The organism is Paenibacillus medicaginis (assembly GCF_042138635.1).
GTDB classification, from domain to species: domain Bacteria; phylum Bacillota; class Bacilli; order Paenibacillales; family Paenibacillaceae; genus Paenibacillus; species Paenibacillus medicaginis.
This window is the reverse complement of record NZ_JBHIRY010000022.1, coordinates 1-57,671: the sequence shown is the minus strand read 5'-3', so window position 1 is coordinate 57,671 and position 57,671 is coordinate 1. Positions and strand designations below refer to the sequence as shown.

Here is a 57,671-nt window from a genome sequence, read left to right as displayed (position 1 = left end):
GTCCGGTCTACGGCAACGATCCTGCGTCCATACCACTTGGCCTTATATTCCAACATCACTCTAAATGGATACCAGGACACTTCGCCAATGGCTTTGGCCAGTTTGTGATTCTTCATCAGGCTGGACACCTGCACATCTCCCATCGCAATCAGGTCGTGGTTTTTGACAATATGCGTTGAAATCTTGTGCAGGTAGTCTCTTCGGGCATTGGCCATGCTTTCATGAATGCGAGCTACCTTTACCCGTTGTTTAGCCCAGTTCGAAGAACCTTCCACACGTCTGGAAAGAATACGCTGTTCACGAACGAGTTTTTGTGCCATGTTCCGCAGGGAGTTCGGATTCTCGAACACTTCGCCGCTGGACAGGATCGCAAAATCTTTTAAACCAGCATCAATGCCTACTTCCTGGTTTGTTTTTGACAGGGGTTTTACTTCTGTTTCTGCTAATAGCGAAACAAAGTATTGGCCCGAAGGATTGTATCTGATCGTGGCATTGATAATGCGACCTTCCACTTCTCTTGACTTGGCAAGCCTCACCCACCCTAATTTGGGGAGTTTCAACTTGTTGCCTTGGATCGAAATATTGCCATGGGTATAATTGGTTTGATAGGACTGGACAGGATTCTTTTTGCTCTTGAATCGGGGGGCATTATTTTGTTTCTTGAAATATCGACCAAAAGAATCCGCCAGATTCTTGAGGGCATTTTGCAGGGAAAACTTATCCGGTTCCTTTAACCATACGAGTTCTTGCTTCAATTTCGTTAATTTAGCGGAGCATGTGGCATACGATAATCCTTTTCCTGTGCTGCGGTAGGTTTCAATCCATAATCCCAAAAAGTGATTAAATACAAAACGGCAACAGCCTATTGTCTTGTGGATGAGAACAGCCTGATTCTGGTTGGGATAGATGCGAAATTTATAGGCTTTATGTACAAGCATATTCCCACTTCACTTTCTGATCTTGAATGTTATCTTTTACAGATTATGCCCAGGATCGTGAAATGTTGCTGATCGCCGGCTTCCAAAACCTTTAAAAAGGTTGTTCCTGAAATGTAACCCTTGTATCACCGGCCATCAGACTTGCCAGGGTAAAATACAGGTCCGCGTGCTTTGCATTTCCAGAGGATGCGTACAGTCGGCCGAGATCCCGGCATGTTAGATATGTCCCGTGTCCCGCTATGCTTGGATATCCCTCCTCGGCCGGACCGATTCGAAGCGCATTCCGCAATGTATCAATGGCCCTGCCGGTTTCCCCCAAAGCATCGTGGCCCATCGCACTTAAATGATACAAATCCGTAAAGTCGGGAAAACGGGCAATGCTTTCCATACAGGTATGAACCAGATCACGATAACGCCCCAGATCTGCCAGAGTAATGAGCCTGTATTTGTACCCACTGGCCAGTATCCCCTGTCCGGAGTTGCCCGCCCTGTTCAAAAATTCATTAAAATGGTGGAGAGCTCCCTCCAGATCGTTCATTCTGTATAGCTCAACACCCAAATAATAAAGATAATGCGGATATTCCGGATACTCCGCCACAGATTGCTGAAGCAGCTTTACATTACGGCGGACTTTATCCTGATCAACTATATTTTGGGCCAGATAACCGTAATGATGAACATGAATATCCACCTGTCCAAGCTGCATACGAGGATCCAGATCCAGCATATTGGGCAGAATTTGTTCGTGAATCCTCCCTTCAAAGCGATATTGCGGCCGGTTCCGCACCATTCGGTGCAAATAATTGTACTCCATGCCACCCCCTTCAAGATGATTGCAGAACACAAATTGAATGCCCTCGATTCGCTGCTCGCGGATCGAATCCCGGGTCAGCAGTTCTTTGAGCTTATCGGCTTCATCCACGTCCATCTCTTCATCAGCGTCCAGCCAGAGGATCCAGTCCCCTGTCGCTTCCTCGAAGCTCCGGTTGCGGGCGTCCGCAAAGCTGTCCTGCCACGGCATCTCAATCACCTTGGCTCCAAAAGCCTTCGCAATCGCAACCGTATCATCCGTTGATCCGGTGTCCACAATAATGATCTCATCCACAATTCTCTGGACACTGCCGAGACATTTCGGAAGATATTTTTCCTCGTTCCTCACGATCATGCATAACGAGATGCTTGGTTTATCCATAAGAACACCTCTTTACTGTGGATACATCCCTCGTTCAGGAATGTGTGATGTACAGTCTCATATTTATCTGTCACTCCATTGTATTCCAGGATGGCCCGTCTCAGACCAACATAGAATTCATATGACAAGCCACAATTCTCCGGACGGTCTAAAAAAACACCCTTCGGAACGGCATAAGCGTCCGAAGGGCAACCAATAATGATGCTTGATTAAGCCAGCTTGATAACAGATACAGCAATATTGTTAAAGCTGGTGGTTACATTTCCTGCATTAGTCAGTGTCAGATTACCGGTCGTTCCACCGGTACTCACAATAGATCCTCCAGAGAGATTGTAATTTTCAAGGGTTGGGTCGGCAGGTGGGTTAGTTATAGTAACGTTTGATTGTGTTCCTATAACTGGCGTGCCATCCAAATTGAGTGTTGCAGCATAAACTCCTGGAGTCGGCGTATACACATTCGTGTTATATGAGACATAATACTGCTGGTTCGGGGCTAGAGTGATCGTACTACCACTAAGATCAATTGCTGTTCCGTTTTTAGTAGCATTATCAAGTGGTATAATAGCGCCTGGAGCCACTATTGGACCAGCTGGAGTTCGATTCGTCGTAGCAGTTAGATTGTTACTGGTCACCGTGGGGCCCGTTGGGCCGGTGACACCAGTTTGTCCTGTTGCTCCCGTGGCTCCGGTTTCGCCTGTCGCTCCTGTGGCTCCGGTCGCCCCCGTAGCTCCTGTAGCTCCTGTGGCTCCAGTTTCGCCCGTCGCTCCCGTCGCTCCCGTTTCGCCCGTTGCTCCGGTGGCTCCAGTATCGCCCGTGGCTCCCGTGGCTCCGGTAGCACCCGTGGCTCCGGTGGCTCCGGTAGCACCCGTTGCTCCGGTGGCTCCGGTAGCACCCGTCGCTCCCGTGGCTCCCGTTTCGCCCGTTGCTCCGGTGGCTCCAGTATCACCCGTCGCTCCTGTCGCTCCGGTTTCGCCCGTTGCTCCTGTCGCTCCGGTATCCCCTGTCGCTCCCGTGGCTCCAGTATCACCCGTTGCTCCTGTCGCTCCAGTTTCGCCTGTCGCTCCCGTGGCTCCCGTATCCCCCGTCGCTCCCGTGGCTCCAGTATCACCCGTTGCTCCTGTCGCTCCGGTTTCGCCCGTTGCTCCCGTGGCTCCGGTTTCGCCCGTTGCTCCGGTAGCTCCGGTTTCGCCCGTTGCTCCCGTGGCTCCAGTATCGCCCGTTGCTCCGGTAGCTCCGGTTTCGCCCGTTGCTCCCGTGGCTCCAGTATCGCCCGTTGCTCCTGTTGCTCCAGTATCCCCTGTCGCTCCTGTTGCTCCGGTATCACCCGTTGCTCCGGTAGCTCCTGTATCACCCGTTGCTCCGGTAGCTCCGGTTTCGCCCGTTGCTCCCGTGGCTCCAGTATCACCCGTTGCTCCTGTCGCTCCGGTATCACCCGTCGCTCCTGTTGCTCCAGTATCCCCTGTCGCTCCGGTGGCTCCGGTATCACCCGTTGCTCCGGTAGCTCCTGTATCACCCGTCGCTCCTGTTGCTCCGGTATCACCCGTTGCTCCTGTAGCTCCGGTATCACCCGTTGCTCCGGTGGCTCCGGTATCACCCGTTGCTCCTGTAGCTCCGGTATCACCCGTTGCTCCGGTGGCTCCGGTTTCGCCCGTTGCTCCCGTGGCTCCGGTATCCCCTGTCGCTCCTGTTGCTCCCGTATCGCCCGTTGCTCCCGTGGCTCCGGTATCCCCTGTCGCTCCTGTTGCTCCGGTATCGCCCGTTGCTCCCGTGGCTCCGGTTTCGCCCGTTGCTCCCGTGGCTCCAGTATCACCCGTTGCTCCTGTAGCTCCGGTATCCCCTGTCGCTCCCGTGGCTCCAGTATCGCCTGTCGCTCCCGTGGCTCCCGTATCACCCGTTGCTCCGGTGGCTCCCGTATCGCCTGTCGCTCCCGTGGCTCCCGTATCACCCGTCGCCCCCGTGGCTCCAGTATCACCCGTCGCTCCTGTCGCTCCTGTCGCTCCGGTATCCCCTGTCGCTCCTGTTGCTCCGGTATCGCCCGTTGCTCCTGTTGCTCCGGTTTCGCCCGTCGCTCCCGTGGCTCCGGTATCCCCTGTCGCTCCTGTTGCTCCGGTATCGCCCGTTGCTCCTGTCGCTCCAGTATCGCCTGTCGCTCCAGTATCGCCTGTCGCTCCGGTATCCCCTGTCGCTCCTGTTGCTCCGGTATCGCCCGTTGCTCCTGTTGCTCCGGTTTCGCCTGTCGCTCCCGTGGCTCCAGTATCGCCCGTCGCTCCGGTAGCTCCAGTATCGCCCGTTGCTCCTGTCGCTCCGGTATCGCCCGTTGCTCCTGTTGCTCCAGTATCGCCTGTAGCTCCGGTATCACCCGTCGCTCCTGTTGCTCCGGTATCGCCCGTTGCTCCTGTTGCTCCGGTATCACCCGTTGCTCCTGTCGCTCCAGTATCGCCCGTTGCTCCTGTCGCTCCAGTATCGCCTGTCGCTCCTGTAGCTCCGGTATCACCCGTCGCTCCTGTTGCTCCGGTTTCGCCTGTCGCTCCCGTGGCTCCAGTATCACCCGTTGCTCCTGTAGCTCCGGTATCCCCTGTCGCTCCTGTTGCTCCGGTATCCCCTGTCGCTCCTGTTGCTCCGGTAGCTCCAGTATCGCCCGTTGCTCCGGTAGCTCCGGTATCCCCTGTCGCTCCCGTGGCTCCAGTATCGCCCGTCGCTCCTGTCGCTCCGGTATCCCCTGTCGCTCCCGTGGCTCCAGTATCACCCGTTGCTCCTGTAGCTCCGGTATCGCCCGTTGCTCCTGTCGCTCCGGTATCGCCCGTTGCTCCTGTCGCTCCGGTATCGCCTGTCGCTCCTGTTGCTCCGGTATCGCCTGTCGCTCCTGTGGCTCCAGTATCCCCTGTCGCTCCTGTTGCTCCGGTATCACCCGTTGCTCCTGTCGCTCCAGTATCGCCTGTAGCTCCGGTGGCTCCAGTATCGCCTGTCGCTCCTGTAGTTCCGGTATCGCCTGTCGCTCCTGTTGCTCCGGTATCACCCGTCGCTCCTGTTGCTCCGGTATCACCCGTTGCTCCGGTGGCTCCGGTATCACCCGTCGCTCCTGTTGCTCCGGTATCACCCGTTGCTCCTGTCGCTCCGGTATCCCCTGTCGCTCCTGTAGCTCCGGTATCCCCTGTCGCTCCCGTGGCTCCTGTCGGACCCGCTGGCCCTACAAGATTCGTAGCTGACAAGGCCGTTTCCAGTTTGTTGCTTAACACCCAGTCTTTATTGATCGTTTCTTGCAGCGTTTTCCGAATGCTTTCATTAACTGCCAATAAATCGCTGATGGAAGCAACTGGCGCTGACACACCAGGTAAAGTCCCCAGCACATATTGAAGCTTCTCGCCTTCAGCATTCAATATATGACTGAGTCCCAGCTCTTCCATAGCTATGGAAGCAACGATTAAAGATATGGCATCATCTCTTGATACAGTGATCGTTGGCGTAATATTCGGCACATTAGATTGGGACACTTCTATCTCCCCTTTCGGTTCTGATAGTCTAATATATTCCAGCCCCAATTCAACAGTGTTAAGGCACTCGTCCGATTTCGGCTCTTTTGGAAAAAATAGACAGTAAGGAACTGAAGAAAGGAGACAAGCCCGCTATCGCGCCGTATCAACAAATGTAACCGCCCCGTGACAGCGACGATCGTTTTGACGACAAAAAGTCTATACCATAAAGGATTGAATCCATGGTGTAGACTTTACAAAAAGATTTTGTTTTCAGTTCATCATGCCAGCTTAATCTTATTAATAGATGAATGATCAGTTATTTGCATCATCCTTTGCTCCCACATCCAATAAGCTATTTTCTTCCCAAGCGGCAACTTCCTTACTATTACTTCCATTATATGCTGCCGATGTGGCGGTTATGCCTGCCAGGGAGGATTTTGCTTGTGCCGGCTATGGTCTGCCTTCTGCGTTCGGCGTCCGACCTTCTTGTATAAATTGATAAACGCTTGTGCCATTACACGAATATCAGGTTCATTCAGTTCAAAACCGTATCCTTCCGGTCTGATGCTGTTCTTATTCTGTACCGGTTCCCTGTGTTCCCCCATGATGCTGCTCCTCCCCTTGTGTGGTAATACAGTGTATGAGGAGAAAGGCTGTCCAATTCCCTGTTCCGACACTCGGGAAATCATGGCTTCTTATTTGATGCCTCAGACTGAAAATAAAAGCCCACTCATGATTTGGAATGAGTGGGCTTCACTGCAATTTTCGTTTAAAATCCCGGATATAGGAATCTGTTTCAATGGCTTTAACGGAGAGCATTTCAAGAATACGGTCTTGCCTTTCTTGCCCTTGAGTCAGTTCATGGACACTAACTTTGACCTCTCGCACATCTTCCTCAAGTGTTTCCAATCTGCTATTACTTTCCCCAACCATTTTGATGAGCGATTTCAACATTTCTTCCATACGGTCTAATTGGTCGTCGTTCATGAGTTCAACCTCCTATTAACAACTTATTTAAGTATACATAACAGAACTACGCTTGTAAACTCATTGTTAAACTAACAATTTCGTTTATACTGGACATATGCCCCTTTCCGGAAAATCCAAAGATTTGCCTGGATCACACACCAGTCATTTCGCTCATGCCTTTTGCGCCTCTCGGGAAATCCCGGCTTCTTTATTTGACGCCTGAGCCTATCTCTACGTTTAGTCTATGAGGATGTTGAACGAATTAGAACAAGCTGTCACAGAGATTGTCCGACGAGTTTTATAACCGTTGCTACTGTCCGGTAATCTCGCTATGTACCAAACATAATTTTGAGAATCGTTGCATGTATTGAACAGTTTGTCTGGCTGGCCCTTGCTATAATCTATATACGACACAGGTATATAAGAACATTTCGTTTGTTTCCAAAGAAAAAGTTATTTTACTAAATTATAAAAAAACCGACAGTCAGGTGGTTACCTGACTGTCGGTTTTTCCCCAAAGACAACAATTGGGTCGAGTCTGTGAATGGAAAGACTTGTATTGCAGCACAGATCCGATATTACTGTTGACTTCTAAAAGCTTCAGCAAAACGTTCTTTGATGAACTGACTGTTTTTCAGTCGGCTAGCCCGCTGCTCCCGAATCACCTGCGTGGCGCTTTTCTTAGAAGGTGCAAACAAAAGAGCATCTTTCGGCTGCGAACCTACCGCCTCTGATACAACACCGTTTTTTGAAACATATACCTTAGTTGTCATGTCGCATCCCTCCTATCAGCACTTCCAAAAATTCGAAAGCTACAAGCTTTTATATGACTGGCTTTTCATTCGCCGGATGAACTGCTTCAACATCCTGTTCTGCTCCTCCGGCGTCTGGTAGGCCAAGCTGCATTTATGTATGTGAAATTTTTATTGAAAAATGGACTGATACAGCTTTGACGGATCATCTGTAATCCTGGTTGACAAAAGATACAGGAGCTCATCGGTTCTTCTTAACAAGCGGTTTACGTTTTTTTTCTTCATTTTAGAGACCTGCTCTCTTTCCATATCAGATGCCAAATATTGAACAGTCCCGATAAAAATGACCACATCCAATGCCGGAGAAGCTTCGGAGTGCAATAAATGCAGAAGCTCGTCCATAGAAAAATACCTTTTTGGAAAAGATTTGTTGTTTGTTTGGATGTATAAGGCTTCAAGCATGGAGGTAAGAGCCCGGTCGCAGAAGATCAGGCAGGGTATAGATTGGTTATGATTATAAAAAATCATGGCAAGTTTGATATGATACTGGGACAACTTATGAAAGCGTGATATGAGTGTTAAATGACTATCTTCATCCATGGTCATCATCCTCCTGAGATATCGAATATTTCTTACATCTCTCTTTAGTTATAAGTCTATAGTAAGATTCAAATAGAATTAACATACTAATAGTAAGTTAATTGAGAGTAAAACTACTACACAGTAATATTCACGGGTTCATAAAGAATTTTCCCAAGAGACGCTGGCCGAATTGGCAGGCTAGAAGGGGGCGCTGTGTTTAAAAAACAGGGCGTATGGAGACATCAAAGCTTATAGCCACCCTTCATGTACGCGAATACGTCGAAGAGCGGCCGGATACTTAAAAATATTCAATGGTATAACTGAAGGGCTGGACTTGACGTTCCGGGTTCCGGGTAGACAGCTTCCGGATTTCCTCTGGCATGGTCCTCATATAGCGGATTCGTTTGACAAACTGCTTCAAGGTCTCGTTCTGCTCTTCCGCCGTCTGGTATTGGAATTCCTCCAGTATTTGAATCACATGCATCAGGCGGTTCGTAGAAGATTGCTCGTCCAAATCCCGCATTTGCTGCAGCACCTTCTCCCTGGTTTCCAGCAGCATCTGGCCTTCTTCCGCCAAAGCTTGTCTTTTGCTGCTGAGCTCTTCGGGCGAGAAAATCCCGGACAGCGCCAACCGTACAAGGTTGGACTGCTGCCGTTCGATTTTCCGAAGCCGGGCTGCATTCCGGGCCAGAGACTCCTGGAGACCGGCGGAGATTTGTTCATGCTCTTGCTGCAGCAAATGCAGAAGGTCGGCCTCAAGCCGCTGCTTATAAGCCTGAATTTTCATGACCACTTCTTCTTCGAGGAACTCCAGCCGGATTCCCCGGTTATAGCAGTTCTCCATGCGATCAGGTAAAGTATAACCACATGGCTTGAGCGTATATATCCCGTGCTTTTCCTTGCGGATAACCAGCTTTCTGCCGCATATCCCGCAGAACAGCAGGTCTTTGAGCATCGTAGCTCCTGTTTTGCCGGCCTGCTTCTCGCGGGTGAGGATGGTCTGCGCACCGGGTTCCGCACGTTTCTGATTGACCTGCTCCCACTCCTCCGGCCGAATGATGGCGGGGTGGGCATGATCCGTGATAATCTTATCCATTACCTTATACCTGTGCTCCCCGTTTTCTCTGACCCGTTTGTAATTCTGCAAGACCACCGTTCCCTTATACACGGGATTCTGAAGAATTCTCTTGATGGTTGAGGGCCAGTAGGTATCCGACCGTGACGGCTTATAGCCTTCACGCTGCAAAATGTTCGCAATTTTACGGCTGCCAAAGCCTTCTTGATGCAGCCTGAAAATGTACCGTATCAGCTCGGCCTCGGGCTCGTGGATTTCAAGCCTCCTCGTTTCCGGATTTCGTCTGTATCCGTAAGCAGGCTTGCCGACCACATATTCTCCCCGTCTGGCGCGCTGAATTTTATTGAGCTTGTTCCTGCGGGCCATCATCTCATACTCCAGCACGGCGAAGAAAGAGCTCACATCGTACAGCAGCCGATCCTCCTGTGAATTGGCCAGGTCAAATGTCTGGGAAGGGGTAATGATCTTAATATCCTGTTCGATGCAAAGCTTCTTGATCTGCTGCGAGACCACTCCGTTTCGTGAAAGACGGTCCAGTGACACCGCAAAAATGGCCTGATAGCGTTCAATATGGCCGATCAGCTTCTGCAGCTCGGGGCGTGCTTCCAGATTGTGCTTGCCTCCGCTCACAATTTCCTCGTACAGCTCGAATTTGTAATTGTTTTCTGCACAGAATCTCTGCATGAGTTCGCGATGGTTCTGCAGTGTATCTTCGTTCTCCCCCTTATCCCGTGATATACGCAAGTAGGTTGCTCCAAAGATCCCGGTTTCTTCATTCATGGTGTTTGCCTCCCAACTGTCCCTTTCCGGTTCGCCCTGAAGCTTATTCGGGGCTTCAAAAATACTCAATCGTGTAGCGGAACGGATATTGCTCACGTTCACGGTTTCTTTCATGCAGAGCCTGGATCTCGTCAGGGAATACCCTTGTATAATTGATCCGCCGGATGAACTGCTTCAAGGTGATGTTCTGCTCTTCAGGCGTTTGGAAGGGAAATTGATCAAGCAAATCCAGGATAGCATTCACCTGCTCCCGCGCGGAGAAAGCCTCAAACTCCTGTATGTACTGCAGAACTGTCGCCTTCATCCCCCGCAAAGCATTCTCTTGGTCCAGCAGACTTTTTTTCATGTCCTTTAACTCATCGTCCGGGAAAATTGCTTGCGCTGCAAGCTCCAGCAGATTGGCTTGCTGCTTCCTGTTTTCATTCATCTCGTATTCCAGGTGAACGAGCTGTTCCCGGAGTTCGGAGCACGGATCAAGCAGTTCCTGCCGCTTCAGAAGCCACAGCTCCCGCCGCAGCCGTTGGCGGTATGCCTGGATATGCAACAGAATTTCTTCTTCCAGGAACTTCAGTTTCATGCCGTGGTTCCCGCACCGATCCCCACTGTCCGGCAGCAGATGCTCGCAGCGCCTGATGAAGAAATGAGCTCTGTTTCTTTCCTTTTTGATAACAAGCTTCCTGCCGCATACTCCACAAAAGAGCAAGTCCTTCAGCATGGCGGTGCCCGACTTGACAGCGGTTTTCTCGCGCAGGCTCACGGCCTGTTCGCTGCGCTGCGTACGCTCCCGGTTGGCCTGATCCCACTCTTCGGGAGCAATGATGGCCGGATGGGCGTTGTCCGTCGTGATCACGTCCGACACCTTGAAGGTATACTTGCCGTTCTCCTTGACTCGTTTGCGGACGTGCAGAACCAGACATCCCTTGTAGACCGGATTTCCAAGCATCCTTCTCACGGTGGCCGTCGTGAAGCTGTGGCCCAGCTGGGGTTTATAACCTTCGCTGTTGAGCATATCGGTAATCCTTCGCACGCCCAGGCCTTCGCTGTGAAGCTTGAAGATGTAGCGTACAACCTCTGCTTCCGGTTCATGAATTTCCAGTTTACGGGTGAGATGGTTTCTTCTATAGCCATAAGCGGGTTTCCCGCTGACATACTCCCCGCGCCGGGTCCGCTGCGCTGTATTGTATTTGTTCCTGCGTCCGATCATTTCGTATTCCAGCGTGGCAAATATGGAGCTTACATCATACAGCACGCGGTCTTCCAGTGAATTGCACAAATCAAAGGTCTGTGATGGGGTGATGATCTGGATACCATTTTCTATACACAGTTGCCTGATTTGCTGGGATATCAATCCGTTCCGCGAAAGCCGGTCCAGTGACACAGTAAAAATCGCTCGGTATTTTTCTATATTCTGCAGCAGCCGTTGCAGTTGCGGTCTTTCTTCAAGCTCGTACTTCCCACCACTTACAATCTCTTCATAGGTTTCGTAGCTGTACCCGTTTTGCTGACAGAACGATGCCATGATTTCGCGATGATTCTGCAAGGTATCCTCGTTTTCGCCTTTACTCCGTGAAATTCGCAGATAGGTTGCTCCGAAAATCGTTGCGGTTGTATCGCTCATAAGTGGTGTACAACCTCCCTTTATAATGTCGCCCGAAGCTGCCGGGTCGATCTATTTGCAGCCACTGTGCTTATGAAAATAGAGGGCTTCTCCAGTGCATGTTGAAGAAACCCTCCAGGTATCCCTGTCTTAATCATTCTCCTAAGGTTCTTCCTTGCTGCTGCCAGCCGGGTCCAGATTCGGAGTGTAGGGAGGTAAAAAGATAAGTGTCAGGCGCGGATTTTTTCGCAGATAAGGTTCAAAGCCGCTTATATGCTCCAGCCGGTTAAAGCCCATTACCGCAAACAGAGCTCCTGCAGGGTGATCGCGCAAAGCATTCTTCAGAAAACGGATGCCGTCCAAAAAGCGTAGTTTCCCTTGACCCTCATGGGTGAACACGTTCCAGCTGTCCGATTTTTCAAGGTATCGGCCATGCTGGAGAAGATAGTAGGGGAGCATCAGGGACTGGTCTTCGTACACAATGCGGCCTTTCCCGGCATGCTTGATCATAGTCTTGAGCGTCGGAAACGTCACTCTTGTACAACGTATATCCGTGATCGGATCAGCTGAGACGATCGTAAAGTTCGCTTTCGTGGAATGGAAGCCCCAGCGCTGAAGCAGCTTGCTTATGCCCCGTTTGCTGTAGGACTGGCCATACTCCTTCATGATCCATTGCTTGATGAGATTGTTGTTCCAGCAATAATAATCGCCCAGCCCCACATCAAGCGGACGTTTGCGCGCCAGCAATGCCTTCAATTCGGCCTCTTGTGAAGCGCTAAGCTTGCGGGTAAGCGTGGCATAATAGGCTTCGCTCAGCCCCTCGATTCCTTTGCTTTGATAAATGTCAATATAACTCTTGACCGTCTGTCTTGTACGCCCCAGCGACCTGGCGATGGACGTGAAATTTTCCCCTTCAAGATACAGCTTTACAGCCAGATAGCGCTCGTATATTCGACGATTATCCGTATTGTCCATCGCTTGGGTCAGCGCTTGCACTTCAATATCCTGATGTTTCACGTTTTCGACAACCTTCCGCTGCATAAATAAACCCATCCCCTACCCAGGGACAGACTTGCGATTTGCTGGCAATCCGAAATGGATACTCTTCTGACACATATATATGCCGCATAAAAAGGAGTTATAACCAAAAATAGACTACTGAGGAGCCCTCAATAGTCCATTTCCGAGTGATGATGATTCATCTTAGGGCTGCTGCCGTTCTGTGCGGGCCTGTGGCTGCATATACATATATATGTGCATGGAAATCACTGGCTGATCATAAAGATGGACAGATGGCCTGCCGTATTGCCTGCGATCGCACTCTGCAGGTAGCGTTCCGAATCGGAGCGGTTCGAGATGCTGATCCGGTCTCCCGCGTTCAGATAACCGACTCTGCTGGAGGAAAGGATACCGTAGCTCGCATAGGTCGACGATCCGCTGTAAGGCTGGTCATTGATCAGCAGCGAGAACAGCGATGGCGATGGCTGCGACGGCCCCAGCGAGACATTCCATTCCATATAGTACAATCCAGGATTGTGCACGATGACCTCATCTTCATCATAGGTCATATCCGAGACATCGCTTTCTGTCGGCAGGGTGAGATACACTTTGCCGCAGCTCGGCACACACTGGTTGCAAATGCAGCAGTTGCAATGGCACTTTCTGCAGCAGCATTTTTGGCATTCGCATTGTCCTGGAGGACCTTGCGGACCCTGTGGACCTTGCGGGCCTGCCGAACCTTGATCGCCTTTCGGACCTTGCGGGCCTGCCGGACCTTGATCGCCTTTCGGACCTTGCGGGCCTGCTGGGCCTGCTGGACCTTGCGAGCCTTCTGGACCTTGCGGGCCTTCTGGACCTGCTGGACCTTGCGGACCTATTGGACCTTGCGGACCTATTGGACCCTGCGGACCTATCGAACCCTGCGGACCTGCTGGACCTTGCGGACCTGCTGGACCTTGCGGACCTGCTGGGCCTGCCGGGCCTTGCGGACCTGTCGGACCTTTGGCGCCATTCGCGCATTTCACAAAATTCTTCAATGAATCCATCTTGTTCTGAAGAACCATTTCCGTCTTCATCACTTCACTAAGCGTCTCGCGCACATTGCAGTTCAGCGCTGTAATTTCATCGAGACTCGGCGGTGGATTGAGGCCGCCTCCCGGCAGCGTGCCCAACGCGTACTGGATCTTCTCCGCTTCGGCATTGATGATATGGCTCAGCCCAAGCTCTTGCATGGCGATCGATGACAATATCAGGTCTACTGCTCCGTCTCTTGTAAGAGAAATGTAAGGCGTAATATTAGGAATGTTTGCCTGCGACATTTTTACACATCCTCTCTCTTGCGATAACTCCTTATTCCGGCGGGGGTGGGTTAAGTCCTAGGATAATGTATGTAGCTTTTGCTGAATGTGTTATTGATTTTTATTTATAAGAGGGGTAATAGTACAGGTTGAGAAGCTTATATACTAAACCATCGATAGTAGCGTTTACCCTATGGGGAGGTGAAGTCATTTACGTATCATCGCGACCATAACACATTTTAAGGAGGAATTTACCTGTGTCTTATCCTACTATTCCGAATATCACCCCTACGATCACAGTCGACCACAGCGGTGCCGTCAACCTGCTGCTCGTGTCCATGGCGATGGAGGAAATCAGCCTCAGCCATATCATTAACGCCGAAGCCGAGAATATCCAGCATGTTGTCGGCACTCTGCATGGAACAGGCACAGCCGCCTCGATTGACGACATCCTGAAGGTGAGCAAGGGTGTGCGCCAGACGCTGACAGAGGTCGTTCGCAAGGAACTGCTGCTGCAAATGAAGCTGGAAACCGTACTGTCCAGCATCTCTCCTGGCTCAAACGATACCCCGACTTATCCGCCTGACCAAACATCAGGTGAGGGTACATTTAACACTACATACCGTTAATCGCCCTGTCCCGACGATCATGTTCAACATAACAATGATTTTACACGACTGCCAACGAAATGGTCGATGGCAGTCGTTTTTTGGTCTGTTGAAGCAGATTTGAAAAAATGTCCAGCGCGACAAGCACCTCGTGGGCGCCTCCACACGCTGAACCTTTATTCAAGAATTACTCACTTTCTGGTGTATACTATGCCGTCTCAATCTCCGGTGTGCCTTCTCCCCTGACAAAACGCGAGCCCAGTACACCCATGAAATATTTGCGGTTATAGAGCATGCTCGGATGCTGCGGGTTGAAGGCCAGCGCTTTCTCGTTATGTTCGCTGGCCAACTCTTGCTGCCCGAGCTTGTCATAACAGAGGCAAATCTGCAGATGAGGATACCAGGTGGTGATCATCTTGCTGGTCATCGCCATCGATTCCGCCGCCCCATCCATTTGGTACGCCTGCTTATACCAGTAGATGGCCACCTGATGATGGCCCAAATGCAGAAAGATATCACCCAGATTGGAGCAATATTGCGGCCTCGGCGCATCATACCACAGCGACCGGCTCATAGCGGCGACAGCTTCTTGATACCGCTCCATTCTATTGTAGCAATCCCCCATTTTCAGGCAGGCCTGGATGTTATCCTCTACCCACCCTTGCCTCGTATCCAGAAATTTGTTGTAGTATGTGATCGCTTCCTCGTTCCGTCCGTTATCGCGCAGCTCATTACCGAAATAGTACAGATCGCGCGGTGTGAACTGCTCCCCTCTTCGTTCTCGGGCCAGATAAATTTGCAGATTGCGGTCTGTATATGGCTTATCCTTAAAGTGAGCCACTGCCACATCGCTATTGAGCATAGGTCCGTCCGTGATCAGCAGCTCATGCACCGGCCCCTCCCACTTGAAATTGCGGGATCTGCGCACCAGCCGGAATCTGCGCATACTGAATGTCACGTTGCCTGAAGCGTCAAAAGCCAGATTATACGGCATGGTCACCCGGTCAATCTCCGGAGCCAGGGTACGCTTCAGCTCCTTTAATTTCTTCACACTGGCCTCGTCGATCACATCATCGGCATCCAGCCACATGATGAACTCCTTCGTCGCCTTGCTGAAGGAGAAATTACGGGCAGCGGCGAAATCGTCGATCCATGTAAAATCATAGACATGCTCCGTATATTTCGCGGCGATTTCTTTCGTACGATCGGTCGATCCGGTATCCACAATCACAAACTCGTCCACTGCTTCCCGGATGGCGGAGAGGCAGCGGCCCAGTCCTTCTTCTTCATTTCGCACAATCATACATAAGCTGATCGTAATCATCGTGACTCTCCTCTTCAGTTCTCTGGGGCAGATTCAGAAACACCCAGCTTCTGCAGCGCTTCCCTGGCCTGCTCCATCGTATCCGACAGCTCCAGCGATTTGCGATAGGCCTGCTCCGCCTTGGGCAGATTCTCCATCAGCTCATAACAGCTGCCGATATAATACCAGGTCAGGAAGCTGCCCGTTCCAACCATGGTCAGATAGGACGGATGGTCTTCATCCAGCGTGAGACAATACTCGAAGGCTTCAATGGCCTCGGTAAATTTTTGCATGCTCATCAGAATGACACCTTTATAAAAATGCAGGTCTACATAATCCGGATACAGCTTGATGGCCAGCTCAATGCCGGGCCATCCGCCCTCGTAGCTGCCAAGGGCCATAAGTATGGAATATTTTAGCTTATAAAATAAGGAAGGCGGTTTTCTCCGGGATTTCAGAAAGCTTGCAATCGATACATTCACCCGTTCGAAGGCTTCAGCTAACTTCTCGCTGCGGTAAAGCTCGCTTGCATAATGATAATCGAGCCATGGATCATGGTTTTCGGCCTCCAGCGCTTTTTCCAGCAGCCGCAAATTCCGTTCTTTCTTGCCTTTCTCTGCGACGGTTTCTTCCAAATAACCGTAGTGATGCAGGGTCACGGGCAGCACAAATACGGAATTCCTGGGCAGGTCCAGGGCCTCGACATCCAGCTGCTCATGAATCGCCCCCGCAAAACGCAGCTGCGGATCGTTACGGAACAGGCGGTATTGATTCATAATATGGGAGCGGTCATAGCTCACCGGGAAGGTTCCGTAATAATTCACAACCTTGATCCGGCCGAAGAAGCACTCCTGCTGTGAAAGGACGTCCCGCAGATGCTCCCTGCCTTCTGCATCCACCTCTTCATCAGCATCCAGCCAAAGAATCCATTCTCCCCTGGCCTGCTCCAGTCCATAATTCCGCGCATCCGCAAAGCTGTCGTTCCATTCAAAATCATGGACAGCCGCTCCATACTCCTGCGCGATCTCTTTCGTCCGGTCTGTTGATCCGGTGTCGACGATAATGATTTCATCCACCACGCCCTTAACGCTCTCCAGGCATCGCGGCAGCCACTTCTCTTCGTTCTTGACGATCATACACAGGGACAACAATCCTTCTTCTATCACCTGCACTTCACGCTCCTCTTCTAATCAGGATGGTTTCTCGACCGTAACCCCGAATAGTATGGTCGACAACTTACGGGCCGCCAGATCGCGCTTGATCATATAACGCTGCGCGATAGGCGCTAAATACTCATTTTTGTTCAAACCATCGCAGAAATCGACGGTAATCATGTCCGGGCTGCCTTCCGTTGACAGCTTCAGCGCACGCAGGATGCGAATATCCTTGTCTGACAGCACATCGCCCTGATATAACCACAGCACGTATTCGGATTTGATGTTCTCAAAGGCATCGTAAGCGGTGTGGATCTTGCTGCCAGCCTCTGTCAAGGAATAAAATTCAGCGGAATAGGACCGGGCGATGTCACTGGTGGAGTCTGTGGAGCCCAGATCGACCACGATGGTTTTCTCCAAATCATTCGTCAAGGAATCAAGGGTTCGGGGCAAAATGCCTTCCGCGTTCATGACCACCAGACAGGCCGCAACGGAGAGCTCCGGCTGATAAATAAGCTGATGAATATTGCTCCCCCATTTCCGGGTGGCAATCTCGGCGTTCCGATGCAGCAGCTGCGCAAGGTTGCTGCCAGGAAGCTCATTCTGGGTTGTCGCATGACCGACATGATGGATGAAGGAGTCCAGCGCCACCCGCATGCCGTATCCGCTGCGAAGAAGCCTCAGACTCAGGTCATCGTCCTCGTAATTGCCAAGCCCGTATATTTCGTCGAACAGGCCGACTTCTTCAAGCACAGACCTTTTGGTCAGCAAACAAAATCCGACAAGCCTGCGGACCTCGGAATAGATGCCCCCATAGATTTCCTGATGCTGTCTCGAAAAATCGTCCAAGCCTTCCAGTGTGCTGTACGACACACTGACCTGCTGATGACCGCTGGAATAATTGGTCACAGGGCCTACCATGCCGATTCTCGAATCGTCATTCAGTGCCCGCAGCAGATGGGTCATCCAATTCTCGGTCACCACCGTATCGTTGTTCAGAAACATGATGTAATCTCCGCTTGAGCGCTCAAATCCCTGATTGCATCCCCTGGCAAATCCCTTATTCTCCCCGTTCTCAATAAGATTCACATCCGGCTGCGAGCGCAGATAATCCAGTGTCCCGTCCGTGGATCCGTTATCGACGAGAACTAGCTCATACGGCTCCCGAGTGTGACGCCGGATGCTCTCCAGGCACGCCTGGGTCAGCGCCAGCTGGTTCCGGGTTAAAATTACAATACTGATCAGAATAACATCGCCCCGCTTTCCTGGTTTATCCATATGCTGCACGCAAAATCATGTGTACGGAGACTTCTCTGCCGGTTCCCCTATATTTATAAGCACGATGCTGCGGAAGGATGCCTGTGGACAAGACATTTCATTTAAAAAGGAGCAGGGACAAAGAGCACCTTTCTCTTTTTCAGGGAGTGGTGGTCTTTATCATGTTTCCTTCACATAGAATGAACCAGCTTTGAATCCGGATAGAAAGGTTGAGTGGACATGGAATTATTCGACAAGGCGGATCGCCTGGGCATGACATGGATCTCCAACACGGAGGGACACAGCACGCTGCTCCATATAGAAGATCTCAGCTACTGCATCGTACGAGCGCCTCTGATCTGGTATTCCGAGCAGCCCGCATCCGCAGTGGAGATTGTAACAAGGGACAACAGATTGACGGTTGAGCTGGAATCCGTATTCCGGGACAGCTTCACCGGGCGTTATGTTCATATGAAGGACATCACATTCTTTGTACAGATGAACTCTAATTCTGAATATTCCATTACCCCTAAATCCGGTGATCCCGACTCGCTGGTCTGGCATCTTCCAATCATCTACAACTGCCCCTTCCTTCCTCCATGCCATCTCTCGCTTCATGTTCAATCGGAGCCGGAGGCTCCGTTATGGGAGTCCTGGTTGGCCGGGCTGCCGGAAATTACGACCAGCCTGTCCCTGGCCTCCGAGCTGCATGTGCTTGAAGGAACCACACATCAGACCTACACGGACACCTTCGCGCTGGAAAAGGGCCTGAAAAATCAGCCGTTATACCCCCGTGTGCGTAACGAGTCGCCTCATCCCTACCTGATCGCCCAACGGGTGCTGGGTCGGGATGCCGTAATGAAGCTGGATCAATCTGCGGACCATGACGTTGTCAAGCTGGGAGACGTCGTCACCAGCCGGACGGTCATCACCAATACCGGTTCGACGACCTGCATGTATGTCCAGTACCGGACCACATTGCCGCAGTGTGCCCGTCTGGTGCCGGGGAGCTTTATCATCAACGGGATTCATGTCCCGCTGGAGACGGATGCAATGAATGTCATCACGGTCATTCTGCGCAACATGCCTGTCGGGGACTTGCTGGACGTCTCTTTCCGGATGGACATCCACGAAGAGTCGGAAATTGAAAAGTTTTATATGAGCTCTGTGCTTGATTATCATCTCGAGCCGGTTGACAACCGCTTGCTGATCGGCAACCAGCCCAGCAATGTGGTGGAATTTACTTGGGGGGGATAAGTGGGGAGAAGGACTACAACTGCAACTGCAGTCAGATGGAAGAGAGGGGCAAGCCATGGGCTTGCCCCTCTCTTTTTTCCGCTGGATCATTCCAGCTCTGCAGCCGGCTGCAATTCTCCTGATCTCATAAGCTTGTTCAGGCTTTGCCGGATATGCTCACCTTCCGCATGTCCGGACGCCGGGGCGGAGCCGGGTATATTTCTGGCCATCACCCATTTTCCAGTCGGAGTATGGAAAACCTCAATGGTCGCATCCATTCCAGTATTATAGACCACCAGTATCTTCCAATCTCCTTCAACTCTTGCCATATCAAACCAGTTTTCAAAAATCGCCAATTGGCAAGAGTAGTACAGGCCCTCAAATTCAATTCCGTTGGCTGTAACAAGCCCCATGCTTACATTTCTCAATACAATCATTTCCTCTCTGATAGATTATATTAAGAATGTATTCGGGCTTGGCCAGTTTATTCCAAATATTTGAAAGGATTAACCCCAACACATTTGGAAGCAGTTCGCCAGGGAAATGAATACAGTTATTGTAAATTGATGCGCTTACATTACATGTCATTGTTTTTTTTGAATATTATGGTTTACAGCGAACTATTGTGCTAAAATAGGAGTATGGTCCCGCACCCTGCAGCGTTATAGGTGAGACCAGGCGCTTATAGATAGAATCTCATTTTTGGCGTGGCTGCGCAAGGGGAACAATTGAATAACAAGTCCATACATATGACATCCGTGCTGATTGCAAAATTGGAACGGGTGTTTTTATTTTCCATCCTGGTAACCGGATTTCCTTCTTGAACCGGTTTTTTACATAACGGTATTTTGGCTTGGATCATTTTATACTTAAGGAAGGTGAACACGATTGCCGGCAGGAACTATCGAAGCGGACAAAGAGTTTTTGCAGAAGGTTTTCTCGGAAAACTTCTGGTTTCTGATCCCTGAATATCAGCGGTCCTACGTGTGGAAAACGGACAATATCATCGAGCTGCTGGAGGATCTGTATTTTGCATTTATTCATAAGCCGGATAAAGATTACTTCCTTGGGACCCTGGTGTTAAAAAGATACAACATGAGCAGCTTCCCTGAATATGAGGTATTGGACGGGCAGCAGCGGTTAACCACCCTCTTTATCATGCTGGCTGTTCTCCGGGATATCATCAGCAATCAGCAGTTTAAGAACACCCTGCAAAAAAAGATTTATCAGGAAGAAAACATTCTGGAGAACATTCCGTCCCGCTCCAGGATTACTTACAAAATCAGAGATAATGTAGAAGGGTTTATTCACGGGTTTATCATCCAGCCGGAAGGCACGACACAAACGGCTGCACTGAAGTTGTACGCGGACAGCAGCAATGACAACCTGTCGATCTCGAATATGGCTAACAGCGCACTGATCATGCGTGAGTTCTTCCTGCAGCAGAAGCAAACAGGCAGCCTGGAAGAATTTCTGAAGTTTGTCTTTAACAGGGCCCTCTTCATCTACGTCTCCACGGAGAATACGGAGGATGCGTTCCGGCTGTTCACGATTCTGAATAACCGCGGCATCCCGCTGACCAACGCCGATGTCTTGAAATCGCAGAACATTGGGGCCTTGCCGACGGAAAGGGAAAAGAACAAGTATGCAAAAATATGGGAAGAAATCGAAGGCAAGCATGGACATGATTTTGACCGTTTCCTGCAATTCTTAAGGAGCATTCTGGTTCAGGAAAAGGCCCGGGCCAATCTGCTGGAGGAATTCAACGACAAGATCTATCACCTGGACTCTTCGCAGCTCCCCCTGCTCCGTTTAGGGAAAGAAACGTTCGATTTTGTTAACAAATACAATGACATCTATGAACAGATCATTGAGCTGCAAAACGAGCATTTAAACAACAGCATCAAGAACCTGCTGACCATCATGAAGATCGGCTTCCGTTCGGAGGAATGGGTGCCTCCATTGATGCACTACTATGCCAAATTCGGTTTGGGCCGCCTAGGAGAATTTCTGAAGAAGCTGGAGTACAAATTCACCGGCGACTGGGTATGCGGCGTGACGCCCACCACCCGGCTGGAGGCTATGAATAACATCTTGAAAGCGATTGACCAAACCCCGGAAAGCCGTCTGCATGATCTGCTCGGCAATCCTGCCCTTTTCAAGATTGATGCGGAGGAGTTCAGAAGAAACATTCAGGGAGATGTGTACAAAAAGCAATACACCCGGTATTTGCTTCTGAAGATCGAATTTTTATCGGGAGACAACACCGTGCACTTATCCAATTACCAGTACATTACAGTGGAGCATGTGCTGCCGCAAAATCCGCCAAAAAACAGCCAATGGGTCAAGGATTTCAGCGAAGCGGACCGCAGATATTGGACAAACCGTCTCGCTAACCTGGTGCTGATCAGCCAGAAGAAGAACAGCGCTTTAAGCAACCAGGATTTTGAGAAGAAGAAGACCATCTATTTAAAAAACAGAATTGACGCGTTCCGGGCCAACAAAATATTCATCGAGCAAAATTCGACCTGGACACCGCAAGTGTTAAGGCGAAGGCAGGACGATCTGACTGTTCTGCTGATGAACTCTTCCTGATCAACAAGCAAGAGGGGCGGTTTGATATCCGCCCCTCTGCTGAATTAAACGATTTACCCCAATGTACGAAGCTTCTCATCCAGCATTTGAAAGGCTGCCTTAAGCTTCTCTTTGGGCATTTCCGCATACCGGTCACCGATGCTGACCTCATACTGGCATGAAGTGTCAGCAGCAGCAGTGAGATAACCGGTCAGGCCGACCCCTGTCGCTTTATAAATCTCCACCAGCACAGGCTCAAGCTTCTCCTTCGGCACATGGGCATGCACATGAAACATATTGGATACAGGCACCTCCGGAAGAGTGGTTATGCCATGACACTCGTTGTACAAGGCAGCCAGTTCCTTGGCTTCACGGTAATATTGCTGCATTTTGTCCTGCCGCAGGTTGAAATAATAATCGGCACTCAGAATATAAGGATACAGGCTGATCAGATCACCACCATGACGCCTTTTCCATACCTTGGACTCTTGGATAAAGTCGCTTTCCCCCGCCAATACAGCCCCTGCAATCCCTCCAATGCCTTTATAGACCGATATATATACACTATCGAACAGGCTGCTGATCTCTGCGGCTGTCTTCTGATAATACGGCGTAACCTCCAGCAGACGCGCTCCGTCCATATGCAGCTTGATGCCCTTGCTGCGGCAGTATGCCGATATGGCTTCAAGCTCCTCATACTCGGGCAACTGTCCACCGATTTCACGCTGCGGAAGTTCAAGCAGCAGACAGGCGATGTCCTCCGGCATTTGCCGGACATCCTCCAGTTGGATCAGTCGGTCTTTGTCTGCGAGCAGCACACTCTCGATATGATGCAGCTCCTTCAAGCCGCCCTCCTCATGGATTTCCAGATGGCATAAGGGATGGTACGCAACTCTTTTTAGCTTTTTTACGTCACACCAAATCCGCAGGGCAATCTGCTGGGCCATCGTTCCGCTGGGAAAAAACACGGCTGTTTCCTTTCCCAGCATGGTGGCCATCTTGTTCTGAAAATCCTCAATGACCTGTCCTGCTCCATAATGGTCGCTTTCCAGCGTGTCTTCCACTGCATCCAGCGCCTCCTTGAGCACCTGAACATTGCGCTTACCGTGACCAGGCAGGCGATATTCCGCCTCATTGAAGGCCTTTAGCAACAGGTTTTTGTCGTCCATCTCTCCGTTCCCCTCTCTACGCCTTTACATAATTATCATTAAAGTTATCACATCATTGCTTGCTGCGGCAAAGGCCTGGCAAAATACTTGATCGTTCACGCTACTTGATGCCTGAAATGGTGTAGTTGTCGATAATATACTTTTGAAAAATGATGATGATCGGAACGACCATGAAGGCCGATCCGGCCATTTGCAGTGCAAATTGGCTCTCGTTCTGTCCCTTCAGCAAAGAGAGGCCGACCGACAGGGTATACAGCTTCTCATCATTGGCAACGATGAGCGGCCACAGAAAGCTGTTCCAGCCCCCGATAAAGGTCAGTATGGCCTGCACCGCCAGAATCGGCGTCGAAATCGGAAGCACAATCTGCAGAAAGGTCCGGAACTCTCCCGCTCCATCCAGACGGGTCGCCTCAAGCAGTTCGTCCGGAATAGTGGTCATAAACTGGCGGAACAAAAAGATTGCAAACGCCCCCACCAGTCCCGGCAGCACGATACCTGTCATCGAGTTGGTCAGATGCAGCTGGTTGAGGATCAGATATACAGGGATCATGGTCACCTGTCCCGGGATCATCATCGTAGCCAGCACCAGATAAAAGAGGACTCCTCTTCCTTTAAAATGGAACTTGGCAAAACCATATCCGGCCATCGCGTTCAGGAACAGGCCGATGAACGAGAAAAAAACAATGATCAGCGTATTTTTCAAATAAACCCCGAAGGCCATGTTGTCAAACAGATTGCGGAAGTTCTCCAGCGTGAATTGCTGCGGCCAGAGCGTTGGCGGAATCTGCTTGACTTCTGCTTCCAGCTTGAAGGAAGACAGGATCATCCATACAAAGGGGAGCAGCACCAACAGCCCGCCAATCGTCAGGAGTATGCCGACCGTCCATTGAAACGCTTTTGCTATTTTCATAGGATTACCTCTCCCTCTCAGGACTCCGCTTTGTTCTGCAGACGGAACTGGATCAATGTGATCGCGATGATCGCAAAGAACAGCACGAATGACCCCGCCGCCGCATAACCAAACTGGCTGAACTTAAATCCGTTGTTGTAAATGAACAGAGCGGCCGAGATCGTGCCGTCGAGCGGGCCGCCGTCGGTCATGACAAACGGCTCCTCGAAAAACTGCAGCCAGCCGATCATCGTGGTGATCGAGACAAAAAAGATCGCAAAGCGCAGCTGCGGCAGTGTGATATACCAGATTTGCTGCCAGCTATTTGCCCCGTCCAGCTGAGCCGCCTCATAATAGGATTTCGGAATCCCCTTGATCGCCGCGATGAAGATGATCATGTTCAGCCCGATCCCCCTCCATACCGCGAGAATGATCAATTGGTTACGGACGGCAGGTACGTACACCGACTCCGGAACCCGCCTGCAGGCAGGCAATCTGTGCTTTGAATTTCTGAACAGCGGAGATATTTATCAGATTCGCTCCGGCAGCATAATGATCAACCAGCTGTTATCCAATGAGATTGACGGTTCTCTCAACAATTTATATCTCCGTCTTCATAGACCTGACGGCATCCGTTCCTTCCCCCTGCTCGGTGTCCGCTCGGCCAGCCGGATGCGAAAGCACCGGAATCATATCATGTGGGAAGGTCGTACCGAAGACGTCGGCTATAAAGTGATTTTCAGCCTGAGCAGCCGCAATGTATGGTTCTGGGATGTTGAAATTGAAGGCAGCGGGGTGGCCGCTGACCTGATTTATGGACAGGATGTCGGTATAGCCGGCATAGACGCCGTGCGCAGCAACGAGGCGTATTTGTCCCAGTACATTGATCATACTGTCTATCATGACGACATCCGGGGATATGCGGTATGCTCACGCCAGAATATGCCGCAGGAAGGGACCTTCCCTTACTTGCAGCAAGGCTCCTTGACGGGAGCGTCCGCTTTCTCCACGGACGGATTCCAGTTCTTCGGCCTATCGTATAAAAAAAACGGAGCTGCCGGAAGCTCTGCTCAAGGACTCGCTGGCGAATGAAGTCTATCAATATGAATTTGCCTATACGGCGCTTCAATCCGAGCGTGTCTTTCTGAATGGGAAAGCGGGCTTTGTGTTCTACGGCTTGTACAGAGCTGACCACCCGGCAGCCGTGACGGCGCTGGAGTTCACAGACGTATTGGCGCAGGCCCGCGAAGAGGTGAGCACTTCGCTCACCCTTGCCGCTGCATTGCCTGCGGATATGTCCCAGGCACCAGCCCCGTCCGGAACAGCGCTTGCTGCAGGGGCATCGTTGTCTGCGCTCCCGCTGAGCGAAGAGGAGATTAATGCCCTCTTCCCGAACCGCCGTGAGGAAGAGCGCGACGGTGACGAGCTGCTCTCCTTTTTTACAGATACCTATGAGCATGTCGTTCTGCCGGCCAAAGAGCTGCGTGTTGAACGCCCTCACGGCCATATTCTGATGGACGGGCACCTCGGCTCCAGGGAGGAAATCATCACAACCACCTCCTACATGTACGGGATATTCAATTCCCAGCTTGTGGTGGGCAATACGAATTTCAATAAAATGATCACCCATGCCAGAAATTCGTTAAATGCACAAAAAGCCGTCGGGCAGCGCATTTATGTTGAGATGGACGGCGTTTACCGGCTGCTCTCTCTCCCTTCCTGCCGCTTGCTGCCGATGACGCGCAGCATGATCAGCGAGCTGCTGAGCAGAGAGCAGGCGCTCGCGCACGAAGCGTTGATCCGCGAGCAGCTGCTGTGCCCGGATGGCGTTCGCCTCATGAACCGCCCGGCATTCTATGCCGGCGGTGTCAGCACGCATTTCAAGCGGGCGGAGCAGGCTGCCAATTTTGGACGGGAAATCGGGCTGCAGTACGTCCATGCCCACATCCGCTACGTGGAAGCGCTGGCCAAGCTGGGCCGGTCACAGGAGGCGTGGCACGGGCTCAGCGTCATCAACCCGATGGGCCTCCGGCACACGGTTCCGCATGCGGAGCTGCGGCAAAGCAACGCGTACTTCAGCAGCTCGGACGGCAAGTTCCGGACCCGCTATGAAGCACAGGACCGCTTCGCAGAGCTGAAAGACGGCTCCGTTCCGGTTAAAGGCGGTTGGCGGATTTATTCCAGCGGTCCCGGCATCTATATGAACCAGCTGATCACGGGCTGCCTGGGCATCCGCCAATGCGAAGGCGATCTCGTCATCGATCCAGTGCTGCCCGCCGGGCTGGACGGATTGGAGTTCCAATTCGCCTATGCGGGAACACCAGTCACCTTCATATACCGCCTGCAGGGCAGGAAACGCTCGGTGACCCTGAACGGCAGCGCCCTGGAATGGACGCCGGAAGGCAACCGTTACCGCGAAGGCGGTATGAGAATTACGCGGCAGCAGTTTGACAATGGCTGTCTGGCGGATGGCAACCGGATCGAAATTATGCTGTAATCAACATCCGGCGGATTGGCTGAGGATGGCGATCTCTTCACGATCGCCATTTCTTTTTTGGAAATAGAGGAGGAACACCATGGTCAGTATTAAAGATATTGCCCGTAAGGCAGGCGTCTCCATCTCGACCGTCTCTTATGCCCTGAACGGCAGTGACAAGGTGACGCCGGAAACATGCGCCAGAATTCTGGCGATTGCCAAAGAAATGAATTATGTGCCCAATGCGGCCGCACGCAATCTGAAGAAAAGGGAAACCCGCATCATCGGTGTATTTCTGACCGATTTTAGCGGTGACGTATACGGTGATTTATTGTACGGCATCAAGGAGATTATGAACCGGAAGGGATACGATCTGATCGTGTGCAGCGGCAAGCAGTCACACCGCATGCTGCCCGAGCGCATGATTGACGGAGCGATCGTGCTGGATCAGACGTTCTCCAGTGAGGAGCTGCTGCAATATGCCGAGCGCGGGCATAAAATCATCGTTCTCGACCGCGAGCTGAACCACCCGAATGTGAACCAGGTGCTGCTTGGCAACAAAGCAGGCGGCGAGCAGGCGGCCGAGCGGGTGCTCTCGGAATTCAAAGGAACGACCGCCGTATTCTGCCTCAATGACGAAATGGCCGTCGGGTTCTACAACAGAATGGCCGGCACGGGGCTTGAAATCGGCCGTGATATCCATGTGATCGGATTCGACAATATCGAGCTGGCCCATTACCTGCAGCCACGTCTCTCCACCATCGATTACTCGAAACGGAAATGGGGCGCGGTAGCCGCCGGGCAGCTGCTCGATATTCTGGCAGGCCAGCCAGTGGAGAATGAACGAATTTATGTCACACTGGTCAAGGGAGATTCCATAAGACTGACGCGGCAGGCTTAGGCCAAATTTTACAAAAGCAGTGAGGAAGCAGCATATACGCTTCCCCGCTGCTTTTTTTTGCGCGGTTTTTCTCCACGGAGCATACATTCAGCAAACGTTCAGCGGAGTTTAAGACTGGACTCATTTTCCTGATTTATGATAGGTCCTGTACCACAAAACATAGCAGAAAGGTGGCGTTTCAACAGTATGAACAACAGTTTAAAACCTAACAGCAAGAATACGAAAAAAGCCATTCTGGCAGGCAGCATGGCACTTGCCGTACTTACAGGGGCCGGTATCTGGTTTACCCAACCGGCGCAGGCGGCGGATACAACGGCGGCGGCTCAGGACAAGTCGACTGATCAAGGCAGCCGGGGAGCAGGCGGACATGGTCCGAGAGGAGGCTTCGGCTTTGGTTCAGGCGAGCTGCAGACCCAGCTGCAGGAGTGGCTGTCCCTCGATGCGGACACGCTCAAGTCTGAGCTAAAAGAAAAGACCCTAGCGGAAATTGCGGAGGCGCAAGGTGTTTCCACCGAAGACCTGCAGTCCAAGCTGGAAGCATGGCTGAAGGAGAATGTGCCGGCGAACCGTCCGGCCAAAGAAAGCTCTGACGATAGCAGCACTGATTCACAGACTGCCAAGACTCCCGACTTTGCGGACATGGCTGCCAAAATGCTGGAAAGTAAAGGCTTCGGCATGAGACATGATCATGGCGGCATGATGGGCGGTGGTATGATGGGCGGCGGCATGTTTGGAAACAATGAGGAACTGGCCACTCTGCTCGGCTTAACCGCCGACGAGTTGAAGACAGCGATCAAGGCCGGTTCCTCCCTGGCTGACATCGCGAAAGAGCAAAATGTGAACGTGGATGATGTCATTAATCTGCTGGTATCCTCCATGACCGAAAAGCTGAACGCACAACTGGAAGAAGGAAAACTGACTGACGAGCAGTATGAAGCTCGGAAGACTGAACTGGAAAGCCGAGTTACCAAGATGGTGAATGGCGAACACCCTGAGAAGCCTGCAAAAGCAGAAGATCAGCGACAATAGCAGCACGTTTTTCACCTTCTCACATCTCCCCTAATCTTATAAAAGGAAGCTGTTTCGCAAGCAGGAGCGGGCTGCGAAACAGCTTCTTCTTTATTTCAGGCCTTCCCAATACCATCATCAGCAACGCTGTGCAAACCAATGGAACCCTTGTAGACAAATCGTGGGCCGCTTTTTTAAACTACGACAGCATAATTAACTAACTTACTCAACTTTCGCAGAGCCCAAATCCACTTCAACCTTTGTAGCTGCTGGATTCTGAGGAATGCTGCTAAAGTTAAGTTAACTAATTTTATGGACTCAACCTAATCATCCGTGCTTGACAGTCAGGACGCCAGCCGATCGTGGCAAGACATGTGATACTCGCTTTTCAGGAGCCTTGCACGATTATCCCGTTGGATCAGGTCAAGAAAAACAGAAAACCGGGAACCAAAAAATACACTTTAGGCACGTTAAAGAAAATAACGGAGCATATGAGGCACAAAAATGCCTGTTGTTACGCTATTCAGGACCATCGAATGGGTCTATTATTTTTTTGGATCGTGCCTTATGGAGAAGCAGATCGGTTCGAGGTCATGAGACGTTCTTTGGAGAAAGCAGAGCGTTTAGACGATGAAACCGACCGAGAGAGAAGGAGGGAGGGAACGGAGCAAGGCACCGAAAAAATAAAAAGACCCTGGTCCTCGTTGCCGCTTGAACCTGAATGTTTCCGATGTCCTCATTCATACTAGCCGACACTAGCCCACACCGATCAAGCGACGCACCTTATGCTCACCTTTCCTCGTTCAAGTACTGCAATTAGGACGCAGCCGCAAGAGGCTGCATCGGTTGGCATGCAATCAGTTGGCGGTAAGGGATCGCCGGAATCGTCACGACCATGTACAGTAACTTCTGCCACATCGTTTCTTCTCCTTCGATTAAGCGCAGTCGGCGGCGGCCGGTGTACTCGTTGAGGTACGCCTGGAGATGCTTTGTTCCTAAGGCTACATACGTACTCTTCAGCGATGTCCACGCCTCTCTCACCACTTTTCGCAAGGGTCTATACAGCCGATAGGCTTGAGGGAACGATTGTACCGCCGATGCACGAACATCTACCTGTTCGTTGATGAACACAGCGAGTTCGTGACGATTCGCTCCGTGCCCATCTCCTCTCATCTGCGGCACCAGGCGGATTTTGACCTGCTCCGGCTCGCCCGACTCCGTGACCGTGCACCCGGCTACGACCGCCGAAGCATGCGGATGAGGAAACTGGGGCCGGGACGGATTGCACCCATACAGGTCGCTGTTCACCTTCACGTCTCCGCAGAGCAGCTCCCGGGCATCGAACTCCCCGATGGCATGGTGTAGTTTGTGTAGCACAGTCCAAGCTGTCTTGTAGGTGGCCTGGATCACCTGGCTCAGCCGCATCGCCGAGATGCCGTCGGGGAGCAGGAACAACTCCAGCGCCTGGAACCACTTGGTCAGGGGGAGATGCGTTCGTTCAAAAATCGTGCCCACCAAAGCCGACGTTTGATGCGCACACCTGGCGCACTCGAACAAAGGGACACGTCGGGAAGTCAGACGGCTGCAGCGGGCGTGACCGCAACGCGGGCAGACGAAGCCGTTCGGCCACTTCATCGCGATCACTGCCTCCATGCAGGCCTGCTCGTTGTGATAACGATGGCTAAAGGGTTGAAGTTCCGTTTCCACTTGGACTTCCATGTCTGCTCGCCTCCGAATCCATAATTCAAAATTCAAAATTCAAAATTCATAATTCACGAACATAAGTTCTTTTTTTCATTATACCAAACATATGTTCTTATATCAAGCCAAACATCCCACTTGAGCTACCTCTTTTTTCTTATCTCCTATCTCCTATCTCCTATCTCCTATCTCTTATCTCTTATCTCGTTTCTCTTTATTCCTTACCCTAGGCCCCCAAACCCTCAATCCCCGCATTCTGAGCAAAAGGGATAATCGTGCAAAGCTGCATGGAAAGGCATCAGGCATTAGGCATTAGGCATTAGGCATTAGGCATTAGGCATTAGGCATTAGGACTAGGACTAGGTACTAGGAACTAGTAACTAGGCGCTAGGCAACGGACACCAGACACCACACACTTTACAGACACCCATCTCACTCTGGCTACCAGACTCTGAGGGAGGCGAATCCCCTTCTTTCAACAAAGCTAGAAAAAAGCTGTCTGCTTTGATTCAGCGTCAACTCCAGCAGTGGATCTCCGTTTTGCCCAGTTAGATCAAGGCCTGTTTGCCGATTTCATGCTGCGAAAGTTGAGTAACTTATAAGTGAATTCCTTTTTGGCTCTCAGTCGTTGAGGTAGCCTGCGCTATTGCGATTAAATTTTTTGCGTAATATAACTAAGGAAGCTCCAATGGTGGATCTCCATCTTCAAGGAGCAGAGCTCGAACGGCTGCCACATATCCCTTAGCAATCTGCGCTTCGGTCATTTCAGCAGGTTGCGATTCTGACTGTTCCGTTTTCTCTGATATTGCTTAAAGCGTAGTTCCCCAACTCTTGTGACAATCTTTTTCTCCCATGCAGTATGGGTTCTCCGCAATTTAGATTCACAACGTAGACAGGCCCAAGGCTATTCATGACAAACGCCGGTTAACCGGCTTCGGAGCCGGCTCTTACAATCGAGTGATGAGCGGGATCGCGGAACTGAGACAAGCCAGGGTTCCATATAATATTCTAACGGTGCTGCATAGACAACAAGTCAAAGCACAATACAAAATTTTCCTCGCCACCCTTTACAAAATCTGATAAGATGGATTTGATTTTTACTGTCATATTAACGGGGGTTATGTCAATTGAGCTACAATATCGTTAGAAAAAGTCAACTGGATACCAGAGAGCTGATGCTGCTGGAGTCCGAAGTCAAAGCCCAAGGCAAAAATATGGTCGTCGCCTACGTGCTGTGGTATTTCCTCGGCATGTTCGGAGGACACCGGTTTTACGTGAAGAGAACCGGCAGCGCCGTCGCACAGCTGATTCTGTCCCTCACTCTGGTCGGAATGATCATCACTTCGATCTGGTGGATTGTAGATGCTTTCCTTATTCATACCTGGGTTAAAGATCACAACGAAAGAGTGGAAGACCGGCTGATCCACGATATTACATCCAGAAGATCTTTTGATAACTATAATAATCATGATAACCATGTGGTGTTTTAATGAGGCTTACTAAAGACCAGTTAACGGTCAATGAGATGCTGATTTTGAGCTCGGCCATGCGGGACACGGAAAAATCTCTGGCGCTCGCCTACCTCATGCTGATCGGAGGGCATTTGGGCGTACACCGCTTTTATCTGAAAAGAATTGCCACGGCTATCGTTCAGCTTGTCCTGTTTATTCTAACTACTATCTTTTACATCGTGTTTTCCATTGCACTGGAATTTGAAAGCGGACCGTTCATGATGCTGTCAGGGATTCTTCTCGTGCTATTCGGAGGGGCGCTGACCGTGTGGGTCATCGTCGACCTGTGCCTGATGCCCCGTATGGTGCGTGAATGGAACGAGCGGGCGGAAGCGGATATTATGGCTCAGCTTTATCAGCTGCGCCTGACTAATAAACAGCAAGGTATCGGATTGTAAAAAAACCTGTGCGCCTGAGAAAACTCAGGCGCACAGGTTTTTTTGTTGTCTGCGGAACCGCAGTGAAAAGGCACCAGCCCTAGGCCAGTGCCTTGAATAAAACGATGATGGCTGTAAACCTAACTGCTCTTGGTGGGGGGGGAGCTGCTGTTGTTGAGTACAACTAGCTTTTTCTCGCTTTTCTCCATCACGGAACCGCATAGAGAACAGGTTGGCTGAGCAGAGAATGCGAAATTATCTCTCATCCAGCCTTTACACGTATCACTGGTGCAAGACCAAATTACAGTGATCTCCTCAGGAGTCTCTTCCATTGGCTTTTTGCGCGAATTGTACATGAGCGTCCCCTCTTTTCCTATGAATTGTAAAGCAATATAAAAGCATCTGTTCCTCCGCCAGAAAAGAAAAGCCCCAAACCAGAGTTCGGGGCAGCATGGCAGAATTACAGTTTTACAACGTTCTCAGCTTGTGGTCCGCGGTTTCCTTCAACAACGTTGAACTCAACACGTTGGCCTTCGTCCAATGTTTTGAAACCGTCGCCTTGGATTGCGCTGAAGTGTACGAATACATCGTTACCGCCTTCAACCTCGATGAATCCAAAACCTTTCTCTGCGTTAAACCACTTAACTGTTCCTGTTTGCATGTGGAAATACCTCCAAATAAATATTTATATGACCTCTTATTTTTGTTCAAAATAAAAATTCACATATTGTACAAGGTTACCCTTAACCTGAGACAATAACCCTCTACAATATGCGAATGCAGATCCGTATTCCAGTAATTACATTATAGCACATTCAGAATACAATTACCAGCTAACGGTGAAATAACATTTTCTCCTATGTATCGGGGGGAAGGGAGAACGCTAACGTAAGCGGCATTTTTCCTGTATCGCCATCGTGTCTGGTTATTATCAAGTTTCAGGGGACACTTGCCTACCTTATTTATTTCCTGCTTTTCCGTTTCTATACCCTCTTCTGTAAAAAATGTTCCGCCTATTTTTGAACCTTTACAATCCCCTGTCATCATGTATATAGTTATATGCAGTCATTCAATCGAATAAGAGACTTGTTCAATCACTAGGGGAGCCTTCCCGGCTGAGACGAAGCTGTCTGCTTCGGACCCTTTGCACCTGATCTGGATCATACCAGCGGAGGAAAGTGAGACGATACGTCCAGCGGCATCAATCGGCCTGTTACTCTTCTTATCGTGGACCCGTCCCCTTTCCTCCGGAAAAGGGCGGGTCTTTTGTATGTACAAGAAGGAGGTGAGCGGTTATGACAACAACAGAAACGGCAAAAGCATTAACGATCGCCGGCTCCGACAGCGGCGGCGGCGCAGGCATTCAGGCAGATCTCAAAACCTTCCAGGAGCTCGGCGTCTACGGGATGTCCGTGCTTACAGCCGCCACTGCACAGAATACACTTGGAGTGCAGGGGGTTTTCCCGCTCACGGCAGAAGCGGTGGCCCGCCAGCTGGATTCGATTGGCCAAGACCTCACACCAGATGCAGTAAAAACCGGCATGCTGTTCAGCGCGGACATCATTGAGGCCGCCGCCGACAGAATCGCCCATTATGGGTGGCGCAATCTCGTCATCGATCCCGTTATGGTCGCCAAGGGCGGGGCGCCTCTGCTGAAGGGTGACGCGGTAGTCACCCTGATCCGCAACCTGCTTCCACACGCGTTGATCATTACCCCGAACCTGCCTGAAGCGGAGATACTCACCGGCATGAAACTCTTCAAAGCGCAAGACATCAGGGAAGCGGCACGGCGCATCCACGCCATGGGACCGGACATGGTCATCATGAAGGGCGGGCATGCCGGCGGCGATCTGGCCAGGGATCTTCTGTATGACGGCACAGCATTTACGGTGTTCGAAAGTCCACGGATACATACGATGGCGACACATGGCACGGGCTGCACGTATTCTGCAGCGATAACGGCTGGTCTCGCCAAGGGGCTTACCACGACTGGAGCGGTGCGTGTGGCCAAGGATTTCATTCAGGCTGCGATTGAGGACAGCCTTGGCATCGGATCAGGACATGGACCGACCAACCATTTTGCCTACCGACGAAGACGTTCGCAGAATGGTGGTGAGCTGACATGAACAGCCCCTTTGACAAACGGATCGACCCGGTGAAGCTGCGCCGGCAGCTTGCCGTGTATTTCATTATGGGCAGCATCAACTGTGGCGGCAAAGATCCCGTTATAGTTCTGCGCGAGGCGATCGCGGGCGGGGTCACCCTGTTTCAATTCAGGGAAAAGGGTACAGGCGCCCTGACCGGGCAGGCGGCTTACGAGCTGGCGCGGGAGTTGCAGGCGGTCTGCCGGGAAGGAGGCGTACCCTTTATCGTCAATGACGATGTGGAGATGGCGGCTGCGCTCGGTGCCGATGGCATTCATGTCGGACAGGAGGACGCCCCGGCCTCTTCCCTGCGCAGCAAGCTTGGGCATAGCGCTATTGTGGGGGTATCCGCGCACTCGGTAGAAGAAGCCCGGCGCGCTATCGCCGACGGAGCGGATTATCTCGGCGTCGGTCCCATGTATCCGACTCCGTCCAAAAGCGATGCCCGCCCTGTACAGGGCCCACACCTGATACAGGAGCTGCGCAGCCATGGCATCACCGTTCCGCTTGTCGGCATCGGCGGGATTACGCCTGCAAAAGCACCGCCTGTTCTTTCCGCCGGAGCGGACGGGGTATCTGTCATTTCAGCAATCTCCCAGGCTGAAGAGCCCGGACGGGCGGCAGCGGCCTTTGCCGCTCTGTACGGCAAGGCCACCTAGAAAATATGCGAACCCGGCTGATCCTTTGGGCTAATTTTTAACATGTTTTAAGCTTTATTTAAGATTGAGCGGTTACAATACAACATGTAAGCTACCTTCCACTCCAACATCATCAATGGACACATGCCGCCAAGCACATAAGTTCATGAAATTGAAGAAGGAGACCAATTATGAATTTGAAAAGAATACTTATATTCAGCACCTTGGCCCTTGCCATCGGCGAATCCCTAGGCAGCAGCACGGCGTCCGCAAGCACAGCCGTCAAGCCCAAACAGCAGGAAGCAAAGGTTGTTAAAGAAGACATTGTACAGATACTGGGTCTTTCCTCAGACGAAGAATTATATCATGCATTGTATGACGGCAAAACGATGGCCGATATTGCCGGTGAGACCGGCGCTGATATGAACCAGGTCATCCATCTGCAGGTGGCAGAGCTGACGGACCAGCTGAATCAGCGGCTTGCCCAAGGCAGCATTACGCGCGAGCAGTATGAGGCGCAAAAATCCGAATTGACGGAAATTGTGAAACGCAGTGTACATGGTATCTAAACAGTAAGAAGGCACGGGCCTTTTTTTAAAGCCCGTGCCTTCTAATCATTTTCTCGTGTTATCAGTCGCCCTAAATAAGCTTGCACCACAACTGGAATACTTATTACTTACTCCGAATTTTGAGCAACAGCAATCTCTTGCCGAAATCTATTCAGCAGTTGCAGATGTTATCGGAACTACTAAAGTCTAATAATCCGGGAAATCATAATCGTGCAAAGCTATGTATAAATGTTTCCCTGTTAAGAAAAAACCGGGTCTTGGCGTTTCAGATGTATGTATTACCTCCGGTATTGTGCCCCCTGCTACATAACCACGCTTAAACTTGTCCATTAGATGGCCGCCCCCCTCTATATAGTAAATAAAAAATCCACAGAATGTATTGTGGATTTGTCAGCGCTTTATGTTGTTCGATGCTATTCGAATTGTTTCTTTTTGCATTGCTTTATTGATTTTAGCCTGGGTTTCGGGAGAACGTTTCCCTTGAGACCCAACGTATTCATGCAGCGTAACACCAAAACCTCCATTCATACCTGAAACAAGTATACCATAAAATTAAGCCAAGTAAACTCGGCATTCGGGACCAAATTCCATTATATTCGCGGCTTCTTCAGACGTTGCCAATGAAACTGCAACACGGACCAAACGGGAGAAGTACGAAATATCTGTCAGGGTACGTTAAAGCCTGATTGCCGGCTTGGAAGTGACTTCGAGAGCATGTTCCGGCTGGTCGCCTCTCACTGCAAGTTGGATGAATTCCTTTATTCTCATCGGGTTCACTTTGTCTTCACTCCCAAGCTCTTTTGCTGAATCAGGTTGAGTTTTACGAAGATTACACCTGCTGCACCTTGATCAGGTTCGTGTTGCCGGTTTGACCGATGGGTACGCCGGCGGACAGAACGACCGTGTCTCCCGGGCAAATATAACCTGTTTCAATGGCGTTGCGTGTCGCTGTTTCAAACATTTCATCCGTAGTCGTCATTTTGCCGCCCAGAACCGGGATAACACCGGACAGCAGACAAATTTTCGGCAGCACCTCTTGATGCTGGGTGACGGCAATGATTGGCGCCTGCGGGCGGTACTTGGAGATCATGCGCGCCGTAAAGCCGCTTTCGGTCGCAATAATAATGGCACTGGCACTCAGCTCCAGCGACGCGCTTACCGCGCTCTGGCTGATGACCTCGGTAATATTGGTGAGTTGACCCGCTCTTCTCTTATTGAACTGCTCCATGTAATCGATAATAGATTCCGCCTGCTTGGCGATGGAAGCCATCGTTTGCACGGACGGAACGGGATATTTGCCTGCAGCCGATTCCCCGGACAGCATGACCACGTCCGCGCCCTGGGTTACCGCATTGAATACGTCGCTTACCTCCGCCCGGGTCGGACGAGGATTCACCTGCATCGATTCCAGCATATGTGTTGCCACAACAACCGGTTTGCCTGCCAGATTGCACTTGTCGATCATTTCCTTCTGCAGCATCGGCACTGTCTCAATCGGAACCTCTACCCCCAGGTCACCGCGCGCCACCATAATTCCGTCAGAAGCCTTGATAATCGCGTCCAGATTCTCCATGCCTTCCTGATTTTCGATCTTGGAGATGATCTGCACATGACCTGCATTATGGCTCTTCAGAATGCGGCGGATTTCCAGAATGTCCTCGCCTTTACGTACAAAAGAAGCTGCAATAATTTCCACCTGGTTCTGAATGCCAAACTCAATATGCTTCACATCACGCTCGGTGACACCCGGCAGGGAGGTATGAATGCCCGGCAGGTTGACGCCCTTGCGCGGCTTCAGCTTCCCGCCACTCACAATGCGACAGCGAATTTCCGTTCCTTCGACGGCAATTACAGTCAGGTCAATCAAGCCGTCATCGATCAGAATGCGGTCTCCCGCCTTCACGTCCCGGGTCAAATCCGGGTAGTTTACGCCGATGCGCTTGGCATCCCCAAGAATCTCCTCTGTCGTCAAAACCAGTTCTTCCCCGGTTTTCAGCTCACAGGACTCTTCCTTCAGCTTGCCGATCCGTACCTCGGGTCCTTTGATATCCATCATAATCGGCACGTACGTTCCCAGCTCGGACGCTGCCTTACGCACATTTTTCATGCGCTGCACATGTTCATCCAGCTCCCCGTGCGCCATATTCAAGCGGGCCACCGTCATCCCCGCCTGAATCATTTCCTTCAACACCGGAACCGAGTCGCTGGCAGGGCCGATGGTACAAATAATTTTCGTTTTCAGCATGATTGATCTCTCCTCCGTTTTTTCTTCATTGTAGCGTTTCCATTTCGTTAAGACTATGAAATATAGTATAGTAAATAGACTATAGTACAATTACGGGAGCCGTCATATGATCACAGTTGCAGATGTACAGCATCATCAGGGAATGGACTGGTACGCGGAGAGCACCACCGCCCCAGACAGCTATACCCTGTGTCTCGTCACCTACGGCAAATGTGTGTATTGGGTGGAAGGACAGAAGACCATCGTTGACAAAGGCAGCATGCTGCTGATCCCTCCCCGTTTAGGCTTTTATGGCAAAAGCATCCCCACTCTGTTCCATAGCAAGTATGTGATCATTTTTCGAAAATCATGTGCTGAAGAAGAAGGACTGCCCCTGCTGGATCGCACCAAAATCGTGAAGCTGAAGCTGGGCTGCTATGAGCTGGTGCGGGAACGGCTGCGGAGTATTCTTCATCAGTGGGAGGATAAACCGTCGTATTACAAACATATGACCAACGCACTGCTGACAGAGGCCCTGATCTATATGAACCAGGAATGGGATCGCGGAATGATTGCCGATGAGAAGCACAGGCATGTGGAGCGAATGAAGGAGTATATCCAGGCGCACTACCGGGAAAAGGTGACCAAAGAGGAGTTAGGCGAAGTCATCCAGCGAACGCCCAATTATGCCGCCACCCTCTTCCGCAGCGTCACGAACCAGACGATCAGCGAGTATGTTCACAGCCGCCGGATGAAGACGGCCATGTACATGCTCACGGAATCCCGGCTGACCGTGCAGGAGGTGTCGGAGTACCTCGGTTACCGGGACGCAACGTATTTTCATCGTATTTTCAAAAAAATGACCGGGGCCTCCCCGTCGGACTTTTTGCATGAGCGTTCGCAGATTAAGTAAATGGCACCCTTCCTCTCCTGGCCATCAACAACGGCATTCGTCCGGTTCGATTGATATCAAAAAAATAACTCTTTAGGTTATAATGAAAGCATAATAATGACGCTGATTCAATAGGAGGGAAGTTCAGTGAAGCGAGAAGACATTGAAAGTAAATTGAGAACTGAAAAGCAATATTTGAAGGAACATTTTTATGTCGAAAAGATTGGCTTATTTGGTTCCTTTGCTCGTGATGAACAGACAGAAACGAGTGATATCGATTTATTAGTTGAATTCTCTCGGCCTGTTGGATTTGAATTCCTGGATTTGAAGCATTATTTGGAAGCTCTATTTAATCGTCCAATTGATCTTGTTACGCCTAATGCCATCAAACCTTATATGAAGGAAGAAATACTCAGTGAGGTACAATATCAATGAAGCGGCCACTAAACTCATTAATGGATATTTTAGAGTCAATTAATCGGATAGAGTCATATCTATTAAACGTTGAGTATGAAAACTTCTTAGCTACTCAAATGCTTTTGGATGCAGTAGTTCGTAATTTAGAAATCATTGGAGAAGCGGCTAGAAACATTAATGATGAAGTAAAGAATAAATATCCAGAAGTTCCATGGAGGAATATGATCGGATTAAGAAATATTTTGATTCATGAATACTTTGGAATTGATGAAAGCATCGTCTGGGAAGTAGCCACAAGAAACTTACAAGAAATAAAACCACTAATTGTGAAGGCTATCCAGGAAGCGAGAGACTTCACTTAAACTGTATTCACACTCTTTAACTCACTTTCATCAACAGAAGAAAATACCAGATCGCTAAAGGATACATCCTATAAAAATTTCGATATTCTATGTGTAGTGTACGTCTATGCGTACGTCATTTGGAATGATTTTATCGTAAGCTTATGATTAACGATCAATATCGTAAATCATAAGCTTGGGGTGTTATGTAATGACGAAGAACGTCGAAGTTACGTTAGAACCCGTTTGTATTGTATTAGGCCCGTATGATGAGAATGAGCTTGGTTATAATCTGGCCCGAGGATTTTTGGTTGATGATACCCACGTTATGTATGTAGCTGAAGGTTACTTATGGCTTCGCAAGGTTAACCAGGCAACTAGGCATAACGGTCTGTATATAGACGATCCCAGTGCTGCCGGATTAATTTTGGCTTCAAATGTTACACAAATAGACGATGATTTTTTAGTTAAAGTTCACAACAAACTCACCACGATGAATGCATTAGAGTTTATTATTTCTGAGTTACATAGTTTGGTTACTGGTGATATGTTTTTTTAACGTTAGCTCATCTTAGAATTCTCCCACTCTTGCCCTGAGTTCATCCTTTTCTGATAGTTTCTAGACAATTAAAAATGGTAAAATAGAATTCAAAAGGAGGCGATTCTCGATGTTGTGCGGGGGAAGTTAGGGAGCTTTTTCCTGATCAGTTTGTGTTGGTCGAATCAAACCTATACCTGATCCGCAGGAAGCGTTAAAAGAATTGTTTTCCGCTAAGAATGAACGTTTTGTTTATCATACTTCTAACGAAGCGATTATTGTAGAAGTACGGGACAAACCTATGATTAGGAGAACTCGTAAACATGAATCTGGAATATACTATTGACGTTGCCCCGGAGTTATTCAATGCATACGAACCAGAGGACCAAATTCGGTTTATGACCGGTATTGGCGGAAGAGAGGCTGTCGTGCGCAGAAGAATTCACGAAGTGGAGTTTCTTAGCCAGGATGCAGAAGCCATCCGAAACCTTCCCGGACAACCTATACGGGTTACCATTGGAGCTGCTGGTGCAAAAGAAGCTCGGATCATTGATCCAGCTGGACCTCTAACCATTCCGGGCGGTCATACGCCTGAATCAAAAGCGGCTATGTCCAAGTATATTCGGAAGCGTAAAAGTGGCGAAGTCGAATTTACGTACAATCCTAGATAGCGTGATTTTTAAGAATGACATCCGATTTATGAGCATATGTTTTCCCAACAAAGATAAACAAATACTGGTGCATTTTCAAGAGTACCGCCTGTCCCAAGTTTCATGACCGGCCCGGAAGCATGTGGACGCGGAGTAGCCAATTTGAATGCGTAAGGGAGTATGAATTTCTTGAACGGCATTGTCCGTTCTTTTTTTTCTTGTCCACTGTCCATAAAGGTTTGCTTTCTGAGACGATCTGAAGAAACCATGTCCGGAATTGTGTTGGTCGTCAGAATCCCAGACTGTAATTTTTCAAAAAAAGGGAATGAATAGGTGAGTCAGATTTCTTCTCTCCCTATTCATTCCCTTTTTTATCTACACGACCAGGCACTCTCAAGAATAAATCGTTTTTGACCGCGAGAGCCGATATTTGTACAGCTCGGGCAGTGCCACGCCGGTGAGCACGATAATCACGCCGATCCACTGCAGTCCGCTAACATGCTCGTGAAGCACGATGGAAGACATAAGCACCGCCACTGGAAGCTCGGCCGCGCCGATGATGCCCGCCATATCCCCGCCAATATGAGGTACACCGATCGCAAACAGCACGGGAGGAATGAATGCTCCGAAAAAGCCAAGCAACAGGCCAAACACGAGCAGTTGACTCCAGATCAATCCGTTAAAAAGAAACGTTGGCGGGAACAAAATACACAGCAGGATCAAGCCACCCGTCACCATCCAGGCGCTTCTATAGGCCGGATGCGCAGCAGGCACGGCCTTGCCGCTAAACAGGACGAACAGCGAGTAGCTTACCGCCGACATAAGGCCCAGTACGATGCCCCAAACATTGAATTCGCGAAGCCCATGCTCCAGGAAACCCGCAGCAAGCAGCGTGCCGCCGAACAGGATCAGGAGCGTCAGCAACGTAACTTTATCAGGCCGCTGGCGCTTGCTCACCGCCTGAATCAGTACGCTGATCCAGGTAAACTGGAACAACAGGATGATGGCAAGTGATGCCGGAATGTACCGAAGCGATTGGTAATAGACGAGTCCGGTGATGACAGTTGGCGTGCCTGCAGCCATCAGAAGCAGGCGATGCTTCCAAGTCAGCCGCTGGAAGGCCTGAGCCGGGGCTGCCGCGCCTTGGCGTTGGCCTGCTTCGCGCGCCTTGCGGCGATGTTTGAATTTCGTATATAGAGCGAATAGCCACGACAGGATAAATCCCGTCAGGAGCTGGCTTCCAACAACCTCGCCCAGCTGATAGCCCTGCCCGTAAGCCAGAACCACGATCGTCGATAATATGCCGTAACTCATGGCTCCCGCGAGAACGGCCACATAATATTTCATTGCTTTTACTAACCCCCTGCTATCCAGAAATGCGTTACTTGACGCACGTGTCGTCCATGCCTCAAGGTCACATGACGGCTTGAACGCAAAAAATCCTAACTCCGTCACCTGAAACGGGCATAAAGCTCGTTTCATGGCTTCGTAGTTAGGAAGTTAAGGCTCCCTGTAGAAACCCTCGCCCTGTGTACACGTATCGGCCTGCGAGGTTATACGAATGGAATATGGAATCATGCGTCTCCGCAGCGTAATTGCTCATGTGACAACGTTTCATATATTACATGGCAGGTTAGATGCTGTCAACCATTTTAAAGCTGAATCAAATCGTTAATCTTTACAGGCAATCCTGTCTGTATCGACCGGTTCGCCGCAATGCCTGTCATGATCGACCAGGCACCGTCCAGGTGTGAAGCGGCTCGCTTGAAGCGGTCTTCCGCCGGTTTGTCAAAGATGTCGCGCAGCATCAACGGGTCCCCACCGCCGTGACCACCGGACTGCTCCTCAATTTCTACATCATAAGGAGCGGCGTGGATTGGGAAAACGCGGATTTGCTTAGACTTAAGCGCCCCTTCCTTCTCCTTATCTCCTCCGGAGTTCACGTAGGATTGCTCCGTCACCTTCACTTCCATACGGCCTTTGGTGCCGTTGAAGACAATGATGAAGCCCTCCCATGGCATAAAGGCATTCAGCGAATAGTTCATAACAGCCTTGTTCTGATACTTCACCATCACACTCATCGTATCCTCAATGCTGATATTGTCGCCAAACACGCTCTGATCGCGCAGATACCCGTCCTCTTTTTCTGCCTCCAGGTACATCTGCTTCAAATGTTCATTGCTGTCCAGGTGCAGCGCGAACGGGTCATTTTCCGCCGCCTTGCTGCCGAACGCCCGTTGGTAGAACTCGGTGATACCGCGGTTCTCCGCATTTTCTCGGCCGTAAAAACGTAAATCCCCCTGGGCATATACCAAATCCGGCTTGGAGCCAAGCCAGAAATTCATAAGATCGAAATGGTGGGTGGATTTGTGCACCAGCAGCCCGCCGCTGTTGCGCTTGTCGCGGTGCCAGCGCCGGAAATAGTCCGCACCATGCTGCGTATTTAGCAGCCATTCGAAGTTCACCGAAATGACCTCACCGATGGCGCCGTCCATGATCAGCTCCCTGATTTTCGTATTATGCGGGGCATAACGGTAGTTGAAGGTTACACGCAGCTTTTTCCCGGTCCGCTCGATCGCGTCCAGAATGGCGGCGCACTTCTCTTCATCCACCGTCATCGGCTTCTCGGAGATCACATCACAGCCAAGCTCCATGGCACGGATAATATACTTATGATGCACCCGGTCTACAGTCGTTACTATAACGGTGTCCGGCTTGGTCTCCTCGATCATGCGGTCGAACTCATGCGCTTTATAGGTCGGCAGCGCGTGGTAGCCGTATTTCTCCGTCAGCAGCTGATTGGCGTAATCCATCCGAATCTGATTGACGTCGCAAAAAGCTACCAATTCAGACGTATCTTTATACACGGTGGCCAGCTCTTTGTAAAAAAACTCGGCACGCCCCCCGGTGCCAATAAGCGCATATTTTTTGCTCATTTCATGGTTCACACCCTTTCATCGGATGCTTCCATGATATAGTATAGAAAATATCAAGTTCTAAGCATTTATTGCTCATTTCACGCTAAAATAGGCATATCTTATCTATTTTTGATTACGCTTTCATGAAATGATGGACCTTCCCTTCAGAAAGGAGCGCTTTCCATGGCAGCCGAGACCCACTTCTCAATCGAACGGATCAAACGGACCGAGCACTTCAGCATGGCCTCCGATCATATGCATGACTCCTATGAAATTTATTATCTGTTATCCGGCGAAAGATACTACTACATCGACAATAGGCTGTACGCCCTGCAGGCCGGCGACCTGATTTTCATTCACAAGCACGGGCTGCACCGGACGACCAACAAAGGGGAAACCTCCCATGAGCGGATTTTAATTAACTTTGATGAAACTTTTATATCCCCTTCCCTCGATATGCAGGAGACAAGGGAGCTTCTGGTGGAACAGCATTTTCTGCTGCGGCCGGGCGAACAGGAGGGAGCGGTGATTGTGGGTATGCTGGAAGCCCTGCTGGGGGAGATGGACCGGAATGATCCGTTTCGGAAAATCTACCAGCGCTCCCTGCTCGTGCAATTGCTGGTGTATATCCGGCGGCTGCATAACGTGCAGTATATGCCCATCGTTCCTGAGGTAAGCGGCAAGCAGCAGCGGGTATATGCCATCATCGAATACATTGAAGCACATTATGCCGAAAATCTGATGCTGGACCAGCTGTCCTCCGCCTTCTACATCAGCAGCACATACCTGTGTAAAATATTCAAGCAAACCACCGGCTTCACGATTGTGGAGTACATCCGTTACGTCCGCATCCGTCAGGCCCAGCAATATCTGAGGGAGACACGCTGGCCGGTCACCCGCATTGCGGAGCAGACCGGCTTTGACAGCATCGCCCATTTCGGGCGGGTATTCCGGCAACTGACCGGACGCTCTCCGCTGCAGTACCGGAAGCAGTTTTTGCGGGAAAACAATGCTGATAAAGCTGCTACTTGAGCAGAGGACAAGGCAGATGATAAAATACTCTCAAAGGCTGTGAATGGAGCGTGATGAATTTGAAAGAAGTGGAAAAGCGGATTGATGAAATGGAAAAGCGGATGGATGAAAGATTTGACCGTATGGAAGACATGTTAACCCAACTCATCGGAATTGTAGGCGAAACAAATAAAAAGGCCGACAACTTGGACAAACGACTTGACGGACTGGAGAAGGATGTAAGAATCATCAAGGCTGAAATGCCTAAAATGAAAAGGCTAATAAATGAACATGATAGCGATATAACGGAATTGAAATTCCAGCAATAAGCATGAAGTCCTAGAAACAGGGCTTTTTTCTTTTTTTTAGTTCGTCAAGTGTATCACATCTCTTCGCAGCAATATTTGGGGAAGACACGTTGGCCGGGTATTCCAGCAATTGACCGGGCGTTCCCCGCTGCAATAGCGGAAGCTACACGAACAGAAGCGAGAGGTGTTTGTGCTATAATACACATACTACAACTCTAGCGAGGTGAGTTCGATGAAATGGGAGGAAATTACCGAATTGCATCCGGGCCGTTTCGTACTGGTTGAGGCCATCAAAGCAAGCTCCAGTAATCGTGTGCGTCAGCTAGAGGATATGGCTGTCATCCAGGATTATGACAATCCGCAGGAAGCATATTGTCTCCCTGACTTTAACTCACAACAATCAATCGATTGTGGGATCGGCATCCACATTGCTTTGAGTGATTTTCCGATTCAGCTCGGTTCTATACAAGAGCCTTACGGATTTGATGGAATACTGGGCATGGATTTTATGATAAGAGCCAAGTGTAACGTCGATTTTGAAACACTTGGAATTGAGGTCCCCCCTCTTCCATTCCCTCTCGGGTGAACGCAAACTCATAGTTGACTTAAAAATGAAGGTTCAGTAACAAAGTCTGGGAAGCATCATTCGACAAATCGACAAAAACAGGAAAATCCAAATCATCGTCGTTACGAAAGGGATGATTTGGATGCAAGTAGAAAAAAACTCAAGGGCAGGAAGGCCGGTGGACTGGGCGGCAGATCAGCTTTATCTGTCTTTGCATCATTATCCCGTTTGATCAGGTCACAGAGAAACAGACAAACTTGGGAGAAGATCCATATTTAGGATCCTTTATCCCATCCCTTACCCTAGCCACCACCCCTGATCAAAAGGGATAATCGTGCAAGGCATCACGCAGGGACAACAAGACACGAACCGCATAGACATTTAAGAGTACATAGTTACCACCTCTTCCATTCCTTCTCTGCTGCAGTACCAGATGCGGCGACTTCATAAATTAGCCTTTAATCCCCGTCATCGTTATGCCCTCAATAATTTGTTTCTGGGCAAATATATACACCACCAGCACGGGAATCACGGAAATGGTCGTGCCAGCCATCATTAAGGCCCAGTCTGCGGTGTACAACCCCTTGAAGCTGTTCAGCAGCAGCGGAACCGTGAATTTCTCCGGTGTGTTCAGGTAAATGAGCGGATCGAGAAAGCTGTTCCACGCCCCCAGGAAGGTAAAGATGCCAACCGCCGCCAGCGCCGGACGAATCAATGGCAGAATCACGCTCCAGTAAATCCGGACATGTCCCGCTCCGTCCACCACCGCCGCTTCCTCCAGATCACGCGGAATGCCCATGACAAACTGGCGCAGAAGAAAAACGGCAAAGGCATTAAATAAAGCGCCCGGCACGATAAGCGACCAGTGCGTGTCCAGCCACCCCACTTTATTCATGACCAGATACAACGGAATCATGGTGACCTGCTTCGGGATCATCATCGTGGACAGGAAGAGAATGAACAGAACATCGCGTCCCGGAAAACGGATCTTCGCAAAGGCATATGCAGCCATCGAGGCTGTAAACAGGGTCGAAAGCACAACGAGGGCAGTAATATAGAAGCTGTTCCCGTAAGCTTGCACGAACGGCATCGCCTGCAGAGAAGCGGGATAGTTGCTCCAGACGACAGGGTTCGGAATCCACTGCGGCGGGATAACGAAAATTTGCGAAATATCCTTCAGCGAGCTGAGGATCGTCCACAGGAACGGGAAAATCATCAGCAGAGAGCCTGCCAGCAAAAGCAGATGCCGCCCCCAGACCCCTACTCCTGTAGTCGAAGCCCGGCTGGCGGAACGATGCTTCACCCGGCTTTCCCTGCTGTGAATATTCACGCTTTTAGTCGCCATAGTGCACCCACCTTTTCTGCATGCCGAACTGAATGAGCGTGAATACCAGGATGATCAGGAAGAGAATCATGGCCGCCGCCGCGCTTTCGCCCATTGTGAAATCAATAAAGGCCTGATCGTAAATATGATATACAAGTGTATAACTGGCCTTGGCCGGACCGCCGTTGGTCATAACGAAAGCCTGATCGAACACCTGAAACGAGCCGATGATCGACATGATCGTCACGAAGAACGTCGTTGGGGACAGCAACGGCAACGTGATGTGCCGGAACTGCTGCAGGCGGCTTGCCCCGTCGATCTGAGCGGCCTCATAATAGCTTTTCGATATCCCCTGCAGACCCGCCAGAAAAATGACCATATTGTTTCCCAGCCCCCACCAGATGCTGAGCAGGGCAATGGACGGGATGACCCAGCGGGTATCCGTGAGCCATTGCGGTCCGGTGATGCCGATGTACCCCAGCAACTGATTCAGAATGCCGAATTCCCCGTTCAGAATCCACATCCAGATCACCCCGACGGATACAGAGCTTGTAACGACAGGCATGAAGAAAAAGAGACGATACAGCTCTTTGCCAGCCGTTTTATTCAGCGCCAGCGCTACCAGCAGTGCCAGCAGCATCCCGATGGGGATCACAAGCACCATATAATATACGGTGTTGACCATGGCCTTCCAGAAATGCGGATCAGCAAGCTGACCGGCGAAGTTGGACAAACCCGCGAAGGAAGGAGTGCCAAAACCGTCCCAGTTCATAAAGCTTAAAGACAGCGCATACAGCAAGGGCAGCAGGGAAAAGAACAGCAGACCGAGCAGCTGGGGGGTAATAAAAAGATAGCCCCATAACGCGTGATGCTTCCTTTGCACAGCTTTCACCTCCTTCCGTTTATTTCAGCGCGGCGGCGATCGTCTCCGTGACTCTGGTCACAGTGGTTCTCGCATCCTGCTTGCCGAGGAACATCAGGTCGATAATCTCCGTAATATCCGGGTTCAGGCCCGGAATCTGGGCATCATAGGCCATGTTCGAGCCATGGGAATAACCGCCGTCACGCGCCTCGGAAAAGTAACGCGTATGCTCAATCGTGCTCTTGCTCATAATGGCCTCGTCTGCTGCGGGAATCGCAGCAAGCGCATTGCCGCCATCCGCCAGCCGGATTTCCTGCCCTTGCCTGGATACATAGAAGGATACGAATTTCATCGCTTCCTCCACATGGGGATTTTTGCTGTTAACCGCAAAATAGGCGCCCGGTACAGCTACAGGCTCTTTTTTCCCCGTATTCGACGGGAAGGCAATATAATCGAATTCTATGTTTTTATTCTGGGTGAAAAGCGGCTCCAGCCAGCGTCCGGCAGCCAGCATGCCGACCTGGCCTGACATGAACATCGCATCCGCTCCTTGTCCCTTCGGAAGCGAGCCCGCGTACACCGCGTTTCCATCCTGCACGAGATCATGCATGAACGCGAACGCTTCCTTGGCGGGTTCATTTTCACTCAGTACAAGCTTGCCCTGCTCATCAAAAATGCGGCCCCCGTTCGACCACACCCAGCTGTACCAGTGTGCCCACCAGTTTTCCATGATGTAGCCCTGCTTGCCCGCCTCCTTGAGTTGGCCGGTAACCTCCCTGAATGCCTCCCAGTTCCAGCGGCCCTCATCGTAATATTCCTGTGGCGACTTGACACCTGCTCCCTGGAACACCTTTTTGTTGTAGTAAATAACAAGCGGGTTGGCATCCGGCGGCAGCCCGTATATTTCCCCGTCTTTCCTGGCTGGTCCCCATAATCCTTCCGGAAACTCATCGGCTTGGACATAGCTTTCTTCACTCTGCAAAAATTCGGACAACGGCTGAACCTGACCGGCTGCGATCAAGCGGGCCATGGTCGGCTCACTGGCATAAAACACATCCGGCCCCCGGTTGCCCTGGAGGGAAGTCAACAGCTTTTGCTCGTACTGATCACCGGGCACAGGCACCAGCTTGACCTGGATTTGCGGATTCTCTTTCGTAAAAGCGTCCAGCGCTTTCTGGTAGACCTTCAATTCAGCGGGGTTCCCCCACGCCTGCATCGTGAGCTGCACACGTTCTCTTTCCGTGCTGCCTCCCGCCGAAGGCGAGGAACTGCATCCTGCAGCAAGCAGAAGCGCCACTACAGCCAGAACCGCCTTGCGGGCCGCTTTATTCCATTGCCTCATCACTGATCCTCCTCGCATGAAATTTTCCTTTTATTCTCATGTAAAGCGCTTTCAATATTTCATCTTATGGTTATTCTGTGCACCAGGCCATGATAATGTTTTGCCCTGAGGTGTAAAATATTGCCCTCGACTGCTGAAAATCAGGGCGTTTCGCGCAATTATTTGCGGTGGAAAGCCCTGATTTCTTCGCTTATGATGAGGATTGGGGGAGAAGAAGATGAGCGGACACAGCCGGAACAATGCCAAATATGATACCTACGGATTTCGTTTCTTTGAAACTCATAATGACGCCATCTGCCAGCTCTCCGCGGTAGGTTTTGCCAAAATAACGGATCCTGCCTACTACTGGAACGGGCTGACCCGGATCGACGGGCCCCTGCATCTGTTCCAATACACCGTGTCAGGGTACGGCCATTTGGATCTGGGCGGCAAGCTGCACCGGGTCGGTCCCGGTCAAGCCTTCATGGTCGATATCCCCAGCGCCCACGAATACTATCTTCCCTCGTCCAGCGATCATTGGGAATTCTACTTCATCTTAATCCGCCCCGCCAACCTGCAAGGAAAATGGCTTGATCTCATGTCCCGCATGGGCCATGTGGTCCATATCCCCCCGGATAGCTCTGTCGTGCAGCTGCTTCAGGAAGCCTATCACGCTGCAGCCAGAAATCATATCACCGACGGATTCCGCGCGTCGTCCATCGTGTATCAATTTGTAATGGAGCTGTACCGGTTCAGCACCCTGCACAAAAAGAAGAAGGAGACGTGGCCCCCTAAAATCAGGCAGGCCGTCCTGTCGATTGAGGGGCGATATAATACGCTGCAAAGCCTGGAGGAAATAGCAAACGAGGCCGGTTTGTCAAAATATTACTTCACACGGGCTTTTAAGAGCGCGACGGGTTCAACCCCGATGGAATATCTGACCAAAATCCGTATGGCCAAAGCCGTGCGGCTGCTCCGCGAGACGGAGCTTACGCTGGAAGAGATTGCGCAGCAGATCGGCTACGCGAACGCCAGCTATTTTATTAAGGTGTTCCGGCGCTGGATCGGCTTCTCTCCTGGCGAGTTCCGGCTCGGCAAGGATCTGGCCGCCGCGAACCGGTTTATTTTTGATTAATTGGGACTATGCCGGTTGGGGAAAGAATCCGCAGCAGGCAGCATAGTTCGAGCTTTTTAGCGCCGTTTCCGGTTGGTGACTTACTTGCGAGTTTTTAAGCAAAATTTTATCTGAAAAATGCCTGAAAAATATATACATCCATACCAGAAAGCCGTATACTGATTCAGTCAGGAATAATATTCTAACTTTGTTTACTAAAGGGCCTCATGATCATTTGTTCGACATCAAGAAATTGCGAAGAATGTCAGCTTATGAAGGAGTGGTTAGATTGAACAAAACAGCCACGATACGCTCAGAAGTCGAGAAATTTATGGAACGCGAAAAACTGACGCTTAGTGATTTGGGACGCAAGACAGGCCTCAATGTAGGAAGCCTTAGCTCAATCATCACTGGCAGAAGGACCATGTCGGTAAATCAGCTTGACCGCATCACCAGGCTGATGGATCTCCCGGAAGGTCATTTTTACGATCTGTACATACAGGATAATATGGCTGCGACCCAGCCCAATTGGAGACGGCTTAGGCCGTTTATATTCAGATGTGCCGATTTGGACAAGCTAGATTGCATTTATCAGGCCGTCAGTTGGCTGTTGGACAATCTGGTGTATTGCCCCATCCTGTTTGATGCAGCGGAAGAGCTGCTACTGGCAGGAAAAAAGGATGCCGCAGCCCTTCTATATGAAGGTGTGGCCGTAACCGAGCATTCCCAGCATTCCGAACGTCTGGCACTCTGCCAATATCGATTGTTTACGATCAGGGTGGGTGACGATCAGGCGCAAAATTTACAGGCAGCAGCCCAGTTTGGGCCATACGCGGAACGGTTGGATGAGGTACTGCAGCTTGATGCACTGAAGGATTTGGCGAATGTCTATCGTTCCCTGCGCAAGGCGGATAAGGTGGATAAGTTTGCCGAGCAGATGGGCATCCTGGCCAGAATTCATTATTTTGCAGAGAACCGTGGTAAGCGTAGAGGGGAAGACCCTTATGCCAAGCTAAGCAGACCGCTGTTTGTGTATATTGCTTATAGTGACTTGCTCCGTGGCGAGGTATGCCATAAGCGTGGAGAATATGGGCAAGCTCTGCAATTTATTTCAAACTATTCGGATTTGAGCTGGGTTAAGGAAAATGGTGCAGAGGTTTTGCACTGGAAGGGTCTATTTCACGAGTGGGCAAAAACGAATACGTATGTAACCAAATTGTTTTCAGGGGATTTAAGCGTGCTGCCGGAATATGTGGCGTATATTAAGACAATAAAGGATGACATTCTCATGTCATTGCTCAACATTACTAACTTGGCCAACCGGTTTAATATCAATGTCGATGAGGTTTTTGAACATTTCAAGTCTGAAATACAGTATTTAACGGAAGAGAAAAATGCGCCAGGAAGTTATTATGATAATAGATTAAAGGCAGAACGACTTACTCGTTTATTCAGCGAATTATCTGAATATTATTTACAAAAAGGTGAGATTCAGGTTGGATTTAAGTTCTTATTAGAGAGCTTGGCACAATCAGCTTCAATCATCGTCGATCATAACATTGGAAAACGCGTCGGATTATTGGGGACACCTCATACCAAAGCTTTTAAAGAAGGTTGACAAAATTTCGGCATAAAGGACATGCTCATTTTGTGGCCAGCTTTTAGAGCTGGTTTTTTTACTGTTTTGTGATCAATGCGCGATACACATACATACGAGAAAGTAGTATAATAGCTTAGTTAGGAAAAAATTCTAGGCTTGCTTACTACAGGCTTTTTATCATTTGTTTGACATCAAGAATGTGCAGGAAATGTCAACTTATGAAGGAGTGGTTCACTTTGGTCAATACAACCACAATACGGTCAGAAGTCGAAAAGTTTATGGAGCTTGAAAAACTTTCTCTTAGTGATTTAGGGCGCAAAACGGGGCTCAATGTGGGAAGTCTTAGCTCGATCATCACTGGCGGGAGAATCATGTCGGTGAACCAGCTTGACCGGATTACTAGCCTGATGGAACTCCCGGAAGGCCATTTCTACGACTTATACATACAAGATAATATAGCTGCAGCCCAACCCAATTGGAGACGGCTCAGACCCTTTATATTCAGATGCGCCGAGTTGAATAAGCTGGACTGCATTCGACAGGTCGCCAGTTGGCTGCTGGATAACATCGTCTACTGCCCTGTGCTGTTTGATGCGGCAGAAGAACTGTTGCAGGATGGAAAAAAGGATGCCGCCGCCATTTTATATGAAGGTGTGGCCGTAACCGAGCATTCCCAGCATTCCGAGCGTCTGGCGCTCTGTCAATATCGTTTGTTTACAATCAAGCTGGGTGACGATCAGGCGCAAAATTTACAGGCAGCGGCCCAATTCGAGCTATATGTAGATCGATTGGATGAAATCCTGCAGCTTGATGCGCTCAAGGATTTAGCGAATGTCTATCGTTCCCTGCGTGAGTGGAACAAGGTGGACAAGTTTGCCGAGCAGATGGGCACCAAGGCAAGAATGCATTACTTTGCAGAGAACCGGCATAATCGTAAAAGAGAAGACCGTTATTCCAAGCTAAGCAGACCGTTGTTTGTGTATATAGCTTATAGTGATTTGCTGCGCGGCAGTGTGTGTGATGAACGCGGGGAATATGAACAAGCATTAGAGATCATTTCAAGATATGCTGATTTGAGTTGGGTAAAAGAGAATGATGAAGAGACCCAGCATTGGACGGGACTATTTGCAGGATGGGCAAAAGCCAATCGTTATGTGACGAAATTGTTTGCGGGAGATTTCAGTGAACTTTATACGTATGTAGAATATATTGAAACGAATAAAGAAGATCTTCTATTATCATTATTAAATATTGTCGAAGCGGCCAATCGTTTTCATGTAAATATTGATGATATCCTTCTGCGTTTAGATTCGGAAATCAAGTCTCTGAGCGAAAATATGGAGGGGACAAAGATATACGATAATAGAATTAAAGCAGAACGCTATTCACGTTTACTGAATGAATTGTCTGATTATTATTTGCAAAAAGGCGAGCATGCGGTTGGGTTCAAATATTTATTGGATAGTTTACAAAAGTCGTTTATCATTAATAACGAAGCTATTATTATCAAATGTGTTCGCTTGTTTGAAAATCACAGAGAGTATGCAGCTTCCGACACACAAACAGCTTACCAAATTCTTTTCAAAGGGGTGTACCTGAAATGAAAAAGATAATCGCTTTGCTATTAATAGTCACTAGCCTTATACTGGTTTCCGGAATCCATGACACTGGAACGATTTACCGTCCACTTGATGAACACATCGGTGGCGCATAACTGAGACTTCGAAAGTACACCAAACGGTCAGCTTTTAAAGCTGGCCTTTTTTACCGCCCTCTGTCGTAATCCGTTTTACTGATATGACACAGAACTATCGATACTCGTCCTCTTTTGTATAGAGAAGACGACGAGTCGAGAACTGCCCCCTCTGATCATGCTCGATCAGTCGCTTTAGCACTTGGTGTTCTCAGATACCTTCAGAACACAAAATATCCATTCATGGAATCCCACATTCGGTTAAATTCGCTTCGTTCTACTGAATGACCTATCCCATACTTTTCTTTTTTATTATGAGTAAAAATTACAATGATATGGCACATTCCGAGAGTGTAGATTTTTTGTACCTGTTGTTTGGGGAGCCCGTGACGTTCAGACATTATAGTTCTCTGTTGATTTTAGAAAGGTATTTTCGGGAGGACATTGATTTATAATTTCCATTATGATTCTACAGACCAAGGAATGGATGATATAATAGAAATGAAAGAGATGTACCGTTATATTACAGGTATATGTCTGCATTTGGAAGAAAGAGGTTTTTTATTTAAGGAGGGACAAAGCGATGTCGCATTCTAAACGCTTGAACAATCGATTAAAAGCTAGTAATGAACGACTTCAAGCCATAACAAAAGATATTGATCGCATTCAGGAAAAAAGTTTGCGCACATGGGCTGCTGTTAAGTTTACTCAGGTCCGCTCCAAAGAATTACAAGACAATTTGGATGAATTGATTATAAAACAAGAAGATAATTTTAATAGACTTGTAACTATTGCGGAAAGAGCATAATAAAAGAGGCCTATCATAGGCCTCTTTTATTGTTTATTTATTCATAGATTTGACAATAATGCTGCTATTACCACTTAAGGGGTGATAGTAGTGAAAGAAAGTCATAGAAAGGTTATTCGAGGCAAATTCAGGTTTGGGGAAAATGCCTTCCCTATGAATCCAGCGGCATTTATTCTCAATAAGAGATTTACTTAGAGATGACTCTAAGTTATATCGTGTGACTTTTTGAGGCACTCAAGCCGGATATGAACAGCAGAGCGGTAACCACAAGCAACAGCAGCAGCGGGAAGTTCCAACTTGCCGTGATGTCATGGAACAAACCAAATAAAGTAGGTCCAGTTGCTGCCAGCAAATATCCAACGGATTGCGACATGCCGGACAAAGAAGCTGCATCGTGGGCATCCTGCGTCCGCAAGCTTAAAAAGATCATGGCCAAGCTGAACGCACCTCCCCCGCCAATTCCGAGTAAAATGGTCCATAACGAAATGAAGGCATTTCCGCCGAAATAAAGGCCGCCTAAAGAAACAAACAACAGGATCGTCATAATGAAGACCAGTAAACGTTGGTTTTTCATGCGTCCCGCAACGATGGGAACGATGAACGATACGGGCAGCGCAGCGATTTGAAACAACGATAGCATCCAACCAGCGCTGTTTTCACTCAAACCCCGGCTTGTCATCATTTCAGGCAACCAAGCGATCAAAACATAGAAAATGAGCGACTGCATCCCCATAAAAAGCGTGATCATCCATGCCAGCGGTGAACGCCACAGACTTTGCCGTGACGAAGCAGCGCTGGTTGTTGCCCTGGCAGACGCGTGACTTGCACGGGCTTGAGGAAACCAGAATAGCGCAGCCAGCAGAACGAGTGCGCCCCAGATTCCGAGTGCGCCAGTCCAGCCGAAGCCGAGATTGTGAGCGAGCGGAATACTGACACCGGATGCTATCGCCCCGAATAAATTCATCGACACGGAGTACACTCCTGTCATAAGGCCGACATTGTGAGAAAGATCCCGTTTCACCAGACTCGGAATAAGCACGTTGCACACCGCAATCGCGAGCCCCAGCACAACGGTGCCTGCCATTAAAGGAACTGTTGCGCCGAGCGAGCGGATAGCGATACCCGCCATGAGCAGTAGCAACGCATAAAGCATCATCCGTTCCACCCCGAAGCGGCGCGCCAAAATGGGTGTGAACGGTGAAAGAAGCGAGAAAGCAAGCAATGGCAATGTTGTGAGCAGACCTGCCACAGTGTTCGACAGTCCAAGGGATTCACGAATCGAGCCAACCAACGGCCCTACCGACGTTAACGGTGATCGCATGGTCAGTGCGATCAGGACGATGCCCAGGATAATCGGCCAACTCGACGATAACGACTTCTTCATTAAAGTTGACTTTGTATTGCTTTGTACGCTCATAGCTGTCCCCCTCCTTTGACTTCGAGAACAGCTTTCGATTCGGCAATATAACGGTGAACCGCTGCCACAGCACGATCGGCGTCCTGATCGACAATCGCTTCGACCAGCTGCCGATGCATCTCCAGGAAATCCGCACCGGCTTCATAACGAGTCAGACTTGTAATCAAATCTTGTGACGCTTCAGTGATATGGTTGTATAATTCGCTCAAGATTTCATTATGAGACGCCACGATAATGCTTTGGTGAAGACGAATATCCTCCGTTACAAAGCCATCCATGTCTCCGCGTGCTGCCGCCGCCTCCCAGCGCCCCAGTTGAAGAAGAAGTTCATTCGCCTCGTCGCTCGTTCTGCGCTGTGCTGCCAGATGGGCTCCCTCACGTTCGAGCGCATGCCGGACTTCCAGCGTTTGCAGCGTATCAGAGCGTAAAATGCGTTTTTGCAGCACGACCCCCAAAACACTCGCAGAACAGACATAAGTTCCGTCCCCTTGCTTCGTCTTCAAGAGCCCCGCGTGGATCAATGCCCGAATGGCTTCCCTTAATGTATTGCGGCTAACATTCAACTCAGCCATCAACTCCGGCTCGGCCGGAATGCGCATCCCGACAGCCCACTTGCCTGATTCGATCAGACTTTCCATTTGCAGTGCGACTTGCTCAACCAGCGTCAGCCGTTTTGTTTTCTGAAGCATATGTCTACCCTCTCTCCATCTATTTATCAAACATAGGATGTTTGGTTAATCGGAATTCTATCACACTTATCTAATTGAGACAACTCCCCGCCCATTCGTAATCGTCTAATAGAGAAACAAAAAAAGCAGGTTTACTGCTCCGGATAGATGTGATATTATGTTTCTACAAATATCGAAATATTAGCGAGGAGGGCAACACTTGTGAACGAACCAGCCGACATGCAGCAAGCCGTGAAAATATACAAGGCGCTCGGAGAACCTACCCGCCTCAAAATTGCACTCCTACTAAAAGAAGAAAACGACCAATGCTGCTCCGTGCTCGGTGACAAGCTTAAAACGGTTGCTATTTCCACGCTGTCGCATCATCTGAAGCAGATGGCTGAATGCGGACTGCTCACATTCCGTAAAGAGGGAACCTTTATATATTACAGCCTGGATAGAGAAACGGCGGCGAAATACGCCCCTTACCTGTTAAGCTAAATTTTTTTTTCGTTAATATTTCGATATTTTTAGAAATATACTTATTCCAACATTTAGAAGGAGTGAATTGCAACGTGGTAAACCACAGCACATGGAAGGTGTACATTTTGGCGTTGGTCAGCTTTTTGGTAGGGACCTCGGAGTATATCATCTCCGGCATTCTGGATCAGATTGCACAGACGCTGGGCGTGTCCGTTGCTGCGGCGGGCCAGCTCATCACCGTGTTTTCCCTGACTTACGCGATCGGAACCCCGATCCTGATGGCCATAACCGCGCAGTTGGACCGGCGCAAGCTGCTGCTGTACGCCCTTGGCCTGTTCATTGTGGCTAACGTTCTTTCCTTTGTTCTGCCCGGATTTGGGATGTTTATTGCAGCTCGTATCGTAATGGCGCTCGGAGCAGGAATCGTCGTTGTCACCGCAATGAGCATTGCCACCAAAATTGCCGCTCCCGGCAAGCAAGCCAGCGCCCTCGCCACTGTGATCATGGGCTTTACAGCCTCGCTGATCATCGGTGTGCCTATCGGCCGGGTCGTCTCGTCCCAGTTTGGATGGAAGGCGGTCTTTCTGGGCATCGCGCTCGCGGGTATGCTCGCCCTGATCGTGCTTGCCCTGACAATCCCAAGGATCAAAGGGGATGAGCCCGTTCCGCTTCGCAAACAGTTTGCCCTGCTTGCCAGACCCGATGTAGCGCTTGGGCTCGGGATTACATTCTTTTGGCTGGGAGGTTATTCCCTGGCGTACACTTACATCTCACCTTATCTGCTTGAGGTGTCCAAATTAAACGAATCGCTGCTCAGCGTAGCCCTGCTGGTATTCGGGATCTCCAGTCTAATCGGGTCAAAGACGGGCGGTTATTCCGCGGATAAGCGAGGGGTTGCTTTTACCCTGATCGGAGGCATGACACTGCACATCATCTCTCTGATTCTGCTTACGATGGCTCACTCGGCTGTCAGCATCTTTACTTTCCTGATCCTGTGGTCGTTTGCAGCCTGGACAACCGGGCCTACGCAGCAGTATAACCTGGCTTCCCTCGTGCCCGAATCCTCCGGGGTGATGCTCAGCCTGAACCAGTCCACCATGCAGCTCTCCATGGCTGTCGGCGCCGGTCTGGGGGGAGTCTTGATCGAGCAAGTATCGCTCGCTTCGGTAACCTGGTTTGCCGCTCTTGGCGTAGCAATTGCTGCGGTGGGAGTCGTTATTTTGAGCCGCATGCTGTCCGACAGGTCGTCCCATATCAGCTCTGTAAGTAAGTCAACAACTCATGACTAAAGTCACGAGCTTGTCTCTGCCTACTTCGTAGACAGTGCTTGCGCTTCGCACAAGCCTT

General features: G+C 50.0%; 52 protein-coding genes, 2 pseudogenes and 2 riboswitches (1 of these 56 running past the window's edge). Of the genes and pseudogenes, 25 read left to right on the top strand and 29 right to left on the bottom strand.

The window, feature by feature from the left end:
- From tnpB to ACE5LO_RS19600, 11 genes are all read right to left on the bottom strand, one after another.
- Positions 1-938: the 5' portion of an IS200/IS605 family element RNA-guided endonuclease TnpB gene (gene tnpB, locus ACE5LO_RS19650; protein WP_375521702.1), read on the bottom strand. 166 nt of this gene lie to the left of the window's left edge; the window shows 938 of its 1,104 coding nt (coding positions 1-938); it begins with the start codon at positions 936-938; its stop codon lies beyond the left edge, outside the window.
- A 91-nt stretch (positions 939-1,029) separates the two neighbouring features.
- Positions 1,030-2,130 (bottom strand): glycosyltransferase, encoded by a 1,101-nt coding sequence (locus ACE5LO_RS19645; RefSeq protein WP_375521701.1) that lies wholly within the window; start codon positions 2,128-2,130, stop codon positions 1,030-1,032.
- 209 nt (positions 2,131-2,339) lie between these two features.
- Positions 2,340-5,621 (bottom strand): beta strand repeat-containing protein, encoded by a 3,282-nt coding sequence (locus ACE5LO_RS19640; protein ID WP_375521700.1) that lies wholly within the window; start codon positions 5,619-5,621, stop codon positions 2,340-2,342.
- Between the two features lie 398 nt (positions 5,622-6,019).
- The gene (locus tag ACE5LO_RS19635) at positions 6,020-6,208 is read right to left on the bottom strand and encodes a hypothetical protein (protein WP_375521699.1); all 189 of its coding nucleotides are present in this window, start codon (positions 6,206-6,208) and stop codon (positions 6,020-6,022) included.
- 148 nt (positions 6,209-6,356) lie between these two features.
- Positions 6,357-6,590, bottom strand: coding sequence for a hypothetical protein (locus ACE5LO_RS19630; protein ID WP_375521698.1), 234 nt, complete (start codon positions 6,588-6,590; stop codon positions 6,357-6,359).
- A 560-nt stretch (positions 6,591-7,150) separates the two neighbouring features.
- Entirely contained in the window at positions 7,151-7,345 is a 195-nt protein-coding gene (locus ACE5LO_RS19625; RefSeq protein WP_375521697.1) for a hypothetical protein, read from the bottom strand.
- Positions 7,346-7,495: 150 nt separating this feature from the next.
- Entirely contained in the window at positions 7,496-7,924 is a 429-nt protein-coding gene (locus ACE5LO_RS19620) for a hypothetical protein (RefSeq protein ID WP_375521696.1), read from the bottom strand.
- 280 nt (positions 7,925-8,204) lie between these two features.
- The gene (locus ACE5LO_RS19615) at positions 8,205-9,761 is read right to left on the bottom strand and encodes a recombinase family protein (RefSeq protein ID WP_375521695.1); all 1,557 of its coding nucleotides are present in this window, start codon (positions 9,759-9,761) and stop codon (positions 8,205-8,207) included.
- Positions 9,762-9,816: 55 nt separating this feature from the next.
- Entirely contained in the window at positions 9,817-11,379 is a 1,563-nt protein-coding gene (locus ACE5LO_RS19610; RefSeq protein ID WP_375521694.1) for a recombinase family protein, read from the bottom strand.
- Positions 11,380-11,520: 141 nt separating this feature from the next.
- Positions 11,521-12,399 (bottom strand): helix-turn-helix domain-containing protein, encoded by an 879-nt coding sequence (locus tag ACE5LO_RS19605; protein WP_375521693.1) that lies wholly within the window; start codon positions 12,397-12,399, stop codon positions 11,521-11,523.
- A gap of 224 nt (positions 12,400-12,623) precedes the next feature.
- Positions 12,624-13,676 (bottom strand): alpha-helical endospore appendage domain-containing protein, encoded by a 1,053-nt coding sequence (locus ACE5LO_RS19600; protein ID WP_375521692.1) that lies wholly within the window; start codon positions 13,674-13,676, stop codon positions 12,624-12,626.
- Positions 13,677-13,912: 236 nt separating this feature from the next.
- On the opposite strand from ACE5LO_RS19600, the gene ACE5LO_RS19595 reads away from it, so the two are divergent.
- Positions 13,913-14,284, top strand: a complete 372-nt coding sequence (locus tag ACE5LO_RS19595; RefSeq protein WP_375521691.1) for an alpha-helical endospore appendage domain-containing protein — start codon at positions 13,913-13,915, stop codon at positions 14,282-14,284.
- Between the two features lie 187 nt (positions 14,285-14,471).
- Here ACE5LO_RS19595 and ACE5LO_RS19590 read toward each other — a convergent pair whose 3' ends face one another.
- From ACE5LO_RS19590 to ACE5LO_RS19580, 3 genes are read right to left on the bottom strand one after another with little or no spacing between them, the layout of a single operon-like run.
- Positions 14,472-15,587, bottom strand: a complete 1,116-nt coding sequence (locus ACE5LO_RS19590) for a glycosyltransferase (protein WP_375521690.1) — start codon at positions 15,585-15,587, stop codon at positions 14,472-14,474.
- A gap of 14 nt (positions 15,588-15,601) precedes the next feature.
- On the bottom strand, positions 15,602-16,738 hold the full coding sequence (locus ACE5LO_RS19585; protein ID WP_375521689.1) for a glycosyltransferase: 1,137 nt from the start codon (positions 16,736-16,738) through the stop codon (positions 15,602-15,604).
- Positions 16,739-16,756: 18 nt separating this feature from the next.
- Positions 16,757-17,998 carry a glycosyltransferase family 2 protein gene (locus ACE5LO_RS19580; RefSeq protein ID WP_375521688.1) on the bottom strand — a complete coding sequence of 414 codons (1,242 nt, stop codon included), beginning with the start codon at positions 17,996-17,998 and terminating at the stop codon, positions 16,757-16,759.
- Positions 17,999-18,217: 219 nt separating this feature from the next.
- Here ACE5LO_RS19580 and ACE5LO_RS19575 point away from each other — a divergent pair, with 219 nt between their 5' ends.
- Positions 18,218-19,234, top strand: a complete 1,017-nt coding sequence (locus ACE5LO_RS19575; RefSeq protein ID WP_375521687.1) for a hypothetical protein — start codon at positions 18,218-18,220, stop codon at positions 19,232-19,234.
- 86 nt (positions 19,235-19,320) lie between these two features.
- Here ACE5LO_RS19575 and ACE5LO_RS19570 read toward each other — a convergent pair whose 3' ends face one another.
- Positions 19,321-19,641: a hypothetical protein gene (locus tag ACE5LO_RS19570; protein WP_375521686.1), complete on the bottom strand. Its 321-nt coding sequence runs from the start codon at positions 19,639-19,641 to the stop codon at positions 19,321-19,323.
- 460 nt (positions 19,642-20,101) lie between these two features.
- Here ACE5LO_RS19570 and ACE5LO_RS19565 point away from each other — a divergent pair, with 460 nt between their 5' ends.
- Positions 20,102-21,808: a DUF262 domain-containing protein gene (locus ACE5LO_RS19565; RefSeq protein ID WP_375521685.1), complete on the top strand. Its 1,707-nt coding sequence runs from the start codon at positions 20,102-20,104 to the stop codon at positions 21,806-21,808.
- 53 nt (positions 21,809-21,861) lie between these two features.
- On the opposite strand, the gene ACE5LO_RS19560 is transcribed toward ACE5LO_RS19565, so the two are convergent.
- The 3 genes and pseudogenes from ACE5LO_RS19560 to ACE5LO_RS19550 all read right to left on the bottom strand — a co-directional run.
- A complete protein-coding gene (locus ACE5LO_RS19560) occupies positions 21,862-22,956 on the bottom strand; it encodes a threonine aldolase family protein (protein WP_375521684.1) in 1,095 nt (364 codons plus the stop codon).
- Positions 22,957-23,056: 100 nt separating this feature from the next.
- On the bottom strand, positions 23,057-23,866 hold the full coding sequence (locus ACE5LO_RS19555; RefSeq protein ID WP_375521683.1) for a carbohydrate ABC transporter permease: 810 nt from the start codon (positions 23,864-23,866) through the stop codon (positions 23,057-23,059).
- A gap of 17 nt (positions 23,867-23,883) precedes the next feature.
- Positions 23,884-24,282: pseudogene (locus tag ACE5LO_RS19550) on the bottom strand (carbohydrate ABC transporter permease); the annotation flags it as partial.
- Between ACE5LO_RS19550 and ACE5LO_RS19545 the strand changes: the two are divergent.
- From ACE5LO_RS19545 to ACE5LO_RS19535, 3 genes and pseudogenes are all read left to right on the top strand, one after another.
- Positions 24,275-26,342 (top strand): annotated as a pseudogene (locus ACE5LO_RS19545) (hypothetical protein). The pseudogenes ACE5LO_RS19550 and ACE5LO_RS19545 sit on opposite strands and share 8 nt — an antisense overlap.
- 79 nt (positions 26,343-26,421) lie before the next feature.
- On the top strand, positions 26,422-27,222 hold the full coding sequence (locus ACE5LO_RS19540; RefSeq protein ID WP_375521682.1) for a LacI family DNA-binding transcriptional regulator: 801 nt from the start codon (positions 26,422-26,424) through the stop codon (positions 27,220-27,222).
- Between the two features lie 186 nt (positions 27,223-27,408).
- A complete protein-coding gene (locus ACE5LO_RS19535; protein WP_375521681.1) occupies positions 27,409-28,251 on the top strand; it encodes a hypothetical protein in 843 nt (280 codons plus the stop codon).
- A gap of 795 nt (positions 28,252-29,046) precedes the next feature.
- On the opposite strand, the gene ACE5LO_RS19530 is transcribed toward ACE5LO_RS19535, so the two are convergent.
- Positions 29,047-29,949 carry a transposase gene (locus ACE5LO_RS19530; RefSeq protein WP_375521680.1) on the bottom strand — a complete coding sequence of 301 codons (903 nt, stop codon included), beginning with the start codon at positions 29,947-29,949 and terminating at the stop codon, positions 29,047-29,049.
- A gap of 1,109 nt (positions 29,950-31,058) precedes the next feature.
- Here ACE5LO_RS19530 and ACE5LO_RS19525 point away from each other — a divergent pair.
- Together ACE5LO_RS19525 and ACE5LO_RS19520 are read left to right on the top strand one after the other, a co-directional pair.
- Positions 31,059-31,421, top strand: a complete 363-nt coding sequence (locus ACE5LO_RS19525; RefSeq protein WP_375521679.1) for a TM2 domain-containing protein — start codon at positions 31,059-31,061, stop codon at positions 31,419-31,421.
- Positions 31,421-31,840 carry a TM2 domain-containing protein gene (locus tag ACE5LO_RS19520; RefSeq protein WP_375521678.1) on the top strand — a complete coding sequence of 140 codons (420 nt, stop codon included), beginning with the start codon at positions 31,421-31,423 and terminating at the stop codon, positions 31,838-31,840. Before ACE5LO_RS19525 ends, ACE5LO_RS19520 begins: the two co-directional genes overlap by 1 nt.
- A gap of 119 nt (positions 31,841-31,959) precedes the next feature.
- Here the strand turns inward: ACE5LO_RS19520 and ACE5LO_RS19515 are convergent, their stop codons facing one another.
- Complete coding sequence (locus ACE5LO_RS19515) at positions 31,960-32,175, bottom strand: cold-shock protein (RefSeq protein WP_375521677.1); 216 nt, start codon at positions 32,173-32,175, stop codon at positions 31,960-31,962.
- A gap of 104 nt (positions 32,176-32,279) precedes the next feature.
- Positions 32,280-32,480: a cold-shock protein gene (locus ACE5LO_RS19510; RefSeq protein ID WP_017813974.1), complete on the bottom strand. Its 201-nt coding sequence runs from the start codon at positions 32,478-32,480 to the stop codon at positions 32,280-32,282.
- A 428-nt stretch (positions 32,481-32,908) separates the two neighbouring features.
- A riboswitch (TPP riboswitch) is annotated at positions 32,909-33,013 on the top strand.
- A 101-nt stretch (positions 33,014-33,114) separates the two neighbouring features.
- Between ACE5LO_RS19510 and thiD the strand changes: the two genes are divergently transcribed.
- The 3 genes from thiD to ACE5LO_RS19495 all read left to right on the top strand — a co-directional run bounded on the left by thiD (position 33,115) and on the right by ACE5LO_RS19495 (position 35,170).
- Positions 33,115-33,945: a bifunctional hydroxymethylpyrimidine kinase/phosphomethylpyrimidine kinase gene (thiD, locus tag ACE5LO_RS19505; protein ID WP_375521676.1), complete on the top strand. Its 831-nt coding sequence runs from the start codon at positions 33,115-33,117 to the stop codon at positions 33,943-33,945.
- Entirely contained in the window at positions 33,942-34,622 is a 681-nt protein-coding gene (gene thiE, locus ACE5LO_RS19500; protein WP_375521675.1) for a thiamine phosphate synthase, read from the top strand. Before thiD ends, thiE begins: the two co-directional genes overlap by 4 nt.
- A gap of 170 nt (positions 34,623-34,792) precedes the next feature.
- Entirely contained in the window at positions 34,793-35,170 is a 378-nt protein-coding gene (locus ACE5LO_RS19495) for a hypothetical protein (protein WP_375521674.1), read from the top strand.
- An 829-nt stretch (positions 35,171-35,999) separates the two neighbouring features.
- Here the strand turns inward: ACE5LO_RS19495 and pyk are convergent.
- On the bottom strand, positions 36,000-37,415 hold the full coding sequence (gene pyk / locus ACE5LO_RS19490) for a pyruvate kinase (protein WP_375521673.1): 1,416 nt from the start codon (positions 37,413-37,415) through the stop codon (positions 36,000-36,002).
- A gap of 106 nt (positions 37,416-37,521) precedes the next feature.
- Here pyk and ACE5LO_RS19485 point away from each other — a divergent pair, with 106 nt between their 5' ends.
- From ACE5LO_RS19485 to ACE5LO_RS19465, 5 genes are all read left to right on the top strand, one after another.
- Positions 37,522-38,307, top strand: a complete 786-nt coding sequence (locus ACE5LO_RS19485; protein ID WP_375521672.1) for a helix-turn-helix domain-containing protein — start codon at positions 37,522-37,524, stop codon at positions 38,305-38,307.
- A gap of 126 nt (positions 38,308-38,433) precedes the next feature.
- The gene (locus ACE5LO_RS19480; RefSeq protein ID WP_375521671.1) at positions 38,434-38,721 is read left to right on the top strand and encodes a nucleotidyltransferase family protein; all 288 of its coding nucleotides are present in this window, start codon (positions 38,434-38,436) and stop codon (positions 38,719-38,721) included.
- The gene (locus ACE5LO_RS19475) at positions 38,718-39,065 is read left to right on the top strand and encodes a HepT-like ribonuclease domain-containing protein (protein WP_375521670.1); all 348 of its coding nucleotides are present in this window, start codon (positions 38,718-38,720) and stop codon (positions 39,063-39,065) included. The genes ACE5LO_RS19480 and ACE5LO_RS19475 overlap by 4 nt, the downstream gene beginning before the upstream one ends.
- Positions 39,066-39,255: 190 nt before the next feature.
- Positions 39,256-39,603: a hypothetical protein gene (locus ACE5LO_RS19470; RefSeq protein WP_375521669.1), complete on the top strand. Its 348-nt coding sequence runs from the start codon at positions 39,256-39,258 to the stop codon at positions 39,601-39,603.
- Between the two features lie 302 nt (positions 39,604-39,905).
- Positions 39,906-40,253 carry a hypothetical protein gene (locus ACE5LO_RS19465; RefSeq protein WP_375521668.1) on the top strand — a complete coding sequence of 116 codons (348 nt, stop codon included), beginning with the start codon at positions 39,906-39,908 and terminating at the stop codon, positions 40,251-40,253.
- Positions 40,254-40,625: 372 nt separating this feature from the next.
- Here ACE5LO_RS19465 and ACE5LO_RS19460 read toward each other — a convergent pair whose 3' ends face one another.
- Both ACE5LO_RS19460 and ACE5LO_RS19455 read right to left on the bottom strand, forming a co-directional pair.
- Positions 40,626-41,579, bottom strand: coding sequence for an EamA family transporter (locus ACE5LO_RS19460; protein WP_375521667.1), 954 nt, complete (start codon positions 41,577-41,579; stop codon positions 40,626-40,628).
- Between the two features lie 122 nt (positions 41,580-41,701).
- Positions 41,702-41,813: riboswitch (purine riboswitch) on the bottom strand.
- A gap of 71 nt (positions 41,814-41,884) precedes the next feature.
- Positions 41,885-43,168, bottom strand: a complete 1,284-nt coding sequence (locus ACE5LO_RS19455; protein WP_375521666.1) for a Gfo/Idh/MocA family oxidoreductase — start codon at positions 43,166-43,168, stop codon at positions 41,885-41,887.
- Positions 43,169-43,333: 165 nt separating this feature from the next.
- On the opposite strand from ACE5LO_RS19455, the gene ACE5LO_RS19450 reads away from it, so the two are divergent.
- The 3 genes from ACE5LO_RS19450 (at position 43,334) to ACE5LO_RS19440 (ending at position 45,055) form a co-directional block, all read left to right on the top strand.
- Positions 43,334-44,182, top strand: coding sequence for a helix-turn-helix domain-containing protein (locus tag ACE5LO_RS19450; RefSeq protein ID WP_375521665.1), 849 nt, complete (start codon positions 43,334-43,336; stop codon positions 44,180-44,182).
- A 59-nt stretch (positions 44,183-44,241) separates the two neighbouring features.
- Complete coding sequence (locus ACE5LO_RS19445; protein ID WP_375521664.1) at positions 44,242-44,490, top strand: hypothetical protein; 249 nt, start codon at positions 44,242-44,244, stop codon at positions 44,488-44,490.
- A gap of 211 nt (positions 44,491-44,701) precedes the next feature.
- Positions 44,702-45,055 (top strand): hypothetical protein, encoded by a 354-nt coding sequence (locus ACE5LO_RS19440; protein WP_375521663.1) that lies wholly within the window; start codon positions 44,702-44,704, stop codon positions 45,053-45,055.
- A gap of 430 nt (positions 45,056-45,485) precedes the next feature.
- Here ACE5LO_RS19440 and ACE5LO_RS19435 read toward each other — a convergent pair whose 3' ends face one another.
- Genes ACE5LO_RS19435 through ACE5LO_RS19425 form a run of 3 tightly spaced genes read right to left on the bottom strand, consistent with a single transcriptional unit; the run spans position 45,486 to position 48,562 of the window.
- Positions 45,486-46,379: a carbohydrate ABC transporter permease gene (locus ACE5LO_RS19435; protein ID WP_375521662.1), complete on the bottom strand. Its 894-nt coding sequence runs from the start codon at positions 46,377-46,379 to the stop codon at positions 45,486-45,488.
- Positions 46,369-47,241, bottom strand: coding sequence for a carbohydrate ABC transporter permease (locus ACE5LO_RS19430; RefSeq protein ID WP_375521661.1), 873 nt, complete (start codon positions 47,239-47,241; stop codon positions 46,369-46,371). Before ACE5LO_RS19430 ends, ACE5LO_RS19435 begins: the two co-directional genes overlap by 11 nt.
- A 19-nt stretch (positions 47,242-47,260) precedes the next feature.
- Positions 47,261-48,562 carry an ABC transporter substrate-binding protein gene (locus ACE5LO_RS19425; protein WP_375521660.1) on the bottom strand — a complete coding sequence of 434 codons (1,302 nt, stop codon included), beginning with the start codon at positions 48,560-48,562 and terminating at the stop codon, positions 47,261-47,263.
- Between the two features lie 217 nt (positions 48,563-48,779).
- On the opposite strand from ACE5LO_RS19425, the gene ACE5LO_RS19420 reads away from it, so the two are divergent.
- The 4 genes from ACE5LO_RS19420 (at position 48,780) to ACE5LO_RS19405 (ending at position 53,756) form a co-directional block, all read left to right on the top strand.
- A complete protein-coding gene (locus ACE5LO_RS19420) occupies positions 48,780-49,676 on the top strand; it encodes a helix-turn-helix transcriptional regulator (protein WP_375521659.1) in 897 nt (298 codons plus the stop codon).
- 268 nt (positions 49,677-49,944) lie between these two features.
- Positions 49,945-51,273: a helix-turn-helix domain-containing protein gene (locus ACE5LO_RS19415; RefSeq protein WP_375521658.1), complete on the top strand. Its 1,329-nt coding sequence runs from the start codon at positions 49,945-49,947 to the stop codon at positions 51,271-51,273.
- A 200-nt stretch (positions 51,274-51,473) separates the two neighbouring features.
- The gene (locus tag ACE5LO_RS19410; RefSeq protein ID WP_375521657.1) at positions 51,474-52,859 is read left to right on the top strand and encodes a helix-turn-helix domain-containing protein; all 1,386 of its coding nucleotides are present in this window, start codon (positions 51,474-51,476) and stop codon (positions 52,857-52,859) included.
- A 672-nt stretch (positions 52,860-53,531) separates the two neighbouring features.
- On the top strand, positions 53,532-53,756 hold the full coding sequence (locus ACE5LO_RS19405) for a hypothetical protein (RefSeq protein WP_375521656.1): 225 nt from the start codon (positions 53,532-53,534) through the stop codon (positions 53,754-53,756).
- Positions 53,757-53,964: 208 nt separating this feature from the next.
- On the opposite strand, the gene ACE5LO_RS19400 is transcribed toward ACE5LO_RS19405, so the two are convergent.
- Positions 53,965-55,173, bottom strand: a complete 1,209-nt coding sequence (locus ACE5LO_RS19400) for a CynX/NimT family MFS transporter (RefSeq protein ID WP_375521655.1) — start codon at positions 55,171-55,173, stop codon at positions 53,965-53,967.
- On the bottom strand, positions 55,170-55,862 hold the full coding sequence (locus tag ACE5LO_RS19395; RefSeq protein ID WP_375521654.1) for a FadR/GntR family transcriptional regulator: 693 nt from the start codon (positions 55,860-55,862) through the stop codon (positions 55,170-55,172). Before ACE5LO_RS19395 ends, ACE5LO_RS19400 begins: the two co-directional genes overlap by 4 nt.
- Positions 55,863-56,081: 219 nt before the next feature.
- On the opposite strand from ACE5LO_RS19395, the gene ACE5LO_RS19390 reads away from it, so the two are divergent.
- On the top strand, positions 56,082-56,342 hold the full coding sequence (locus ACE5LO_RS19390) for an ArsR/SmtB family transcription factor (protein WP_375521733.1): 261 nt from the start codon (positions 56,082-56,084) through the stop codon (positions 56,340-56,342).
- Positions 56,343-56,416: 74 nt separating this feature from the next.
- On the top strand, positions 56,417-57,613 hold the full coding sequence (locus tag ACE5LO_RS19385) for an MFS transporter (protein ID WP_375521653.1): 1,197 nt from the start codon (positions 56,417-56,419) through the stop codon (positions 57,611-57,613).
- Positions 57,614-57,671: the final 58 nt, after the last annotated feature.

Excerpts from the sequence above, each read along its gene's own strand:
- ACE5LO_RS19530 (WP_375521680.1), bottom strand. The coding sequence starts at position 29,949 with ATGGAAGTCCAAGTGGAAACGGAACTTCAACCCTTTAGCCATCGTTAT.
- ACE5LO_RS19645 (WP_375521701.1), bottom strand. The coding sequence starts at position 2,130 with ATGGATAAACCAAGCATCTCGTTATGCATGATCGTGAGGAACGAGGAA.
- ACE5LO_RS19495 (WP_375521674.1), top strand. The coding sequence starts at position 34,793 with ATGAATTTGAAAAGAATACTTATATTCAGCACCTTGGCCCTTGCCATC.
- ACE5LO_RS19455 (WP_375521666.1), bottom strand. The coding sequence starts at position 43,168 with ATGAGCAAAAAATATGCGCTTATTGGCACCGGGGGGCGTGCCGAGTTT.
- ACE5LO_RS19600 (WP_375521692.1), bottom strand. The coding sequence starts at position 13,676 with ATGTCGCAGGCAAACATTCCTAATATTACGCCTTACATTTCTCTTACA.
- ACE5LO_RS19465 (WP_375521668.1), top strand. The coding sequence starts at position 39,906 with ATGAATCTGGAATATACTATTGACGTTGCCCCGGAGTTATTCAATGCA.
- thiD (WP_375521676.1), top strand. The coding sequence starts at position 33,115 with ATGACAACAACAGAAACGGCAAAAGCATTAACGATCGCCGGCTCCGAC.
- ACE5LO_RS19435 (WP_375521662.1), bottom strand. The coding sequence starts at position 46,379 with ATGGCGACTAAAAGCGTGAATATTCACAGCAGGGAAAGCCGGGTGAAG.
- ACE5LO_RS19440 (WP_375521663.1), top strand. The coding sequence starts at position 44,702 with ATGAAATGGGAGGAAATTACCGAATTGCATCCGGGCCGTTTCGTACTG.
- ACE5LO_RS19405 (WP_375521656.1), top strand. The coding sequence starts at position 53,532 with ATGTCGCATTCTAAACGCTTGAACAATCGATTAAAAGCTAGTAATGAA.
- ACE5LO_RS19560 (WP_375521684.1), bottom strand. The coding sequence starts at position 22,956 with ATGGACGACAAAAACCTGTTGCTAAAGGCCTTCAATGAGGCGGAATAT.
- thiE (WP_375521675.1), top strand. The coding sequence starts at position 33,942 with ATGAACAGCCCCTTTGACAAACGGATCGACCCGGTGAAGCTGCGCCGG.
- ACE5LO_RS19460 (WP_375521667.1), bottom strand. The coding sequence starts at position 41,579 with ATGAAATATTATGTGGCCGTTCTCGCGGGAGCCATGAGTTACGGCATA.
- ACE5LO_RS19510 (WP_017813974.1), bottom strand. The coding sequence starts at position 32,480 with ATGCAAACAGGAACAGTTAAGTGGTTTAACGCAGAGAAAGGTTTTGGA.
- ACE5LO_RS19590 (WP_375521690.1), bottom strand. The coding sequence starts at position 15,587 with ATGATTACGATCAGCTTATGTATGATTGTGCGAAATGAAGAAGAAGGA.
- ACE5LO_RS19635 (WP_375521699.1), bottom strand. The coding sequence starts at position 6,208 with ATGGGGGAACACAGGGAACCGGTACAGAATAAGAACAGCATCAGACCG.
- ACE5LO_RS19580 (WP_375521688.1), bottom strand. The coding sequence starts at position 17,998 with ATGGATAAACCAGGAAAGCGGGGCGATGTTATTCTGATCAGTATTGTA.
- ACE5LO_RS19515 (WP_375521677.1), bottom strand. The coding sequence starts at position 32,175 with ATGTACAATTCGCGCAAAAAGCCAATGGAAGAGACTCCTGAGGAGATC.
- pyk (WP_375521673.1), bottom strand. The coding sequence starts at position 37,415 with ATGCTGAAAACGAAAATTATTTGTACCATCGGCCCTGCCAGCGACTCG.
- ACE5LO_RS19575 (WP_375521687.1), top strand. The coding sequence starts at position 18,218 with ATGGAATTATTCGACAAGGCGGATCGCCTGGGCATGACATGGATCTCC.
- ACE5LO_RS19630 (WP_375521698.1), bottom strand. The coding sequence starts at position 6,590 with ATGAACGACGACCAATTAGACCGTATGGAAGAAATGTTGAAATCGCTC.
- ACE5LO_RS19535 (WP_375521681.1), top strand. The coding sequence starts at position 27,409 with ATGAACAACAGTTTAAAACCTAACAGCAAGAATACGAAAAAAGCCATT.
- ACE5LO_RS19420 (WP_375521659.1), top strand. The coding sequence starts at position 48,780 with ATGAGCGGACACAGCCGGAACAATGCCAAATATGATACCTACGGATTT.
- ACE5LO_RS19485 (WP_375521672.1), top strand. The coding sequence starts at position 37,522 with ATGATCACAGTTGCAGATGTACAGCATCATCAGGGAATGGACTGGTAC.
- ACE5LO_RS19555 (WP_375521683.1), bottom strand. The coding sequence starts at position 23,866 with ATGAAAATAGCAAAAGCGTTTCAATGGACGGTCGGCATACTCCTGACG.
- ACE5LO_RS19410 (WP_375521657.1), top strand. The coding sequence starts at position 51,474 with ATGAAGGAGTGGTTCACTTTGGTCAATACAACCACAATACGGTCAGAA.
- ACE5LO_RS19620 (WP_375521696.1), bottom strand. The coding sequence starts at position 7,924 with ATGGATGAAGATAGTCATTTAACACTCATATCACGCTTTCATAAGTTG.
- ACE5LO_RS19470 (WP_375521669.1), top strand. The coding sequence starts at position 39,256 with ATGACGAAGAACGTCGAAGTTACGTTAGAACCCGTTTGTATTGTATTA.
- ACE5LO_RS19475 (WP_375521670.1), top strand. The coding sequence starts at position 38,718 with ATGAAGCGGCCACTAAACTCATTAATGGATATTTTAGAGTCAATTAAT.
- ACE5LO_RS19450 (WP_375521665.1), top strand. The coding sequence starts at position 43,334 with ATGGCAGCCGAGACCCACTTCTCAATCGAACGGATCAAACGGACCGAG.
- ACE5LO_RS19625 (WP_375521697.1), bottom strand. The coding sequence starts at position 7,345 with ATGACAACTAAGGTATATGTTTCAAAAAACGGTGTTGTATCAGAGGCG.
- ACE5LO_RS19400 (WP_375521655.1), bottom strand. The coding sequence starts at position 55,173 with ATGAGCGTACAAAGCAATACAAAGTCAACTTTAATGAAGAAGTCGTTA.
- ACE5LO_RS19390 (WP_375521733.1), top strand. The coding sequence starts at position 56,082 with ATGCAGCAAGCCGTGAAAATATACAAGGCGCTCGGAGAACCTACCCGC.
- ACE5LO_RS19520 (WP_375521678.1), top strand. The coding sequence starts at position 31,421 with ATGAGGCTTACTAAAGACCAGTTAACGGTCAATGAGATGCTGATTTTG.
- ACE5LO_RS19605 (WP_375521693.1), bottom strand. The coding sequence starts at position 12,399 with ATGCAGCGGAAGGTTGTCGAAAACGTGAAACATCAGGATATTGAAGTG.
- ACE5LO_RS19610 (WP_375521694.1), bottom strand. The coding sequence starts at position 11,379 with ATGAGCGATACAACCGCAACGATTTTCGGAGCAACCTATCTGCGAATT.
- ACE5LO_RS19615 (WP_375521695.1), bottom strand. The coding sequence starts at position 9,761 with ATGAATGAAGAAACCGGGATCTTTGGAGCAACCTACTTGCGTATATCA.
- ACE5LO_RS19425 (WP_375521660.1), bottom strand. The coding sequence starts at position 48,562 with ATGAGGCAATGGAATAAAGCGGCCCGCAAGGCGGTTCTGGCTGTAGTG.
- ACE5LO_RS19540 (WP_375521682.1), top strand. The coding sequence starts at position 26,422 with ATGGTCAGTATTAAAGATATTGCCCGTAAGGCAGGCGTCTCCATCTCG.
- ACE5LO_RS19395 (WP_375521654.1), bottom strand. The coding sequence starts at position 55,862 with ATGCTTCAGAAAACAAAACGGCTGACGCTGGTTGAGCAAGTCGCACTG.